Origin of the sequence: Streptococcus iniae, from assembly GCF_030732225.1 — a bacterium.
GTDB lineage: Bacteria > Bacillota > Bacilli > Lactobacillales > Streptococcaceae > Streptococcus > Streptococcus iniae.
Map to the genome: position 1 here is coordinate 839,729 of NZ_CP132230.1, position 57,671 is coordinate 897,399.

Consider the following 57,671-nt stretch of genomic DNA (forward strand, 5'->3'; position numbering starts at 1 on the left):
TGAAGACAAGTCTTTCATTCGTGTGTCCCTGTGTAAACAACCACATGAACGGGTGCGTCCTTGCCTAAGCAAGGAAGTGTATGCTTCAATAACTTTCCCGCAGTCACATTTGCAAATATACACTATTTCGTTGTTTCCAGCTTGTTTATCTGTTCGTTTAGCAACAGTAAGCCGTCCAAATCTCTCTCCAGTGAGATTCAGTTTTTTCATACCTCAATTTTATCATAATTTCTGAACATTTTAATGACATTTCTGTAACAAATATTTCATAAAAACAGGAATATTCTGAAATTTCAGTCTAATAGAATGCTTCAAAATTCCAAGTCTTGCCCTATAGCTACTTATAGGCTTTTTTGATATAATAGAGGGAAACGAAAAATGTGTATAGGAATAAAAAATGAATAGTCAAGAATTAAAAAAACGCCAAGAGAAAATTCGTAATTTCTCTATCATTGCCCATATTGACCATGGGAAATCAACCTTAGCAGATAGAATTTTAGAAAAAACGGAGACAGTTTCTAGCCGTGAAATGCAAGCGCAGTTGCTTGATTCCATGGACTTGGAACGTGAACGTGGCATTACCATTAAACTCAATGCTATTGAGCTTAATTATAAGGCAAAAGATGGGGAAACCTACATCCTTCATTTGATTGACACACCAGGACATGTCGACTTTACTTATGAAGTGTCACGGTCTTTAGCGGCCTGTGAAGGTGCTGTTTTAGTTGTTGATGCTGCGCAAGGAATTGAAGCGCAAACCTTGGCAAATGTTTATCTGGCTTTGGATAACGACCTTGAGATTCTCCCAGTTATTAATAAAATTGATTTGCCAGCAGCTGACCCAGAACGTGTGCGTCAAGAAGTTGAAGATGTTATTGGGTTAGATGCCTCAGAGGCTGTGCTTGCATCAGCTAAAGCTGGTATTGGAATTGAAGAGATTTTAGAGCAAATTGTTGAAAAAGTTCCTGCACCAACAGGTGATGTTGAAAAACCATTGCAGGCTTTAATCTTCGACTCAGCTTACGATGCTTATCGTGGTGTTATCTTACAGGTTCGTATCATCAATGGTATTGTCAAACCCGGTGATAAGATTCAAATGATGTCAAATGGTAAAACTTTTGATGTGACTGAGGTTGGTATTTTCACTCCAAAAACAGTTGGTCGTGAATTCTTGGCAACGGGTGATGTTGGTTATATTGCTGCATCAATTAAAACGGTAGCTGACACACGTGTTGGTGACACAGTGACACTTGCAAATAATCCTGCACAAGAACCACTGCACGGCTATAAACAAATGAACCCAATGGTTTTTGCGGGCTTGTATCCAATTGAATCCAACAAATACAATGATTTAAGAGAAGCTCTTGAAAAATTGCAACTTAATGATGCTAGTCTTCAGTTTGAACCGGAGACTTCACAAGCTCTTGGCTTTGGTTTCCGTTGTGGTTTCCTTGGTCTTCTTCATATGGATGTTATTCAGGAACGCTTGGAGCGTGAGTTTAATATTGACCTTATTATGACGGCACCATCTGTTGTTTATCATGTTATGACGACTGATGGACAAATGCTTGAAGTGTCAAACCCATCTGAGTTTCCAGACCCAACAAAGGTTGATCATATCGAAGAGCCATATGTTAAAGCACAAATCATGGTTCCTCAAGAGTTTGTTGGTGCTGTAATGGAATTAGCCCAGCGTAAACGTGGGGATTTTGTTACTATGGATTATATTGATGATAATCGTGTTAATGTGATTTATCAAATTCCACTTGCTGAAATTGTTTTTGACTTTTTTGACAAACTGAAATCATCAACACGTGGTTACGCAAGTTTTGATTATGAAATTTCAGAATACCGAAAATCACAATTAGTGAAGATGGACATCCTGTTAAATGCTGAAAAAGTTGATGCTTTAAGCTTTATTGTTCATAAAGAATTTGCATATGAACGTGGAAAATTGATTGTTGAAAAATTGAAAAAAATTATTCCGCGTCAGCAGTTTGAGGTACCGATTCAGGCTGCTATTGGTCAAAAAATTGTTGCTCGAAGTGACATTAAAGCTCTTCGTAAAAACGTTTTGGCAAAATGTTATGGTGGTGACGTTTCTCGTAAACGTAAGCTGCTTGAAAAACAAAAAGCTGGTAAAAAACGTATGAAAGCTATCGGATCAGTAGAAGTCCCACAAGAAGCCTTCTTGAGTGTTCTTTCAATGGACGAAGATAGTAAAAAATAAACCAAAACTCACTGTAAAAAGTGAGTTTTTGTGCTTTATTCAACACTTTGACTGCTCATTATGGCTTATTTTTTGCTACAATAGGACTAAAGTGATGAGGAGGTAAAATGATGATTGATAAGGAAAAATTACGACAAACTATTGGTGATTTGGCCTATAAGGTTACACAAGAAGCAGCAACAGAACCAGCCTTTACTGGGGAATACGATCACTTTTTTGAAAAAGGAATCTATGTTGATGTTGTGGATGGACAGGTTTTGTTTTCTTCAGATGACAAGTACCAGTCAGGTTGTGGTTGGCCGGCATTTACTAAGCCGATTGATAATCGTCAGGTGACCAATCATCAGGATAATTCTTACGGCATGCGTCGGGTGGAAATTAAGAGTCGACAGGCACAATCCCATCTGGGTCATGTTTTTAATGATGGGCCAAAAGAAGAAGGTGGGTTAAGGTATTGCATCAACTCCGCAGCCTTACGTTTTATTCCTTATGAGCAAATGGCTAAAGAAGGCTATGGCGAGTGGCTGTCGCTTTTTGATGGCAAAAAGGAGTAAGCATGTTAAGTCCCAAAGAAAAAGATATCTTAGCAGCTGCTGAAAAATGGGTGTCACAAAAATTGGCAGATGATGCAAGCGGTCATGACTGGTGGCACATCGTACGTGTCCGCAACACAGCAGTGACCATTGCTCAAAAAGAAAATGCCAATCTATTCATCTGCCAATTAGCAGCATTGTTGCATGACATGACAGATGAAAAACTTCATCAAGATAGGGTAAAGGCTGAAAAGGACTTGAAGAATTGGTTAGAGCAGCAGTCTTTAGCAGCTAGCCAAAAGCAACAAATCAGGGACATCATTGAAAGTATTTCTTTTAAAGCAGGGCATGGAAAACCTGCTGAAAGCATAGAGGCTAAAGTGGTTCAAGACGCAGATCGCCTCGACGCTATTGGAGCTATTGGAATTGCCCGGTGTATGGCCTATTCGGGTCATAAAGGAAGACTGATTCATGATCCTAATAGAAAAGCACGACAGAACTTGTCTGTTGATGATTATCGCAATGGCAAGGACACAGCTATTATGCATTTTTACGAAAAATTATTACAGTTAAAAGATTTGATGAATACAGAATATGGCTATTTTTTAGCGCAGCAAAGACACGCTTTTTTAGAAAGTTATTTAGAAGAATTTTATGCTGAGTGGGATGGATTGCGTTAGCCATTAGTAAGAGGAAAAAATGATACGTTTAGCAACACGACATGATATTCCAGAACTGTTACTCTTGTTGGAGGAAATTAGGAGGCACCATCAAACGGTTCGGCCGGATTTATTTAGGGCAGATGGTGGTAAATTTGATGCAAAGGAGCTGGAACTTTTGCTTTATAACCCTAATAAGCCCATTTATGTTTATACGGATGATCATGATAAGGTGCTTGGGCATCTCTTTTTGCAATTCAAAGTCAGTGAGAGTCCTGTTCGCATTCCAAGAAAGGTACTCTATGTAGAGGATTTATGTGTCAATGCTCATTATCGAGGGCAGGGGATTGGTCGTCAATTAATGGCATTTGCAAAGGATTTTGCGCGTGAAAAAGGCTGTTATCAGGTGACTTTAAATGTTTGGAATGCCAATAAAGAGGCTTATGCATTTTATGAAAGGCTAGGATTTGTCCCACAACAAACACAGATGGAGAGGAATCTGTAGTGATTCAAGCATGTTCACCGTAAAGCCAGGAAATGTGGGATGTAATTTTCTTTAATAGTTGAATTTTTTATGCCCATTTTTTTGCTCTACTAATAGAATAATCAGTAGTGCTACTAGAATGCGGGGATGCCCATTTGTAATGTTTTTAAACCAGGTCAATTATAGTTAAGAAAAGAGGTGCGAAAATAGCAACACTAATAGATTACATTAAAGCTAATAGCCATCGTGATTTTCATAGTTTGCCCCTTAATGAATTGGATATTGCTGCTATCAATGAAATTGGATACCTGTCTTTTGATGATTTGGTAGAGGAATCTGTAGATGCCTCAGGTGTCTTTGACCTTTCAAAGATGCTTGTTAATGACAAGGATGACACAAAAGCAAGTGTCTATAATTTTTTGATTACCAAAGAACGGGTAGCACTTTTTTGTGCCATCAGAGATTCTAAACGGTTTAATGACTTATCTTTGTCACATTATGTCAACGAAGTTGATCCCGAATTTGAGAAACAGTTTGCGGCTATGGTGTTTACCATTCCTGAAATAAACCACACTCAAATGATTTTTCGAGGAACAGATGACAGTTTGATTGGCTGGAAAGAAGATTTTAAACTGACCTATATGAAAGAAGTTGCAGCTAATCGCTCAGCGCTTTCTTATCTCAATGCTTACTTAATGAATCATCCAAACAAAGAGCTTGTTCTAAGTGGTCATTCCAAAGGAGGGCATTTGGCTTTATATGCTGCCGCATTTTTAGCCAGCGACTTGCAGGAACAATTAACAGTTATTTATTTGTTAGATTCTCCAGGACTGGCGGAAGAATTCTTGCAAAGAGAGGGTTATCGTGCTATCCGTAAACGTCTACGGGTTATCAGGCCTCAAGAATCTGTTGTTGGTGTTATGCTCTATTGTGATGTCAAGCCAAGAATTGTTAAAAGTGCTTCTTTTGGACTCTTGCAACATAAAACCTGTAATTGGCAAGTTAGCTTAGATGGGCAGTTTGAACAAGCAACCCAAGCAAGTCATTTAAGTAAAACCCTTGAGTTGGTTTTTAAGGATTGGACGAAACAATTATCAAAACGTGATTTGAAATTAGTCTGTGATAGCTTATTTGATGCCCTCATCTCAAGTGGTATTACAAGCCTTAATGCCTTTACATTGAATGACAAGGCTTTTGTTACTTTCTTTCAAATTATAGGCAGTTTGCATTCTCTTGACCAGTCGAAAAAAAGTATTATCATGAAATCAGTCCAGCAATTGATTATTGATTATACAGGCTATCGCAAGCGAGAAGTGACAGAAAAAATCCAACTGACCTTATCAAAATACCTTAAAAAAACCAAAGCAAAATCTAAAGGAGAGTAAGAAGTAAAGCTGAAGAATAAGGTTTCTGCTTGACTTCCTATCCATGGCCAGTGGTATAATAAAGCTAAATGGAGGTTGGAAGATGATTGAAAGACTTAAGCTAAACAATGGTTTAGCAATCCCAGCACTTGGTTTAAACACTTGGTTAGTTGAAAATGCACGAGCAGAATCTCTTGTTTCTCAAGCTTTAAAACTTGGTTATCGTCATATTGATACTGCTCAGGCATATGGTAACGAAGTTGGTGTTGGAAAAGGTCTTTTTATTTCAGGTTTGCCTCGCGAAGAAATCTATGTCGCAAGTAAAATGACTGCTGAGCATCAAAATTATGAACTAGCAGTAGCATCTATTGATGACTCGCTTAGAAAATTAGGCCTTGATTACTTGGATTTAATGCTTGTTCACTGTTCACAAGTAGGATCAGGTAATGCATCTACTCATAAAGTTGCTAATCATTTAGAAGTATGGCGAGCTCTTGAGGATGCTCACTCTGCAGGTAAAATTAAGTCAATCGGGCTATCTTGTTTTTTAATGGATGACCTTAAAACCATTGAAAAACATGCTAGGATTAAGCCAGCTGTTAATCAAATTTTGACTCATATTGGGAACACCCCATTAGAGCTAATTTCTTATTGTCAGCAAAAGGCTATTGTTTTAGAAGCTTATTCTCCTATCGTGTATGAGCAAGCTTTACAAAGTCCTGAAATTAAAGAAATGGCTAACCATTATCATGTAACCCCTGCTCAACTATGTATTCAGTATGTGCTTCAACTTGGAATGGTTGCCCTGCCAAAAACAGAAAATCCACAACACATGATTTCAAATCAGCAATTGGATTTTAAAATTTCAAAGAAGGACATGGCCATTTTAAAAGCTCTTGACTTTAAAGTAGACGGCAACAATAGCCAGGAAGAGGTTTTTTACAGCTAATAATAAGTGAGGATTTCCCTCGCTTTTTTCGTTTTTTCTGCGTGTTTTGCCTAGATTTTACATGCTTATCTAAAAGGGTTATAATAGATGACGAGTAAGGAGTAGTGTATGAAATCAATCAATGAAAAAATTCCAGGCATACTTATTTGTCTTGCAATTGCTCTTCCATCTTGGCTTTTGGGCCACTATTTGCCCTTAATTGGAGCCCCTGTTTTTGCTATTTTAAGTGGCATGTTATGTGCAATGTTTTATCAAAAGAGAGAAAAAAGTCAGGCTGGGATTTCTTTCACCTCAAAATATATTTTGCAATTTGCTGTAGTGCTGTTAGGTTTTGGACTGAACCTCAAACAAATCATGTCAGTTGGCTTAGAATCGTTGCCGATTATTCTATCAACCATAGCAACATCTTTGTTAGTCGCCTATTGTTTGCAAAAAAAGTTGAAACTGGATATTAATACGGCAACTTTAGTTGGGGTAGGGTCTTCCATTTGTGGCGGGTCAGCTATAGCAGCGACAGCTCCAGTCATTGATGCTAAGGAAGATGAAATTGCCAAAGCTATCTCTGTTATTTTTTTATTTAATATCTTAGCAGCTCTGCTATTTCCAAGCCTTGGACAGCTTTTAGGCTTATCGAATCATGGTTTCGCTATTTTTGCTGGTACAGCTGTTAATGATACGTCGTCGGTTACAGCAACAGCAGCGTCATGGGATGCCCTGCACCATTCAAATACCTTGGATGGGGCAACTATTGTGAAATTAACCAGAACTTTGGCTATTATTCCAATTACTTTGTTTTTATCCTACTATAAAGCTAAACATGCAAAAGAGAGCACTAGAGGTCAAGAATTTAGCCTTAAAAAAGCATTCCCAACCTTTATCATCTTTTTCTTACTGGCTTCATTAGTGACAAGTTTGGCCAGTGTATTTGGCTTACCAATGGCAATTTTTGACAGTTTAAAAGTCTTGTCGAAATTCTTTATTGTCATGGCCATGGCAGCAATTGGCTTAAATAGCAATCTTCCAAAACTGATTAAAACAGGAGGCCAAGCTATTTTCCTAGGGGCAATTTGTTGGCTATCTATTACACTTGTTAGTCTTGTGATGCAATTAATGATGGGCACATGGTAAGAAAAAGGCTTACCCCAAATACAAGAGACCGGTAGTTGGGTTAGAACCAGCTGACAAAAGGTCTCTTTTTTTAAAGGCTTTGGTAAGAAGTTATGCTGCTATTGTATTTGTGACTTTTATGATACTATAAGAGTGCAGAGAATTTTTGACAGTTTAGTGTCAAAACAGTTTAAAGGAGACCGTGTGAGAAAATTTTTACAAGATCTTGAAACAGAAGTTTCACATTATTTAGAGTTAGCCCTGTCTTTTATTCTTACAGTAGCTATGATTTTCTTTGCTATTTCGCTTATTAGTGATTTGGCGGGGTTTATGTCTAGTAGGATTGACAACAATAACCTGTTTGAGCTAGTTCTTGGCCGTGCCATGTCTTTGGCTGTTGGCGTCGAGCTTATTAAAATGCTTTCAAAACCATCACCAGGAACAGTTATTGAGGTTCTTTTATTTGCCATTACCCGTCAATTAATTGTTGATCATCCTAACATGACAGATTTTTTATTAGGGATAATAGCTGTCGCTGTTTTGTTTGCAGTAAGGCGTTATTTATTCATCCAGTTTGATGATGCTTCACGGATGATTATTCGTGCGAGTCATAAAATTAAGATGGTCAATATCATTGCCCATGTTAAAATCAAGGCTGAAAAAGATGATACACTAAGAAGCTTTATGACTCGAAAACTAGAAGAAGATGAGCAAACCATCTCTGTAGGATCAATTGTTTATTTGAAAAATGTTGCCCTACGGGTTGAAAAAATGCATGGAGAATCTATTAGCCGTGTAGAAGTTATTAGAGGGATTTATTAGCCCATTCCAAAGGCCTTGACACAATCAGTCAAGGTTTTTTATTAAGACAATTATTGTGGTAAGCAAAAATCTTGCAGCCAATCCTTAATTCCGGTAGACTAAAGATGTTATTACTAATAGTTAGTAATAAAAGAAGCTGGAGGGGGAAAATAATGCAAAAACAATTAGAATCTTATAAACCTTATGCTTTAGCCTTGCTTCGATTAGCAGCAGGCTACATGATGTTAACCCATGGATTGGATAAAGTTTTTGGGGTTTTTGGTGGACAAGTTGCACTTACTTCTTTGATAGGGGTTGGCGGTATGATTGAATTGGTGGCAGGATTTCTTGTCATGATTGGTTTGTTCACGCGCCTATCTTCATTTTTATTATCAGGACAAATGGCAGTGGCTTATTTTATGTTTCATGGTTTTGCTGGTAATATCTTCTTGCCCTATGTTAATAAAGGGGAGTTAGCAGCCTTGTATGCCTTAGTATTCTTCCTATTTATTTTTACCGGAAGTGGTGCTTTATCATTAGACCAACTTATTGCTAAAAAGAAAAGCAAATAATACCAGAAACGATCTCTTTTGATCGTTTTTTATATGCTACTAAGTAACCAGTTTAGAGACTTATGTTATAATAATGACACTTTAAAAATGATTAGAATTGAAAACAGAAGGGAATCTATTATGAATTACAAGTATTTGCTCTTTGATTTAGACCATACTTTAATGGATTTTGATGTGGCTGAAGAAACTGCTTTATCGGAGCTTTTAATGGAATGTCAGGTTGAAGACATTCAAGCCTACAAAGACTATTATAAACCAATGAATAAAGCCATGTGGCGTGATTTGGAGCTTAAAAAATTGACTAAGGCAGAGTTGGTTTCAACGCGTTTTGCCAAATTGTTTGAGCATTTTGGACAAGAGGTTGATGGTAGTGAACTGGCCAAAAAGTATCAAAAGCATTTGAAAAATCAGGGACAAACCTATGAAGGAGCAGCAGACTTGCTCAATGCCCTTCAAGCTGCTGGATGTGATATTTATGCGGCAACAAATGGGATAACTGCCATTCAAACAGGCCGTCTAGACCATTCTGATATTCAGTCTTATTTCAAAAAGGTTTTTATTTCGGAACAATCAGGCAGTCAAAAACCGGACAAAGCATTTTATGATTGGATGGCAAGGCAAATTCCAGGCTTTGATTCTGGCAGTGCCTTAATGATTGGCGATAGCCTGACAGCTGATATTTTAGGAGGCAACACTGCTGGAATTGATACGGTTTGGTATAATCCAAATCATCTTGTCAATAAGTCACAGGCTCAACCGACTTATGAAGTTAAGGATTATAAGAGTCTTTTGAGTCTGATTTTACATTAATGCTAAGACATTTAAATTGGCATAGTATATTTTTGAAATCGTTTCCAAAATTTGATAGACTAAAATTACTATTATATGAGGAGGCTTATTTATGGCTTATAAAACGATTTATCCCTGCACTAATGAAGTGCTTCATGAGTATGATAACATAACGGATCAAGCTGTAGAAGCTATTTTACAAGAAGGTCACTTGCTTTATAAGAAATGGCGTAAGGATGACTTTTTGGAAGACAGAAAAGCTCAGTTGAAAGAAGTAGCAGCTATCTTACGCCGTGACCGTGATAAGTATGCTGAAATCATGACCAAAGACATGGGGAAACTGTTCACGGAAGCTCAAGGTGAAGTGGATTTATGTGCTGATATTGCTGATTACTATGCTGATAAGGCTGATGAGTTCTTAACATCAACAACTCTCGAGACTGATACCGGCGAAGCTTATATTCTTAAACAATCAACGGGTGTTGTTTTAGCAGTTGAACCTTGGAATTTTCCTTACTATCAAATCATGCGTGTTTTCGCACCAAACTTTATTGTTGGAAACCCAATGGTCTTAAAACATGCGTCTATCTGTCCACGCTCTGCGGAATCCTTTGAAGAATTAGTCAGTGAAGCAGGTGCCGACAAAGCAGCCTTTAGAAATCTTTTTGTATCTTATGGACAAGTCTCTAACATTATTGCAGATAAACGCGTGGTTGGTGTCTGTCTAACAGGTTCTGAACGAGGCGGTGCTTCTATTGCTGAAGTTGCTGGTAAAAACCTTAAGAAAACAACAATGGAACTTGGTGGGAATGATGCTTTTATCATTCTAGATGATGCTGATTGGAATCAATTAGCAGATGTCCTCTTCTTCTCACGCCTTTACAATGCAGGTCAAGTATGTACCTCATCTAAACGTTTTGTCGTTCTTGAAAAAGATTATGACCGTTTTGTTGAACTCTTAACAAACACATTTAAAACAGCTAAATGGGGTGATCCAATGGATCCAGAAACCACATTGGCTCCCTTGTCATCTGCACAAGCCAAGGAAGATGTTTTGGCTCAAATTCAATTAGCTTTGGATAATGGGGCAGAATTGATTTATGGTGGTGAAGCTATTGATCATCCTGGTAACTTTGTTATGCCAACCATTATTTCTGGAATGACAAAAGATAACCCCATTTACTATCAAGAAATCTTTGGACCTGTTGGTGAAATTTATAAAGTGGCCACAGAAGAAGAAGCTATTGAACTTGCTAATGATTCAAGTTATGGCTTAGGTGGTACAATCTTTAGTAGTAACAAAGAACATGCTGAAGCAGTTGCTGCTAAGATTGAAACGGGCATGTCCTTTATTAATTCAGGCTGGACTAGTTTACCAGAATTACCATTTGGTGGCATTAAAAACTCTGGTTATGGCCGTGAATTAAGTGAACTCGGCTTCACAGCCTTTGTCAATGAGCATTTGGTTTATAGGCCTAAAAAATAAGTGGATCAGATAGCTTGTTTGTGTTAAAAGATTTCAAACGAGTTTAGCAGTGGCTAAATGCAAATGCTTAAAAGAGCTGGGCTTATCCAGCTCTTTTTGCAGTCAAATAGCTTATTTTTTGATAAAATAAAAACATGAATGAACTGATCAAACACAAATTAGACTTACTTCCTGATAGTCCAGGCTGTTATTTACATAAAGATAAAAATGGCACTATTATCTATGTTGGTAAAGCTAAAAATTTAAAAAACCGTGTCCGTTCTTATTTTAGGGGAAGTCACGATACCAAAACAGAAATATTAGTCTCAGAAATTGAGGATTTTGAATACATTGTAACAGGCTCAAATACAGAAGCCTTGCTCTTGGAAATTAATCTGATTCAAGAGAACATGCCGAAATACAATATCAAATTAAAAGATGACAAATCTTATCCTTTTATTAAAATCACAAATGAGCTTTTCCCGAGACTCTTAATTACGAGACAGATTAAAAAGAATGATGGTTTGTACTTTGGTCCCTATCCAGATTCCTACACAGCAAATGAGGTTAAAAAACTCTTAGACCGTATTTTTCCTTTTAAGAAATGTAAAAACCCATTGAACAAAGTCTGTTTTTATTATCATATCGGCCAATGCCATGCCCATAGTATTTGTCAAACTGACAAAGCTTACTGGGATAGTTTGGTCGAAGATGTTAAACAGTTCTTAAATGGTAAAGATGATAAGATTGTTAATAACTTAAAAGAAAAAATGCTGGCCGCCTCAAAGGATATGGCATTTGAACGCGCAGCAGAATATCGTGATTTGATTTCTGGCATTGCGACGATGAGAACCAAGCAACGTGTCATGAGTAAAGACTTAAAAGATAGGGATATTTTTGGTTATTATGTAGACAAAGGCTGGATGTGTGTTCAGGTATTCTTTGTTCGACAAGGAAAACTGATTCAACGTGATGTTAATATGTTTCCGTATTATAATGATGCTGAGGATGATTTTTTAACCTATATGGGGCAATTTTACCAAGATAAAAGGCATTTCCTTCCAAAAGAAATCTTTATCCCAAGTGATATTGATTTGGAATTGGCTCAAGCTATTGTACCTAGTAAAATCATTAAGCCTCAAAGAGGAGAAAAGAAGCAGTTGGTGTCACTAGCTACAAAAAATGCACGTGTTAGCCTTCAGCAAAAATTTGACCTTTTAGAAAAAGACCTTAAAAAGACCCAAGGTGCTATTGAGAATTTAGGGCAGCTGCTTGGCATAGAAAGGCCAAGTCGAATTGAAGCGTTTGATAATTCTAATATCCAAGGAACCAGTCCAGTTGCTGCAATGGTTATTTTTAAAGATGGAAAACCAAGTAAAAAAGACTACCGTAAGTTTAAGATAAAAACAGTTATAGGACCAGATGACTACGCCAGCATGCGTGAAGTCTTACACAGACGCTACAGTAGAATGCTAACAGAAAAGACAGCTCCACCTGATTTAATTCTCATTGATGGTGGACAAGGACAAGTGAGCAGTGCTAAAGAAATTGTTCATCATCAACTTGGTCTATCAATTCCGATTGCTGGTTTGCAAAAAAATGATAAGCACCAAACACATGAATTGCTTTACGGTGATCCCTTACAAGTAGTTGAGTTACAACGAAATTCAGAAGAATTTTTCTTATTGCACCGTATCCAAGATGAAGTGCACCGTTTTGCGATTACTTTCCACCGTCAGCTCAGAAGCAAGAATTCTTTCTCCTCAAAACTTGATGGGATTGAAGGGCTTGGTCCAAAGCGCAAGCAGATTTTACTTAAGCATTTCAAAAATATGGCTGCTGTTAGTCAAGCAAGTGTTGACGATATCAGGAATTTGGGAATTCCTGAGAGAGTTGCGCAAGCGATTTTAGACCATTTTAACCAAGTTTAACCTAAAATGGGAAAAGTTTTTTAAATAGCAGAAAAAACAATGAAAACAGTTTCAAAAAATGGTAAAATAAAGCTGTTACAGAATAAAAAATAGATGGGAAGTTTTACGATGAAATTTCTAGAATTGAATAAAAAGAGACATGCTTACAAAACATTTAATGATCAAAAAGTTGATTTTAAAGATTTACGCACAGCAATTGAAATTGCAACCTTAGCTCCCAGTGCTAATAATATTCAACCTTGGAAATTTGTCATTGTTGAAGATAACAAAGAAGCCCTTGCAAAAGACATGGTTTTAAGCAATAAAGTACAAGTTGAAGCAGCGCAATATGTTGTTGCCATTTTCTCAGATACTGATTTAGCTTTACGCTCTCGTAAAATTGCTCGCATTGGCGCAAAATCTTTACCAGACGATATGATTGCTTATTACATGGAAACATTACCAAAACGCTATGCTCAGTTTGATGAGAAGACTGTTAGTGACTACTTGTCACTTAATACAGGTTTAGTTGCTATGAATCTTGTGATGGCTTTGACTGACCAAAAAATTGCTTCAAACATGATTTTAGGTTTTGATAAAGCAACAGCTAACGACATTTTGGATATTGATCCTCGTTTTAGACCAGAAATTTTAATTACTGTTGGTTACAGCGATGATAAACCAGAACCTACTTATCGTCTTCCAGTTGATGAGTTAATTGAGCGTCGTTAATTTTCTAAGCAATTTTAATGCAAACATGCTATAATGATAGCCATAAATGAATTAGTGAGAGTATAAGTTGTATTGATGATACAACTTATTCCCATTTAAAGATAAGGAGACAGTGAATGATTGATTTTAAAGCAGAAGTTGACAAACGAAAAGAAGTCATGCTAGATGATTTAATCAGTTTATTACGGATTAATTCAGAACGCGATGACAGTCAAGTGGATGACAAACAGCCATTTGGTCCTGGGCCTGTTAAAGCCTTAGAACATTTCTTAGCAATGGCTGAGCGCGATGGCTACAAAACCCGTAACATTGATAATTACGCAGGTGATTTTGAATTTGGTCAAGGAGATGAGGTTCTTGGTATTTTTGGTCACTTAGATGTGGTCCCTGCTGGAAGTGGTTGGGACACGGATCCTTATGAACCAGTCATTAAAGATGATAGAATTTATGCGCGTGGCTCATCAGATGATAAAGGACCAACACTTGCGTGTTACTATGCTCTTAAAATCATCAAAGAATTGGACTTGCCAGTTTCTAAAAAAGTTCGTTTTATTGTTGGAACGGATGAAGAATCTGGTTGGGGAGACATGGATTACTATTTTGCACATAATGGCTTGAAAAATCCAGACTTTGGCTTCTCGCCTGATGCAGAATTCCCAATCATCAATGGGGAAAAAGGTAATATCACGGAGTACCTTCATTTTGAAGGTGAAAATACAGGTGCCTTTGCTCTGCATAGCTTTAAAGGTGGGTTAAGAGATAATATGGTGCCTGAATCTGCCACAGCAGTAATCACTGCATCTCACCCACTCAATGTTTTAGAAGCTGCACTCACACAGTTTTTATCAGAAAACAATCTTAAAGGTTCACTAAAAGCATTAGATGATAAGGTTGAGCTTACAGTCATTGGTAAATCGGCTCATGGCTCAACACCAGAAGCTGGTGTCAATGGTGCAACATTCTTAGCAAAATTCCTAAATCAGTTTGCCTTTGAAGGACCTGCAAAAGCTTTCTTAAGTATTGCTGGAAACACTTTACATGAGGATTTTGATGCTAAAAAACTTGGTTTAGCCTTTTCTGATGCTAAAATGGGTGCCCTTAGCATGAATGCTGGCGTCTTCTCATTTGATGCTAACTCAAATGACAATACTATTGCCCTTAACTTCCGTTATCCAAAAGGGATTGATTCTTTTGTTATCAAGGCTGGCTTGGAAAACCTAAAAGGCATTACGCAAGTCACCTTATCAGAGCACGAGCATACACCACATTATGTGCCAATGGAAGATGAATTGGTTTCAACGCTCCTTGCTGTTTATGAAAAACAAACGGGATTTAAAGGTTATGAACAAGTCATTGGTGGAGGGACATTTGGACGTCTCCTTGAACGTGGCGTTGCCTTTGGAGCCATGTTCCCAGGTGATGAAAATACCATGCACCAAGCTAATGAGTATATGCCATTAGAGAATATCTTCCGCTCAGCTGCTATTTATGCAGAAGCTATCTATGAATTGATTAAATAAAATAAAAAAATGAACTCGAAAGGGTTCATTTTTGCGTGGTCTCTATTAGGCATCTTGTTTTAGAATTGGGATAGATAAAAGGTTTGGTAACCCTTTTATGCTGATTTTCAAGAAATAAGTGAAAAATCAGGTCCACTGGACTTTTAGCCTCACTTTTCAATTTCTAGGTTCGGGATAAAAAAGTCCACTGGACTTTTTTATTTTCCTAAACAGAACTGGCTAAAGAGTTGGGTGATTAATTCATCGGGGGCGGCTTCTCCTGTGATTTCTCCGAGGATTTCCCATGTTCTTGTTAAATCAACTTGCAAGAGGTCAACTGGCATTCCTAGTGCGAGGCCTTCATTAACAGCCTGTAGGCTTTCAACAGCTTTTTCAATCAATGAAATATGGCGAGCATTTGATAAATAGGTGGCATCTTGTTCGACAAGGCCGGTATTATCAAAGAAAAGCTGATTAATACGATCTTCAATAAGGTCAATATTGTCATTGTTCAAGACCGAAATGTGAATGCAATCTTCAGGAAGTTGCTCAGTTTCAATAGCTTGAGGAAGGTCTGTTTTGTTAAGTAGTACAATGCGATTTGAGCCCTTGCTGAGTTCAAGAAGTGCTTTGTCTTGTTCAGTTAGTGGTTCAGAGCTGTTAAGAACGAGCAGTACAAGGTCAGCTTCACCTAAAGCCTTTTTAGAGCGTTCAACACCAATTTTTTCAACCAAATCATCGGTTTCACGAATTCCTGCGGTATCAACTAGTTTTAGGGGCACGCCTTTGATGTTGACATATTCTTCAATGACGTCACGTGTTGTACCAGCGATGTCTGTAACAATAGCTTTTTCTTCACGAAGTAGGTTGTTAAGAAGGCTTGATTTTCCAACATTTGGACGACCAATGATAGCAGTAGAGAGTCCCTCTCTTAAGATTTTCCCACGTTTTGCAGTTCTTAGTAAGTTTTCAAGCAGTGTCTGAAATTCGTGTGTTTTTTCACGCATCAAAGCTGTTGTCATTTCTTCGACATCATCATATTCAGGATAGTCAATGTTCACTTCAACTTGAGCTAGGGTATTCAAAATCTCTTGTCTGGTACTATTAATTAATTGTGATAGGGAGCCATCTAGTTGTTTAACAGCAATGTTCATGGCTTTATCAGTTTTAGCACGGATAATATCCATGACAGCTTCAGCTTGGGTTAAATCCACGCGACCATTTAAAAAAGCACGCTTTGTGAATTCTCCAGGCTCTGCCATTCGAGCACCGTGCTTAATCAGTAATTGCAAAATGTCATTGGTAACAGCAATCCCACCGTGGGTATTAATTTCGACCACATTTTCCCTTGTAAAGGTTTTAGGAGCCAACATGACAGAAACCATGACTTCATCAATAACTTTTTGTGTCATAGGGTCACAAATATGCCCATAGTTGATGGTATGGGATGCAACTGAAGCCAAGTCTTTTCCTTTGAAAACTTTTTTAGCAATGTTTAGGGCATCTGTACCTGAAAGTCGGACGATGCCGATGGCACCCTCACCAAGAGGAGTGGAGATAGCGGTAATTGTATCAAATTCTTTAGTTATACTCATGCCTTTATTTTAGAATAAGTCTCAAGAGAAAGCAAGGCTTTGCTCTAAGAACAGGGGATGCTTTTTATAAATTTTCTTAGAAAGTTAGAGATTTCCGTTAACAAGTTGGCGCTTTCATGGTATAATAAGGTGCTAAAGACTCAATTTTATTTTCTAGGAGGAATCATGGAAGCACTAAAAAAAATTGCGGGTGTAACAGCTGCGCAGTATGTCGAAGATGGAATGGTTGTCGGTTTGGGAACCGGTTCAACGGCTTATTATTTCGTTGAGGAAATTGGACGACGTATCAATGAAGAAGGCCTCCAAGTGGTTGGGGTTACGACTTCAAGTGTGACCACTCAACAAGCTCAAGAGCTTGGCATTCCTTTAAAATCAGTTGATGAGATTGATAGCATTGATGTGACTGTAGATGGCGCTGACGAAGTGGACCAAGCTTTTAATGGCATTAAAGGTGGCGGAGCAGCACTCTTGATGGAAAAAATCGTAGCTACACCAACCAATGACTATATCTGGGTGGTTGATGAAAGCAAGATGGTCAACCATTTAGGTGCCTTTAAGCTTCCTGTTGAAGTCATTCAATATGGAGCAGAGCGTCTCTTTCGTGTGTTTGAAAAAGAGGGATTTAAACCTTCTTTTAGAATGAAAGGTGACAATCGTCTAGTAACTGATATGCAAAATTTCATCATTGACCTAGATCTAAAATGTATTGAGGATCCATTTGCATTTGGTGACATGCTTGATCGAACCGTTGGTGTTGTTGAACATGGTCTGTTTAATGGCATGGTTGATAAAGTTATTGTGGCTGGAAAAGATGGCGTCAAGGTTTTAGAAGCTAATAAAAAGAAAGAGTCTTAATTAGCAGTATTATTATATAGGTTTTAGGGAGCCAACCGTAACCTCCCTTAGATTGGAGACTTATGTCAACATTTAGTCGTATTCACTTAGTCGTTTTAGATTCTGTCGGAATTGGTGCTGCACCAGATTCAGATAAATTCTTTAATGCAGGTGTGGCTGACACAGAATCAGATACTCTTGGCCATATTTCAGAAACTGTAGGATTGTCAGTTCCTAACATGGCTAAAATTGGTCTAGGAAATATCCCTCGTCCAGAAGCCTTAAAGACAGTACCTGCTGAAGACAACCCAAGCGGCTATGCTACAAAATTAGAAGAAGTATCACTTGGTAAAGATACAATGACAGGTCACTGGGAAATCATGGGCTTGAACATTACAGAACCATTTGATACTTTCTGGGACGGATTCCCTGAAGACATTTTAACAAAAATTGAGGAATTTTCTGGCCGTAAGGTAATCCGTGAAGCAAATAAACCTTATTCTGGAACAGCTGTTATTGATGACTTTGGCCCTCGCCAAATGGAAACTGGTGAACTTATTGTTTACACATCAGCGGACCCTGTTCTACAAATTGCTGCTCATGAAGACATCATTCCTTTAGATGAACTTTACCGTATTTGTGAATATGCTCGTTCAATCACTTTAGAACGTCCAGCGCTTTTAGGCCGTATTATTGCACGTCCTTATGTGGGAGATCCAGGAAACTTCACACGTACCTCAAACCGTCATGACTATGCTGTGTCACCTTTCCAAGATACTGTTTTGAATAAATTGGCTGACGCAGGTATTCCAACTTATGCTGTCGGAAAAATCAATGACATTTTCAACGGTTCTGGAATTACTAATGATATGGGCCACAATAAATCTAATAGCCATGGTGTTGATACCTTGATTAAAACATTACAGTTGCCTGAATTCACAAAAGGTTTCTCATTTACTAACCTTGTAGATTTTGACGCTATGTATGGTCACCGTCGTGATTCAGAAGGCTACCGTGATTGCTTACATGAATTTGACCAACGTTTGCCTGAAATTATCGCAAACATGAAAGAAGATGATTTACTTCTTATCACTGCAGACCATGGAAACGACCCAACTTATGTTGGTACTGACCATACGCGTGAGTATATCCCATTGTTGGCTTACTCAGCATCATTTAAAGCTAATGGCTTGATTTCTCAAGGGCATTTTGCTGATATTTCAGCGACAGTTGCTGAAAACTTTGGTGTTGACAAAGCAATGATTGGAAACAGTTTCTTATCTGAATTGGTTTAAGAAAGGTTAAATTCTGATGGAAGAGATAACCATTTACCACAACCCTAACTGTGGCACTTCACGCAATGTATTAGCGATGATTCGTCATGCAGGGATTGAACCTAAAGTTATTGAATACCTGATTGACCCGCCGACACGACAAGAATTGGTTCAACTCATTTCTGATTGTGGCCTGACTGCCAAACAGGTTCTGCGCAGCAATGTACCAGAATATGAAAAACATGCTTTAGGCAGAGACGATGTTTCTCAAGAGGAACTTGTTGATGCCATGATGCAAGACCCGATTTTAATTAATCGTCCGATTGTGGTTACTTCGCGTGGTACAAGATTGTGTCGTCCATCTGAAGAAGTGTTGCAAATACTGCCTGTTCCTTTTCCTAGTCCATTTGTTAAGGAAAATGGTCAGGTCATATATGCTAGGTAATGATAGAGGAGATTTGAGATGTCATTGATGACAAAAATTAATGAAACGAAAGCTTATTTACAAACTAAAGGCGTTGAACTTCCTGAATTTGGTCTTATCTTAGGATCAGGTTTGGGAGAATTAGCAGAAGAAATTGAAAATGCTATTGTTATTGACTACGCTGATATTCCTAACTGGGGCCAATCTACAGTTGTTGGTCATGCTGGAAAATTAGTTTATGGTGATTTATCAGGTCGTAAGGTTTTAGCTTTGCAAGGTCGTTTCCATTTTTACGAAGGCAATCCTCTTGAAGTGGTAACATTCCCGGTACGTGTCATGAAAGCTCTTGGGTGTCAAGGGATTATTGTAACTAATGCTGCGGGTGGTATTACTTATGGTCCAGGTACTTTGATGGCTATTACTGACCACATTAACATGACAGGGAATAACCCATTAATGGGTGAAAATCTTGATGAATTTGGGCTTCGTTTCCCAGACATGTCAGATGCTTACACAGCTTCATACCGTCAAATTGCTAATCAAGTTGCTAATCAAATGGGCATCAAACTTGAAGGTGGTGTTTACATTGGTGTGACTGGACCTACTTATGAAACACCTGCTGAAATTCGTGCTTTTAAAACAATGGGTGCTGATGCAGTTGGAATGTCAACAGTTCCAGAAGTTATCGTGGCTGCACATTCAGGCATGAAAGTGCTCGGCATTTCTGCTATCACAAACTTTGCAGCTGGTTTCCAATCTGAATTGAACCATGAAGAAGTAGTTGAAGTCACAGAACAAATTAAAGAAAACTTCAAAGGCTTAATCAAAGCTATTTTGGTTGAATTATAAAACAAAGAAAAGTAAGGGTGCGAGTTCAGATATTTGAACTCGGGCTAACTTATCAAAAATAAAAACAAGAAAGGAACTGAAGCTGTAGCAAACATCCAGTGGATGCTTGCTATCCTTGTCCCAGAAACCTGTAAGACAAGGAAAAGTTTGGAAAAAAGTTCCTAAAAACAAAGAAAGGTAAGGGTGCGAGTTCAGATATTTGAACTTGGGCTAAGGACTTGGTCAAAAAGATAAGTTTCTTAGAAAATCAGGATTTTCTATCAACTTCCTATTTTGACTGTGTCCTTTTAACGCCCTTAGTATCATTTATTATGTCTATTCATATTTCTGCGGCTCCTGGTGAGATTGCTGATAAAATTCTTCTTCCTGGGGATCCTCTTCGTGCTAAGTTTATTGCGGAAAATTTCCTTGAGGATGCTGTTTGTTTCAATGAAATTCGTGGTATGCTTGGCTATACTGGTACTTATAAAGGGCACCGTGTTTCTGTGATGGGAACTGGTATGGGAATGCCTTCGATTTCTATTTATGCGCGTGAATTGATTGTTGATTATGGTGTTAAAACCTTGATTCGTGTGGGTACTGCGGGTGCTATCGACCCTAATGTTCATGTTCGTGAACTTGTTCTTGCCCAAGCTGCAGCAACTAATTCAAATATTATCCGTAACGATTTTCCAGAGTTTGATTTCCCACAAATTGCTGACTTTGGGCTTTTGGATAAGGCTTACCATATTGCGAAAGAGCTTGGCATGACAACACACGTTGGTAATGTATTATCTTCAGATGTCTTTTACTCAAATATGCCTGAACGTAATATGGCTTTGGGTAAATTTGGTGTTAAAGCCATTGAAATGGAAGCAGCTGCACTTTATTATTTAGTAGCACAACATGGTGTTAAAGCTCTTGGAATCATGACTATTTCAGATAACTTGAACGACCCAAGTGAAGACACAAGTGCAAAAGAACGTCAAACAACCTTCACTGACATGATGCAAGTTGGCCTTGAAACCTTAATTGCAAATGATTAATCACTATAAAACAATAGGCATCCTTTTGGATGTCTATGCTTATAATTACGCTTTTAAAATTGCTAGTGAATGGGAAGATTTTCCGCAGCAAGCCCTCTATTTGCTGGAGCTGATGAAAGAGCGACGAGAGTTAAATCTAGACTTTCTCTTTGAGAATCAAAGAATGGCAAACCTTATTGAGAATGAGACTGACCTCAAACTCTACCTAAATGAGAGGATTGAAGAAGAGCAAATTGCAAATTATATTCTTGATTTAGAAATCAAAATCAAAAATGGTGACGTGATTGATTTTGTCAGAGCTGTCTCACCAATTCTTTACAGACTCTTTTTAAGACTCATCAAAAGCCAAATCCCTAACATTGATACTTATATTATTGACGCTAAAAACGATCAGTATGACACTTGGGATTTTACAAAAATGCAGGAAGCAGATATTCCTTTGTTCAAGGACTATCTCTCAAAACGCCAGAGTCGCAATGTGACTTCTAAGAGTTTAGCTGATTTATTACAATTGTCTCAATTACCTGTAGACATAAAAGAAAAAGTTAATCAATTGAGGGTGTTTGAAAAATCTGTTCGAAACCCATTAGCACACTTGATTAAAGCCTTTGATGAGGAAGAGTTATTCCGTACCACACATTTCTCGTCACAAGCATTTCTGGATCAGATTATCAGTTTGGCCCTTTATTCTGGGGTTTCTTATCAAAGACAACCATTTTATTGTGATCAGGTTAATGCAGTTATCATGTCATATATTGCTAACGAAAACAAAGCATAAGATTAAAAAAGAACCACTTACAAGTAACAGTAACTTAACCAGTTAGACTGTTCCAATAAGGAGGTTCTTTTTGTGATTATATTTCCTTTTTTTGTGTCAATTTGACCTCTTTTAAGAGGTAATCTATAAATTTTTCACCTATTTTGGAGAGGTTAGCCTTCTCATGTTTAATATAGATAACATCGATAATATCTGGAACATTTAGTGGGATGGCAACAATTTGATCACCATTTAATTTACTATTTAAAACCCCACTAGCTACGGTGTAGCCGTCTAAACCAATCATGAGGTTAAAAAGTGTCGCACGGTCACTAACGACAATGGATTTGGTATGGGGCATCTGTGCTTTCATCTCTTCTGAGAAATAAAAGGAGTTATGAATGCCTTGGTCATAGCTTAAATAAGGATAAGCTTGCAAGTCCTCAACATCTAAACTAGAGCGGTCTGCTAAGGGGTGTTTGTTACTAACGAAAATATGGGGTCTTGTTTGGAAGAGTTTGTTTGCTTGTAATTGATTTTCATCAAAAAGCTTAGTTAAAACATCTCGGTTGTAGTCATTGATGAAGAGAACACCAATTTCTGAGCGGAAGTTTTTGACATCATCAATGATTTCCCAAGTTCTTGTTTCTCGAAGAAAAAGTTCATATTTGGTCATGTCTGTCTCTTTTAAAAGGGACACAAAGGCATTAACCACAAAGGCATAGTGTTGAGACGAAACACTAAAATGCTGGCGGTTGCTGTCATGATTTTTATAACGTTCCTCCAACAAAGAGGTTTGTTCAATGATTTGTCTAGCGTAAGAAAGAAATTCAACACCATCTTTGGTCAGAGTGATGCCCTTAGGATTTCGAATAAAAATGGTTATTCCCATTTCTTGTTCAAGGTCCTTAACAGCATTTGATAAACTGGGTTGTGTAATATAAAGTTGCTTTGCAGCTTCATTCATTGAGCCACATTCAACGATTTTGATAATGTAATGTAATTGTTGTATTCTCATAATGACAGTCTATCTTAAAAGAAATAATCTTTCAAGTCAAAATGTTCAATCCTAACAGATAGCTATAAGTCTAATAGATGAAGTGCTTTCAGAAAATGAGGAGTAAAATGCATTCTCTTTTCTTTCTCTCATTCAATCAACAAAAATGAGAAAATTAGACTTAAATGATATTGATGGGAATTGCAATAAAATGCACAAAGTGCTATAATAACAATGTATTTTTATATAAACTAGATGATTTGGAGTTAAAAAGTAATGGCACATTCCAGAAGTAAACGAAAGAGTTCTTCGAAAGAGAAACATAATCTAAGCTTAATAAATATCCTATTGTTAATAATTTATACAGGTCTTTCAATAATTATTAGCTTTTGGATGTACCTCTATAACTTCCTTGCTTTTAGGCAGCTAAACCTTGTTTTAAGCATTGGCTTAGTCCTTGTTTTTTTTATGTGTCTTTTTCTCATTATCAAGAAAAAGCTTAAGGGATTGACCAGTCTTATTTTGGTTATTAGCACTATTTTGTTAGCTATTATGCTATTTACCTTTAAATCAACAATTGACTTTACAGCTGAAATCAATAAAACAGCCTCTTTCTCAGAGATTGAAATGTCTGTTATTGTTCCCAAAGAGAGTGCAATCAATTCTATATCAGAATTAGAGACAGTTCAAGCACCTCTAAAAAATGACTCAGAGAATATCGACTCACTCATAAAGCACATTAAAGCGGCTAAAAAGAAAGAGTTAAAACTTGAAGAAGTTGCTTCTTATCCAGAAGCCTATCAAAAAATGCTAAGCAATCAGTCTCAAGCAATGGTTATGAACAGTGCTTATATGTCATTATTAGGGCAAGAAGATTTACAGTTTAGTGATAAGGTTAAAACCATCTATAGTTATAAAATTAAAAAAGACATTAAGGCTAAAAAGTCACATGTCACTAAGGCAGGCGTTTATAACATCTATATCAGCGGTATTGATACTTATGGTCCGATTTCAACCGTTTCTAGATCAGATGTTAATATTGTCATGACAGTTAATATGAACACTCATAAAGTGCTTTTAACAACAACACCAAGAGATTCTTATGTGAAGATTCCAAATGGTGGTGGTGATCAATTTGATAAATTGACCCACGCAGGAATTTATGGTGTAGAAACGTCAATGGCAACCTTAGCAAATCTCTATGGTATTGAAATGACTGATTATGCTAGAATCAATTTCACGTCCTTTTTGAACTTAATTGATATGCTAGGTGGCATTGAAGTTGTTAATGACAAAGCCTTCTCAGCAGGTGGTTTTGATTATCCTGTTGGAAAGATTTCACTTAATTCACAAGAAGCCTTGATGTTTGTGCGTGAGCGAAAATCATTAGAAGGCGGAGATGGTGATCGTGGTAAAAATCAAGAAAAAGTTGTTAGTGCCATCATTCGTAAACTAACAATGATTAAATCGCCAGCCCAATTCTCAGAAATCGTGACAGGATTGCAAACTTCTATTCAAACCAATCTAACATTAGATCAGCTCATGACAATTGCAAATGCCCAATTGGAAAGCAACCAGTCTTATGACATTACCTCACAAGATGTCACAGGGACAGGTTCAACAGGTGAATTGCCATCCTATGCGATGCCAGGTTCAGCCCTTTACATGTATCAATTGGACGATGCCAGTCTTAATCAAGCCAAAGAAGCAATAAAAGCAGTAATGGAGGAAAGTAAATGATTGACATCCATTCCCACATCGTTTTCGATGTGGATGATGGTCCCTTAACAATTGATGACAGTTTAGCATTAATTGGAGAAAGTTACCGACAAGGTGTTCGAACCATTGTTTCAACATCTCACAGACGAAAAGGCATGTTTGAAACACCTGAGGATGATATTTACAATAAATTTCTTCACCTTAAAAGAGAGGCTGAAAAAGAATATGAGGGATTAACCATTCTATATGGAGGAGAACTCTATTACACCGAAGATATCCTTGATAAATTGGCTCAGAATCTTATTCCTAGAATGAATGACACACGCTTTGCCCTCATTGAATTTTCCATGAACACGCCATGGCGCGATATTCATACGGCACTTTCTCAAGTTATTATGCTTGGTATTACACCAATCATTGCTCATATAGAACGTTACGATGCTTTGGCCTTAAATGCTAAACGGGTTCAGGAACTCATTAATATGGGATGTTACACTCAAGTCAATAGTTCTCATGTGTTGAAAGCCAAGTTATTTGGAGATAGTTTAAAAGTCTTTAAAAAACGTGCTAAGTTTTTCTTAGATGAAAATTTAGTGCACTGTATTGCAAGTGACATGCACAATTTAAAAAAACGCCCACCCTTTATGCAAGAAGCTTATCAACATGTGACGAAACATTATGGTAGAAAACGCGCTAGAGAACTTTTTATCACAACCCCTCAAACCCTGATTGAAAATGATTATTTATAGGAGAAAAGATGAACACAAGCGAAAACACATCAATTGAAATTGATATTCTTAGTCTATTAAAGAGAATTTGGCAGAAAAAAGTAGTGATTCTATTTGTGACGCTACTAGCTGGTTTTTTAGCCTTGGTGGCAAGTATGTTTCTCATTAAACCATCTTACACCTCAACAACAAGGTTATATGTTATCAATCGTCAACAGTCAGATAACCTTACGGCGACCGATTTGCAGGCTGGTGGTTACTTGGTTAATGACTACAAGGAAATCATTACCTCGCGTGATGTGATGCATGATGTTATTGCTAAGGAAAATGTTAGCATGTCACCAGAAGAGTTGAGCCAAATGATTACAGTAACTGTACCGGCAGATACCCGTGTTATCTCAATTTCTGTAAATAACCATGAACCACAAAAAGCTAAAGATTTAGCGAATGCCGTTCGTGAAGTAGCCTCAGAAAAAATCAAAGACGTGACGAAAGTTCAAGATGTCACTGCTTTAGAAAAAGCTCAACTTCCAACCAAACCGTCATCGCCAAATAGTAAACGCAATGCAGTGATGGGACTTCTAGTTGGTGCTGTTTTAAGTATATTTGCAGTTATCCTAAAAGAAGTTTTAGATGACCGTGTTAAAAGTCCAGAAGATGTTGAAGATGTACTTGGTATGACATTACTAGGTATGGTTCCAAACACAAATAAAATGTAAGAGGTTAAGGATGTCACAATTAAATTTAGTAAGAAGTAAACGTGAGCATTATCAGCATGCAGAAGAATACTATAATTCCATTCGCACTAATATTCAGTTTAGTGGTCGTGATTACAAGGCAATTGTCTTAACTTCTGTTCAACCTGGTGAAGGAAAGTCAACCACATCGATTAACTTAGCCATTTCCTTTGCAAAAGCAGGTTTTAAAACCCTCCTCATTGATGCAGATGTTCGTAATTCAGTGATGTCAGGTGCCTTTAAATCTGATGACAGGTATGAGGGTCTTTCAAGTTATTTATCAGGAAACGCTGAATTATCAAGTGTTATTTCAAGAACGGATGTTCCAAATCTCATGTTGATCCCATCAGGTCAAGTGCTACCAAATCCAACAACCTTACTTCAAAATAGTAATTTTAATTTTATGATTGACACAGTCAAAGAGTTATTTGACTATATTATCATTGATACCCCACCAATAGGCTTGTTGATTGATTCTGCCATCATTGCGCAAAAAGCAGACGCCACTATCTTGGTAACTGAAGCAGGTTCTATTAAACGTCGTTTTGTGCAAAAGGCAAAAGAACAAATGGAACAAAGTGGTGCACAGTTCTTAGGGGTTATTCTTAATAAAGTAGATCAACAACTTGGTTCTTATGGCGCTTACGGTTCCTACGGAGATTATGGCAAAACCAAAAAATCATCCAAAAGTAAAAAACATTCCAGAAAGTGAAAGAAAAATAGATGAAAAGAAGTCAAAAAAGAGTAATCCTCTATATGTTAGATGTGTTAATGATTAGTTTCTCCCATCTTTCAGCCTATGCTTTTTTAATGGCATATAGTAATAACTTAACTGACAAGGGAACTTTTATTACTCTTGTTGTAACACTTTTTATTTACACCCTTCTGGGCATTCGATTTAATGTCTTTTCTATTATTAATCGGTTTACAGACTTAAAAACAATCTCCTTAGTAGTCTTTAACCTCTTCCTAGCCTTTTTAGTTGGTTACTTCACTGACTTGTTTTTCTTAGACAGTTTTAGTCGTCGTTTTATCTTTTTGGCTTATATCTTTAGTTCTTTCTTGGTATCAGCCCCTAGAATAACTTGGCGATTATGGCATGAATTCAATTTAAGCAAATACGAAAAAGGAAAAAAAGAAAAGAAAAGGATTTTGGTAGTCGGTGCAGGTGAAGGGGGTTCCACCTTTATCCAAACTGTTTTGAATAAGGGAAAAGATATTGAAATTGTTGGTATTGTTGATTCAGATATCAATAAATTAGGCACTTACCTCCATGGCATTAAAGTTATGGGGAACAAGTATTCTATCCCAAGATTGGTTGCTGAATATGAAGTTAATCAAGTAACTATTGCCATTCCAAGTCTTGACGGTAAAGGGCGTGAGGCCATCTTAGACATTTGTCGTCAGGCTAATGTTCCAGTAAACAATATGCCAAGCATTGAAAATATTGTCATGGGAAATGTTTCCCTCAATACCTTTGAAGAAATTGACATCGCTGACCTATTAAGCAGGAATGAAGTTTTTCTAGATCAAAGTGCTTTGCAACCTTTTTTTAGTGAAAAAACGGTCTTGGTTACAGGTGCAGGAGGCTCTATTGGATCTGAGATATGTCGTCAAGTAGCCCACTTTAAGCCTAAACAAATCTTATTATTAGGACATGGGGAGAACTCTATTTATTTAATTAATAGAGAACTGAATGCTAAATATTCTGATAACATCATAATTACTCCGATTATTGCTGATATCCAGGACCGTGACTTAATGTTTAAGATTATGGCTGACTATAAACCAGATGTGGTTTACCATGCAGCAGCACATAAGCATGTGCCATTAATGGAATATAATCCAAGAGAAGCTGTCAAAAATAATATTTTCGGAACAAAAAATGTTGCAGAAGCAGCAAAAGCAGCTGGCATTCCAAAATTTGTGATGGTGTCAACTGACAAGGCTGTTAATCCTCCAAATATCATGGGGGCAACAAAGCGTTTTGCTGAAATGATTGTAACTGGCTTAAATGAAGCTGGAAAAACGCAATTTGCAGCAGTCCGCTTCGGTAATGTTCTAGGGAGTCGTGGAAGTGTTGTCCCTTTGTTTAAAGAACAGATTAAAAAGGGTGGTCCAGTAACCGTCACTGACTTTAGAATGACCCGTTACTTTATGACAATTCCAGAAGCAAGTCGACTTGTTATCCAAGCAGGTTTTCAAGCTAGTGGTGGTGAGATTTTTGTACTTGATATGGGTGAGCCTGTAAAAATTCTCGACTTAGCTAAAAAAGTGATTAAGTTGAGTGGGCACACTGAAGATGAGATTGCTATTGTTGAATCTGGTATTAGACCAGGAGAAAAACTTTACGAGGAACTCTTATCAACCAGCGAACGTGTCTCAGAACAAGTTCATGACAAAATCTTTGTTGGCAGAGTAAGCTCAAAACCTTTGGACCAAGTCCTTTCCATTGTAAATGGACTAGACCAATTATCGGATAAAGAACTTAAAGAAACCTTAATAAATGACGCTAAACAGGAGTAAGCATGTATCCTTATATTAAACGACTATTAGCAATCTTAATTTCAGGAATTGCCATCATAGTATTAAGCCCTCTTTTAGCAATTGTAGCGATTGCCATTAAAATCGATTCTAAAGGGCCTATTCTTTTTAAACAAAAGCGACTTGGTAAAGACAATAGTCATTTTATGATTTACAAATTTAGAAGCATGTATGTCGATGCTCCTGCTGAAATGCCAACTCACCTATTAAAAGACCCGTCTGCCATGATAACAAAGGTCGGTGCCTTTCTAAGAAAGACCAGTTTAGATGAACTACCACAACTGTTCAACATTTTCAAAGGTGAAATGGCCATTGTAGGCCCAAGACCAGCACTATGGAATCAATTTGACTTGATTGCAGAACGTGACAAGAATATGGTTAATAGCATTCGACCTGGCTTAACAGGATGGGCTCAAATCAATGGGCGTGATGAACTTGAGATTGCTGATAAAGTAGCCCTAGATGCTTATTACTATAAGCATTTAAGCTTTATTTTTGATCTTAAATGCTTTTTTGGAACATTTGTAAGTGTTTTAAAAAGTGATGGCGTCTTAGAGGGTGGACCAGAGCAAAATAAGGAGAAGTGAGAAAAATGAAAAAAGTACTTATTACAGGTGCAAATTCTTATATAGGTGCAAATTCTTATATAGGAACTTCCCTTGAAAAATGGCTACAACAATCAGAGGAACAATATCATGTTGATACTTTAGACATGATTGATCCAAACTGGAAAACGTTTGACTTTTCACCTTATGACAGCATTTTTCATGTGGCAGCTATTGTTCATAAAAATGAAAAGCAAATGAACTCAGACCTCTATGAAAAGGTTAATACCAAACTTCCTATAGAGTTGGCTACCATTGCTAAACATTCTGGTCTAAGACAGTTTATATTTTTAAGTAGTATGAGTGTCTATGGTAATGATACAGAAGAAATAACACGTGAAACTAGGGAAAATCCATCAAGTTATTATGGAAAAAGTAAACTAGCAGCAGAGATAGGTTTAAAAGATTTACAATCAGATAGTTTTAAAGTACTTATTCTACGCCCGCCAATGGTTTATGGACCACAGGCAACAGGTAATTACAGTAGATTATCAAAGTTATCAAAGTTTACGCCAATTTTTCCCAAAGTTGCTAATAAACGAAGCATGATTTACCTTGATAATCTTTTAGAATTTGTTCGCTTGTCAATTGAAACAGAATTGAGTGGAATCCATTTTCCACAAAATAAAGATTATGTGACAACAAGTCAATTAGTAAACGTCATTCGTCAAGTTAATGGAAAAAGCACACTGTTAACTTCTCTCTTTAACCCAATCATTAAATCTTTAAAAGGTTTTAGTCAAATCAATAAGCTCTTTGGGAATTTAGTTTATAGTAAAGAAATGTCACAAGAAGCTTTTGACTATAATGTTACAGGATTTGAAGAGTCAATACGAATATCGGAAAGAAACAATGAAAAAATATAGTAGAAGTGTGTTACAAGGGAAAAAAATTCTTTTTTTCTCTCCCTCTTTCTTTAATTATGAAAATGTAATAAAAGATAAAATGGTCGAACTAGGAGCAGACGTTTATTTCTTTGATGAACGTCCATTTTCATCAGTTTATAGAAAAGCATTACTAAAACTTAATCCTAATGTATTTTCAAAAAGTACCGAAAAATATTTTGATTTGATTTTTAATAATGTTTCAGATATTTGTTTTGATTATGTCTTTTTTTTGAAGTGTGAAACTCCAACATTAAAAGTATTAAGGAAATATAGAGCATATTTTAAGAATGCGAAATTTTGCTTATATATGTGGGATTCGATATCAAATGTAAAAAATATTGAAAAAAAATTAATTTATTTTGATATTATATCTTCATTTGATAAAAAAGACAGTGAAGAGCGAGGATTTAACTTTAGACCGTTATTTTATAGTGATGAGTATGCGAAACCATATAAGAAACAATTTTATAAATATGATATTTGTTCATTTGGCACAATTCATTCAGATAGATATAGTATCTTGACAAAATTTGTTAATTATTCAAAAAAAAATAATCTTAAATTTTATTTTTTTAATTTTCTTCAAGGGAAGTTTATGTTTTATTTTTACAAAATTGTAAAAAAAGATTTTTTAAAAGCAAACATTTCAGAATTTAGTTTTGTAAAGAAAAATAGTCAAGAAATTATTAAAACAATTCTAGATTCAAAAGTTGTTTTAGATATTCAACATCCAAATCAAACTGGCTTAACGATGCGAACAATTGAAATGATTGGATTGAATAAAAAAATAATTACGACTAATAATTCAATCGTAAACTATGATTTTTACAATAAAAACAATATTTTAATTATTGATCGACATAATATTGAAATTGATAGAGAATTCTTTGAAACAGAATATTCTGCATTAAATCAAGATGTTTATAAAAAATATAGTTTAGAATTTTGGTTATACGATACTTTAGGGATTAAACAGGATGATGAATAATAAATATAGCATTTCGGAGTTTTTTACAACAGCGTATTCATTTATGCTTACAAAAATTTTTTTCAAAAAAGCTCGCTTGATTCGAAGGCCTTTTTATTTAAGAGGTGTAAAAAGTTTCTCGTATGATTCAGGTCTAACGCTTGGTCATGCATGTCGTATAGATTTAAAAGGTGATTCAAAAAAGAGACTTATTATTGGCAAGGATTGTGAAATTGGAGATTATGTTCACTTAGTTGCCCATGAAAATGTTACTATTGGAGACAATGTATTGATTGCATCGAAAGTTTTTATTAGTGATACAAGTCACGGGAATTATTCATCAACTTCACAAGATTCACCAATGACAAAACCGAATTCAAGAGAATTGTTTTCAAAACCAGTTTTAATAGAATCTAATGTTTGGATTGGTGAAAATGTTGTTATATTACCAGGGGTTGAAATTGGAAAAGGAGCTATAATTGGTGCAAATTCAACTGTAAGTAAATCAATACCAGCAAATTCAATTGCAATAGGATCACCAGCAAAGGTAATAAAGAAATTTAATTTCAAAAAAGAAATGTGGGAAAAAATAGGAGATTTTTAGTATGAAAATACTTGTGACAGGTGCAAATGGATACTTAGGAAAAGGTGTCGTTAAACATTTATTAAATAGTGGACATCAAATTATTGCAACAGATTACAGATCGGAACTTATTGACAGCAGAGCAATAATAATTGAAGCAGATTTATTTGAAGTGAATGATCCATTCGAATATTTTGATAAACCAGATATTCTTTTGCATTTGGCTTGGAGGGATGGTTTTATTCATAATTCAGAATCTCATTTAAAAGACCTTCATAAACATTACGATTTTATTTCCAAAATGGTGAACTCTGGAATTAAACATGTAGCAGTTTTTGGAACAATGCATGAGATTGGTTTTTATGAGGGATCAATTAATGAAAGCACTCCAGCAAATCCTCAAAGTTTGTATGGAATTAGTAAAAATGCGTTGAGACTTTCTATTCAGGAGCTTTGTAAAGAGAACAATATTATTTTTCAATGGTTAAGAGGATTTTATATAGTAGGTAATACACCAGATGGTAATTCAATTTTTTCTAAAATAATACAAGCAGCATCTAGAGGAGAAAAAAAATTTCCATTTACTTCTGGTTTAAATCAATTCGACTTTATTAATTATGATGATTTTTGCGATAGTGTAACTAGAACAGTTTCTCAAAATAAAATAAATGGTATTATTAATATTTGTAATGGTTTTCCAGAAAGTTTAGCTAATCGAGTAGAAAAATTCATTATAGAAAATAAGTTAGATATTGAATTAGAATATGGAGTGTTTCCAGATAGACCATATGATTCAAAAGCAGTATGGGGGAATTCAGAAAAGTTGAAAAGCATAAAAAGAGGTTAGATAAATTGACAATGATAACTGTTTGTATGGCAACTTTTAATGGTGAAAAATATATTGAAGAACAGATTATTAGTATTCTTTCTCAATTAAATGATTATGATGAATTAATTATTTCAGATGACGGTTCAACAGATAGTACTGTAGAAATAATAAAAAAGATAGATGATAAAAGAATTAATTTAGTATTTAATAAGAATGATAGAGGTTACTCTTCAAATTTTTATAATGCAATGAGTATGGCAACTGGAGATTATATTTTTTTATCAGATCAAGATGATATATGGTTAGAAGACAAAGTCACTATCACATTGAAATATTTAAAAAGTTTTGATTTTGTTGTATCAGATGCATTTGTAGTTGATTCAAACTTAAATCTATTAGAGGAATCACGTTTTAAAACCTTCAATATTTCGAATGGCTTTTTACCTAATTTCATCAGAACTAGATACATTGGATGTTGTATGGCATTTAATAGGAAAGTATTAGATGCACTATATCCATTCCCAGAAAAAAAATATAATATTCCACACGACTTGTGGATTACGCTAATATCTGAAAAGTATTATAAAACCTCTTTAATTGATAATCAACTTATTAAATATAGGAGACATGATAATAATGTTTCCAATGGTGGACTAACTGTAAAAAACAACAAGAGGTCATTTTTTCAAATAATAAAAAGTAGAATAATTTACTTATATTTATTAGAAAAACAAAAAGGAAAAATAAAAAATGGTAAAAAGAAATAGAAATGTTTTATTTTTAGCTAACATTGATTTAAATCCTAATGAGGGTATCTATAAAAAGATAATTGCGCAGGCTAAGGGATTTAAAAATGCAAATTCTGATGGATGGATTGTTACAAAACAAGGTGGTAACTCTGTTTATGCTAATACAGAGAATGAAATTTTTGAGGTATCACGGAAAAATCTTTTTCAATTATCAAAAGAAATAATTTTAAGAAATAATATTCGTGCAGTTTATATTAGGCATATGATTCCAAGTTTTTCACTTGTCTTTTTTCTTTTATGGTTGAAAAAAAATAATATTGAAATTTATTATGAAATTCCGACATATCCATACTTTTCAGAGCAATTTAGAGTATCAAAAAAAAAGTATCGAGCTTTAGTGAAAATAATTTTAGACATTATCTTTTGGCCAGTAATATATATGATTATTAACCATTTAATTGTTATTAAAAGTAATTCAAAAGTTAAAGTTTTTAAAAAAATGATCGAAATTACTAATGGTGCCGATACACATAGTTTAAAAATAAAAAAATATGAACAAAACTATAGCAAGATATCACTTGTTGCTGTAGGTACAATATATCCTTATCATGGTTATGACCGAATTCTTAAAGGTTTAAAAGCAATTAATGAAGAATATAATCAAAAAGTCATTGAAATTAATTTTATAGGAAAAAGTTCAACATTAGATGATTTAAAGAAGCTTTCAGAAAAGCTAGAGTTGAAGAATGTGTACTTCCATGGAACGAAAACAACTGAGGAATTAAATGATTTATACGATAAATTTGACTTAGGCTTAGGTTGTCTAGCATTGCATAGAAGAGATGCAGATATTGATACGACAATAAAAGTAATTGAATATTATTGTAGAGGAGTTGCAGTTCTGACTAGTGGAGATAGTCCATTAGGAGAAATTTTCTCTAATACAACAATAAAAATTGCTTCCAATGAAGATATTATTGACCTAAATTATGTTTTATCAGAATTCGAAAAAATTACTCAGTCAGATATGCAACAAATTTCTCAGTTGAGTATAAATAAATTTTCGTGGAATAAAATTATATTTGATTTGAACTGATAAATATTATAGGAATAAATTAAGGAAATAAAATTGAAAAAAATAAAAATAAATTTTACTTTTGAAGATATTTGTGCATGGTCAATAGTATTAAGTTGTATATTACTACAATATAAAACTGCTATTTTCAGCTATGGAATGTTGCTGTTACTGACATTAACATTAATAAATATTTTTATACATAAGAAATTATACATTGATATAAAACTTATCATTTTATGGCTTGGTATTTTTTTCCAACAAATGATTTCACTTATATTATTTAAATTGGATTTTGCTATTTTTATCAAAAATCTTTTTTCAATATTATTAATTATTATAATAACTTCAATAAGTCATGCAATTGTAGATAAAGATAGTTTTTTTTATAAATATCGAAATTTTGCTATTTTTTGTACTCTGATTATTATTGCTCAATCATTTGTTGTATATGTTTTGAAAAAACCAATTAATGCAATTTTACTTTTACCTCAATCAGATAGCTCCAATTGGGTTGAACAAAGTTTAAGACCGATGTCTCTTTTTACCGAGCCTCAAACTTATTGTAGTTTTATTTTTCCAGCTTTTTTACTATGTTATAAGAAAAAAGATTATTTTGGAACCTTTACTATTTTTCTAGGTATTTTTCTTTCAGGTTCTAGTTTAGGCATTATGATGATTGTTTTTTTAGGACTAATTACTTTTTTTAAATCTTCAATTTCTTTTTTTAAAAAATGTCTAATATTTTTCGGTGGAATATTTTCAACGGTTGTTATTTTTTTACTACCAATTTTTAGTTTTATCAAATTAAAGATTTTAAGTCTTTTTATGGAATTTTCTCTAACAAATTTTCAATTCAAGAGTACATTTTCATACACTAATTATTTGAGGTTGATAAAAGGTTGGGTTACTTTCTATGAGCTACCACTTAAAGAAAAGATAGTTGGTTTAGGTTTAAATAATCTTACAAATTATATGGAAATTACAGGAACTCGCTTTTCATGGAGTAAACAGTGGGCTGTTAATCATATTCAAAATGCGTATTTTAATTCTTCTTCAGGAATTTTTATTGAATGTGGTTTAGTAATCGGAATATTATATTACTATATATTGATAAAAAAAATAAAAATTGAAAATTCAATAAGTAAAAATATTTTAATTTTTATTATTTTTCAAGGTTTTGCAACGCAAATTTTTTTCAATTCGATATTTATTTTTTGGATTCTAATGTATTACATTTTTTCTAAAAATAATTTTTGGGAACAGGAAAAGGAGTATCTATGAAAGTAGCGTTTTATTTAGATTCAATTAATCCAAATATTGATTATTCTGACCCCGAAGCAGCTAATCCAGGAATAGGTGGCACACAGTTTTTAACTTATTCATTGAGTTATCATTTAGGTCAAACTGGTGAGATTGATGTGTCTTTATTTGTCAATGAAATGGCAAATTTTCCTGAAGAAATGAAGATTGAAATTGTAAGATCACTTGAAGAGTGTATTATAAGAGTTAACGAAGATAATTTCGATTATTTAGTAATAAGAGGACCATTTATTCAAAAAAAAATAATGAATCAAATAGCTGAAAGCGGTGTTAAAATTATTACTTGGTCACATAATTTAGAAACATTTCAGTTTTTTTCAAGGTTATTAAGTCCATCGATTGTAAAAAATATTTGTGTATCAAACTCTCAAAGGCTATTATTAAAAGACTCAAAACTATTTTCAAAAAGTGTAACAATTTTAAATGGTATTAACTTTAAAGATTACAGTCAATTGCCAATTAACAATGTTAAAAAATATGATGTTTGCTATATTGGAAATTTATATCCTAAAAGTGGCTATGAAGATGTATTAAAAGCATGGCCGAAAATAAAAAAAACTATACCAAATGCAAATTTATGTATTATTGGCGGTAATAAACTATACAATAATAGGTTAAATTCATCCTATAGTTCAAAGTCAATTAAAAAACTAAAAAAATTAGAAGAGAAAATTAATTTAGAATTTAAAGACTCAATTGAATATGTCGGAGTGTTAGGTGGAAGAAAAAAACTAAGCAAAATGTCTGAGTCTACAATTGGAATTGCTAATATAACTCCGACTGGAGAAACTTTTGGATTAGCAGCAATTGAGTTTCAAGCCTTGGGAGTACCTGTAGTATCAATCAATAAAGTTGGATTAAAAGAGACAGTTAAGTCAAATGAAACTGGAATTTTAGTTAATAAAAAGAAAGATTTGGCTGATGCAATTATAAGTCTATTAATTGATAAGGATAAGACTAATCAATTATCTATTAATGCAAAAGATTTTGTTAGAAGAAATTTTGATATAAAATTTATTGTTAAAGATTGGATAGTTTTGTTTAATAGTTTACCTAACACTTCTTTAAAAACTTGTCAAAGCAGTTTTTCAGATGACGATTTCTTGGAAAAATTAACTCAGAAGAATTTTAAGATTAAACAAAATAGATTATTAAGTTGGTTACCACCAATACAATTTTACAAATATGTTCGCTATATATTTGTTAGGATTTTAGAAAAATCAAATATTATTTAATAAAAAATACCAGATGAACACACACTAACATAGAGAGATATATTATGAAAAAAAACAGTATAAAATTGAATTATTTTTTCAATTTGTTATATCAATTACTATCAATAATAATTCCTGTTATTACGACTCCATATCTATCAAGGGTTTTATCGCCAAAAGGCATTGGAGAGTATAATTATAGTTTTTCAATAACAACATTATTCATGATTCTTTCTGTTTTAGGTTCTCATGGCTATGCACAAAGAGAAATTGCATTTAATCAAAATAATAAAGAAAAAATAAGTAAACTTTTTTTTGAAATACTTATTATTAGATTAATAGCTTGTTTAATAACAACACCTATTTTTTTCTACGTTGCAATAACTCAGCAAAAATATTCAAATCTTTTGTTATCGCAATACATAATGATTCTTTCTACTATTTTTGACATTAGTTGGTTTTTTCAAGGGCTTGAAGAATTTAAAAAGCTAGCTATTAGAAATATTTCACTGAAAATTATTACCACAATAGCAATTTTTATTTTTGTGAATAAAGATAGTGATTTGATAATATATTCATTATTGATGTCAATTTCATTATTAATGAGTTCATTGACAATGTGGCCTTATTGTAGAGATTACATTGAAATAATTTCTTTAAAAAAAATAAATATTAGGCAACACTTTAGGCCAATATTAATGTTTTTTATTCCAGTTTCAGCAGTATATATATATACATCTGTTGATAAAATTTTATTGGGAGTTCTGGCAAATGATATAGAGGTTGGTTATTACTCACAAGCTGACAGGATAGTAAGACTTCTTTTAACGGTTATTACATCTCTTGGTACAGTACTTTTACCAAGAATTGCCAATTTACTAAGTAATAAAGATACTTTAAAAGTTAAAAGTGAAATAAAAAAAAGCATCCTTTTTGTAAGCTTCATTGGTTTTCCAATGTGCGGAGGCTTGATAGCGATTTCTCCTATAATGATTCCGTGGTTTTTAGGAAAAGATTTTCAAGCAAGTGTTTTATTAGTCCAATTTTTATCTTCATTAACATTGATTCTTGGGTTTTCAAGTGTAACAGGTCAAGCTGTTTTAATACCATTAAAAAAACAAAATTTTTATACAGTAACTGTTATTTTAGGGGCTATTATTAATATAGTTGGGAACTTTATTTTAGTACCTCATTTTTTAAGTTTAGGATCTGTTATCAGTACACTAATTTCAGAGGTATTAGTTTGTGCATTGCAGACAGTGGTTGTCTTTAAAATACTGAATCTAAATTACAGGGAAATTTTTATTGAATCAAAAGATTATATTATAGGATCTATAATTATGACTATTACGTTAAGTTTACTCGTTTTAAAACTAGAAGTTTCAACATTTGATTTATTAATTACTGTTTTAACAGGTTTTATAATCTACTTTTCGTATTTATTAATTACTAAAAATATCTTAGTAATTAATTTGATAAAAAATATAAGAACTAAAAAATTCAAGTCAAATTAAAAATGAAAGTTGGATACCATGAAAAAAATAGCAGTTGCTGGTACGGGTTATGTTGGGCTTTCGATGGCCGTGCTTTTGGCACAACATCATCAGGTTATAGCGGTAGATATTGTTCCTGAAAAGGTAGATTTGATTAATGCTAAGAAATCACCTATTCAAGATAAGGAAATTGAAGAGTTTTTAGCCAGTAAAGAACTTCATTTAAAGGCAACATTGGATGCTGAGTCGGCTTATCAAGATGCTGATTTTGTTATTGTTGCAGCACCTACAAATTATGATAGCAAGCGTGATTTTTTTGACACGAAGGCTGTTGAAGCTGTTATTGAAGCAGTTCTTGCTGTTAACACTCAGGCAATCATTATCATTAAATCAACGATTCCAGTAGGATACACAGATAGTATTCGTCAAAAGTTCAATACAACTAACATTATTTTTAGTCCAGAATTTCTAAGGGAATCACGGGCATTATACGATAATCTCTACCCAAGTCGAATAATTGTTGGAACTGATTTATCTAATCAAAGATTAACACAAAAAGCGAATGAATTTGCTCGCTTGTTACAAGAAGGCGCTATTAAAGAACCGATTGAAACCTTGATTATGGGCTTTACCGAGGCTGAAGCGGTCAAACTCTTCTCAAATACCTATTTAGCTTTACGGGTGTCTTATTTCAATGAACTTGATACTTACGCTGAGACAAAAGGACTTGATACGAAAGCTATTATTGACGGTGTTGGTCTTGATCCGAGAATTGGTGACCACTATAATAACCCATCTTTTGGTTATGGGGGGTATTGTTTACCGAAAGATACCAAACAATTGTTGGCCAATTATAGAGATGTGCCTCAAAACATGATGACAGCTATTGTTGAGAGTAACCGCACTCGTAAAGACTACATTGCTGAGAAAGTCTTGGAATTAGCAGGCGCTTATGAAGGCTCAAGTGAATTTGATCCCAATATGGAAAAAGAAGTGGTTATTGGGGTTTACCGCTTAACAATGAAGAGCAATAGCGATAATTTTAGACAATCATCTATTCAAGGCATTATGAAACGGATTAAAGCTAAAGGTGCAAAAGTTATTATTTTTGAACCAAGTTTAGATGACGGTTCAACTTTCTTTGGTAGTCAGGTGGTAAATGACCTTGAAACGTTCAAAAAAACATCTCAATCAATCATTGCAAATCGTTACGATTCAGCACTTGATGATGTTCAAGAAAAGGTCTACACTCGCGACCTTTTCGGCCGGGATTAATCCGAGTGTCTTGGTTAATTCTTATAGCATTTCATTGCCCTTTTAGCTCTCGTATGTTATATTAATTATATGGATTTCTCTGTTTGAGTGTTGTGAAGGATGGTGTCGTATGAGTGGAACTGAACAAAATAGTCATAAAACGTTAATTCAAAAATTATTGGTCAGTATTCATTATTTGACCCTCTTCAAAGATGAGTTGAATTTGGTCGAAAGAACTCCATCTATCTTAGGAAGTGAGTTCCCAAAGCATTTGGTGCAATCAGAACTTGGTGATATTGTAGCCATTATCAACACCTTAGATAAGCAACAGCGCTTAATTGAATCAACCTTCTGGTATGAAGAAAGTGCCTTCAAATTAATGAATAAAACCTTGAACATTGTTTCTAACTGGGTAAAAGGTCTGGAAGAGTTGATTAACCTTTGCCAGTCCAAGGAAGTTTTTCAAGCCATTTTAGGAGACAAAAGGGTTCGAGTCTTTGGGGTTTTGATTGATGTGTTTTCATCACTGAAAGTTATCATCATGTCCCTCAAAGAAGAGCCTGTGCCTCATGTTCTCTATGAGCATATCAAAATGGTCAACCTTGAAGAAGAAGCTTTTAGAAAGCATTACCAGAGCCCAAAAATGGCCTCTGTTGATAGCTTCGCAGCTCAGGAAGTCTAATACAGTCATTAACAACTGCCATTCCTAGTGAATGGCTTTTTTGCTCGCGCTTTTATTGCTTGTGATTGGAAAAAATGCCATCTTTTGACAGAAAGAATTAAATAGGCTATAATAAGGCAAATACATACCTTTAATAGAGTCCAGAGAGGCTTAAAAGGTTCACGAAATAAAAGAGTGCTACCTGCACTCGTATTTTCTGTAACCTTGCTTTTTTGGAGAGCAAGGTTTTTTGTCTGTCTATTTGCCTATCTTAGAGAGGAAGTCTATCTATGCTTGAAAAACGTCCCATCATCGCTCTTGATTTTGCTTCTTTTGAGGAAGTAAAATCCTTCTTAGCTCTCTTTCCTTGTCAAGAAAAACTCTATGTTAAAATTGGCATGGAACTTTTTTACGCAGTCGGGCCTGAAATCATCACTTATGTTAAATCACTAGGGCATGATATTTTTCTAGACCTTAAGTTACATGATATCCCAAATACTGTAGAATCAACGATGAGAGTACTTGCTCAAATGGGGATTAAGATGACAACCGTTCATGCCGCGGGTGGCCTTACCATGCTAGAAGCTGCTCGCAGAGGTCTTGGTAATGGTCCTCTTTTGATTGCGGTAACCCAATTAACCTCTACCAGTCAACAGCAAATGCAAGAGGATCAAACAATCCAGTCGACTCTATTAGAGTCGGTCTTACACTATGCTAAAAAAGCTGCTCAAGCGGATTTAGATGGAGTTGTCTGTTCGGCTTATGAGGTTGAAGCTATTAAGCAGACACTTGCGCATGATTTTTCTTGTGTAACACCAGGAATCAGACCTAGTGGTTCTGAAGTTGGCGACCAACAGCGCGTGATGACGCCAAGTCGAGCAAGATTGATAGGGAGTGACTACATTGTTGTAGGACGCCCAATTACTCAAGCACAAGATCCTGTGGCTTCCTATCAAGCTATCAAAGAGGAGTGGAATGCTTCAATCAATACAAATACCATACATAAAGGAGAACTAAAATGACCATAGCGAAACAAATTGCTGCCGCATTACTTGACTGTCGGGCTGTTTACTTAAGACCGGAAAAGCCATTTACATGGGCTTCAGGGATTAAATCTCCCATCTACACAGATAATCGTGTGACACTAGCCTACCCTGAAATTCGTAGTTTAATAGCAGATGCTTTTGTCAGAAAAATAAGAGAAGTTTACCCAGATGTAGAAGTCATTGCTGGAACAGCAACGGCGGGAATTCCACACGGAGCAATTATTGCAGACAAAATGCAGTTACCATTTGCTTATATTCGTAGCAAACCCAAAGATCACGGAGCAGGCAATCAGATGGAAGGGCGTGTTCAACAAGGGCAAAAAATAGTCATCATTGAAGATTTGATTTCAACGGGCGGTTCAGTCCTTGATGCAGCAGCTGCCGCACGTCGAGAGGGAGCTGATGTGCTTGGGGTCTTAGCTATCTTTACCTATCAATTACCAAAAGCAGATGCCAATTTTGCTCAAGCAGGTCTTGCCCTTGATACTTTGTCCAACTATACTGAATTGATTAAAGTTGCAATAGAAAAAGGCTATATTAATAGTGATAGCTTAAATCTGCTGTCAAAATTTAAAGAAAATCCAGAAGATTGGCTTTAATAATCATGTAAAAGCAGGAGAAATCCTGTTTTTTTGCCTATAACGTGTTATAATCTAACTATTATTTATGAGAAAGTGGTGTACTATATGGGATTTAAAAACTTATTAATGAGTCACAATAAAGTCTATAAAGAGACAGCATCTTATTATCATATGAAGAATCCTCAAATGAACGAACGGTATTATGATAATTATATGGACTATAAAATCATGCCATCACTTCACGTTTTTAAGGAAGATATGGCCTATCTCAGCCAAGAGCAAAAAGACTATCCGGATGACTATGCCATGGTATTTTTCCCTGAACAAATGCCCATTCCAACTGACTTACAAGAGTATTTAGAAAAAGAAGGTTTTGAGTTCTCAAAGCATATTATTTTTACCAATGATTTAGCCAATCTTAATCTGAAAAAGGCAGACTTGGAGACTATTAGAATAGAGGAGTTGAGTTCTGAAACTTTAACAGATTATCTACAGTTGAAATACCAGCAAAATCTTGAGTTTGGTCAGGATTATGCAGAACAAATGCTCGCCTTTAATAAGGAAAATCTTCCTGAAAAAGGTTCAAAGATTTACATTGCTAGTGATGGGGATAAACTGATTGGCGATGTGACCGCATGGGATTACGGTGATTATGTAGAGATTGATGATTTTTCTGTTCTTGAAGACTACCGTGGCAGAGGCATTGGTTCAGCTCTGCAATCTTCTGCTAGCCAAGGTTATCAGAAGGTGATTCTTATTTCAGAAGAAGAAAACAGAGCAATGTATGAACATCAGGGGTATGAAGAGGTCTCTTATTATTGGACAGTTCTCAAAAGTTCACGTCCTTAACTGTTCTTAGAGTCTTTAAATAGTTATTTTAGGCATTTTATGATTAAATAGACTTATCAAAGATTGGAGAGATGATGTTTACAAAAGACGCTATTATTACTGCTCAAGAAGCATTTGGAGGGAAGAATTTTCCGCAACTTGTTAAAGCTTTTATTCAAATGGGGGTTGTGTCTAATAGGCTAAGCATTTTAGATGGTCAAGCCTCTTATCAAGCAAAAGATGGTCAAACCATAAGCTTGCCAACTGTGAAAGTGGAAGTTGTTGCAGATCAGATAGATAGACAAGCCTTTTTAAAAAATCTGAAAAGGCATCAAGCAGGAGACAGTGACTTTCTAGCATTTTGCAAGGATTGTGCTCAGGCTGGTGTTGCTAATTGGCAAGTTGATTTAGTCGGGAAAACTTGTTGTTATTTTAGTAAGGATGGTCGCCAAATTTACGAAGAGGCTATCCCAGTTTAGGAGGTAGAAATGAAATTAGAAGTTGCATTTGAAGGGAATATCATTCCAGATAATTATGCTAAAGCTGCTAAAGAAACGATTGAAGGTATGGCTATTCAGTCTTTTCCTTTTGCCATTATGGATATACCAGAGGGAACAAAAAGTTTAGCTTGGACATTTTTAGATTATGATGCGGTACCTGTTTGTGGGTTCCCTTATATCCATTGGTTAGTAGCTAACGCTTCTCCAGAAGATTTAGCCATTGAAGCAAACTATTCCATGCTGAATAAAAATCACTTAGAAGGCAAAAATTCCTTAACCAGCAAGTTTTTACCTGAGTCTGTTAAAGTCATTGACCAGCAATATATCGGGCCAAAACCACCGGATAAGGATCATGACTATTTATTGACTGTTTACGCACTTGATGATCATTTAGACTTGAAAAACGGCTTTTATTATAATGAGCTCTTAGCACAGTTAGAAGTGCATTATTTAGACCATGCTCAAATCAAATTAGTAGGGAAACACTAACATTGAATAGTTTTAAAGATGCCAGTGCGCTTGCACTGGCTATTCGTCAAAAAGAAGTATCAGCAGCAGAGATTGTTGAAGATACTATTTTACGGGCTAAAAAAAGTAATAAAGCCTTAAATGCGATTACTGCAGACCGATATGAAGAGGCTCTAACTGAAGCAAAAAAGGGTGATTTCAAGCAAGGTATCTTTGCGGGAGTTCCAATATTTCTAAAAGATTTAGGCCAAGATATGGAAGGGCTACCTACCAGTTCAGGCTCTCGTTTATTTCAGCATTATTTTCCTAAGCAAACGGATTATTATGTAGAAAGACTGCAAGAGCTAGGCTTTATCATTTTAGGAAAAACAAACACGCCTGAATTTGGCTTTAAAAATATTAGCGATAGCAAAGCTAATGGACCGGTCAACTTACCAATGGCAAACAGTCGCAACGCAGGCGGTTCTTCTGGAGGAGCGGCAGCTCTTCTTTCGGCAGGCATCACTACTCTAGGACCAGCTAGTGATGGCGGAGGATCTATTAGGATTCCAGCGTCTTTTAATGGTTTAATTGGTCTGAAACCCAGTCGAGGTAGAATTCCTGTTGGTCCTTCCTCTTACCGTGGTTGGCAAGGGGCATCTGTTCATTTTGCCTTGACTAAATCTGTTCAAGATACTAGAGCATTGCTTTATCACATGCAAACCTATCAGGTGGAAAGTCCATTTCCTCTTGCAAAACTATCAAAAGACCAGCTTTATTCCAAAGAACTAAAGCCTTTAAAAGTGGCCTGTCTCTTGCAGACGCCAGATGGTAAACCATTACCTCAAGAAGCCTATGATGCGGTTTTAAAAGCTAGCCAGTTTTTAGAAGCATCGGGTCATCATGTTTTTAGTTTGCAAAAACTTCCTCTTGAGATGCATGATGTCATGTCTTCTTATTATTTTATGAATGCTGCTGAGACAGCTGCCATGTTTCAACATATTGAAAGTGGCCTCAATAGAGCAATCACTAAAAATGATATGGAAACCATGACTTGGGCTATTTATCAAAATGGTCTTAACCTCAAGGCTAAGGATTACGCATTGCATTTGCAAAAATGGGATGCCTTTAGTGTGACAATGGCTCACTTACATGAGGAATATGATCTTTTGCTAACAGCAACAACTACTCAAGTAGCACCAAAACATGGTCAACTCGATCCAGATGCTCATTTGATGGCGAAACTATCACTTGCTGAAGAAGCATCAAAAGAAGAGCAAACTGCTCTGATTTATGACATGTTTGACAAAGGTTTAGCAGTCAATCCATATACCCCCTTGGCTAATTTAACAGGTCAGCCAGCCATAAGCCTTCCAACACATGTGACAAAAGAAGGTCTCCCACTTGGGATTCAATTACTTGTTGCCAAAGGTAGAGAAGACTTGCTTTTAGCAGTAGCTGAGCAGTTTGAAAGTGCTCAACAATTTAAGACTTTTTAAATGTTATAAAACAGGAAATCTATTATAGTATAGGTTTCTTTTTTTGGTAAGCATTCTCATAGGTGATTTTTAGAGTCTAGTGTTATACTATTTCTAGCTTCATTAGAGAGCTTTCTAATGCCTTGCTCATTTTTGAGCTTTTTTATTGGAGTTATGTCGTAAGGTTACTTATTAAGTAACCCTTGATTTCAAACCTTCAGAGATGCTATTAGCTACTCTGATAAATATATTATATAAAGAAAAGGAATGTCACAATGTTTAAAAAATTAACATTAGTTTTTACCTTATTTGCTAGTTTGCTCTTTTTAGCTGCTTGTTCCTCTAACAAAGATAACACGTCTAAAGCTCAATGGGATGCTATCCAGAAAAAAGGCGAGATCAAAGTTGCAACATCTGGAACACTCTATCCTCAATCATTTCATGATAAAAAAAGCAATGATTTGACTGGATATGATGTTGAAATCATCAAAGAAGTTGGAAAACGCCTTGGTTTGAAGATTTCCTTCACAGAAATGGGTGTTGATGGCATGTTAACAGCTCTTAACAGTGGTCAGATTGATATGGCTGGTTATTCTATTGAAAAAGATAGTAAAAATGCCAAAAAATTCCTCTACACAGATTCTCACAAGTATTCATTTGGCTCAATGATTGTTCGTCAATCTGATGATTCAGGAATTAAGAGTTTGAATGACTTGAAAGGTAAAAAAGCTGCTGGTGCTTCAACGACATCATATATGAAAGTTGCGAAAAAATACGGAGCAGAATTAGTTATTTATGACAATGTGACAAATGACGTTTACCTTCAAGACGTTGCAAATGGTCGTACAGATGTTATCTTAAACGATTTCTACCTACAATCAATGGCATCAAAAGCTTTACCAGAAATTCCGGTTAAGGTCTTAAAAGATGTTTATTACAACCCTTCTGAATCAAACTTTGCCATTAAATTAGGCAATAGTGAGTTGCAAAAGAAAGTAAATGATACCATTAAAGAAATGAAAAAAGATGGCACTCTAACAAAACTTTCTGAACAATTCTTTGCAGGTCAAGATGTTTCTAAAGAGAAAAAATACAACTTCAAAAAGGTTGACGTTTCAGATATTGAATAATCACGGAGGAAAATAGCAGATGGCATTCATTGATTTTAGTCTGATTCAAAGAAGCTTTATCTATGTGATTTCAGGCTTGCCTTATACACTTGGTATTGCCACACTAAGTTTTACGACGGGGCTATTTTTGGGAATCATACTTGCTATTTTGGGACGTTCTCAATCTAAAATCATTAGGTCTTTGGTTAAATCTTATGTCTCTTTGATGCGTGGGATTCCCATGATTGTTGTCTTGTTTATGCTTTATTTTGGCCTCCCTTACTATGGTATTCAGTTACCAGCACTCTTATGTGCTTATATTGGTTTTAGTTCGGTGAGTTCAGCTTACATCTCTGAAATTTTTCGTTCCTCTATTGAGGCAGTTGATGCTGGACAATGGGAAGCAGCAAAAGCATTGGGCCTTCCAAAGTCAAGTATCATCAAAAAAATTATTTTACCACAGGCTGTTCGTATTGCCATACCACCTCTTGGTAATGTAGTGGTTGATATGATTAAATCAACGTCGTTAGCTGCTATGATAACTGTTCCTGATATTTTCCAAAATGCCAAAATTGTTGGTGGTAGAGAATGGGATTATATGTCTATGTATGTTTTGGTGGCTTTGATTTATTGGACCTTATGTTTTGCTTTTGAGCATTTCCAAAGACAACTTGAAAATAAATTACGCTTATCTGTTTAATGTTGAAATGTTACCCTAGGAGATTTTTTTCCTAGGGTTTTTCGTTAGCATTTGTGGTAAAATAAGGGCAATAAGAATTAGGAATTAGCATTGCTTACGCGCAGCTAGAAAGGGTATTTTTATGGAACATTCAACATGGTATTTTAAGTTAAAAGAGGCATTACCAGAGGGGTATTTTTCTAAAATCAAAGTCTTTTTAGATGATGTTTACGCCAAAGGGATTATCTATCCTCCTCGAGAAAAAGCTTTTAATGCTTTGACAGCGACACCTTATGAAGACGTTAAGGTTTTGATATTAGGTCAAGATCCTTATCATGGCCCAAATCAAGCACAAGGCTTGTCTTTCTCGGTCCCAGAGAATGTCGTAGCTCCACCTTCTTTGCAAAATATTTTGAAAGAATTGACTGAGGATATAGGCCAGCGCCAAAAACATGATTTGACCTCTTGGACACAAGAAGGGGTAATGTTATTAAATGCTTGTTTAACTGTTCCAGAACACCAAGCCAATGCCCATGCAGGTCTTATTTGGGAGCCCTTTACTGATGCGATTATTAAGTTGCTCAATGACAAAGAAGAGCCGATTGTCTTTATTTTATGGGGTGGCTTTGCCCGTAAGAAAAAGAAATTAATCACCAATTCAAAGCATTGTGTGATTGAGTCTGCACATCCAAGTCCCTTATCTTCTTACAGGGGGTTCTTTGGCAGTAAACCATTTTCAAAAACAAATGCCTTTTTAGAAGCAAATGGGATTGAGCCAATTGATTGGTTAGCTTAAGAATAGCAAAGGGGAAACATGCTATTAATAAAAAATGGACGTGTTATTGACCCTAAATCTGGTTTTTATGGTGTGCGAGACATTTATATTAGAGAGGGGAACATTATTGAGATTTCTGAAGACATTCAAGCTATTGGTGTTGAGGAAATTGATGCCAGAGGCTTAATGGTCTCTCCTAATTTGACTGCAATTAGTATATCTGGTAAGGAAAAAATGTCAGCCTTGGATGCGGTCTTATCCTTTGGCTTATATCTGGTGGCAAAGGGGCATTTATCGCTGATGGACTTGCTGAAGAAAATGGCAATAGAAACAGCTTCAGCTGATTATTCTTCTGTCAGTTTTTTAGCTGAAGGTGGACCAGAAAATCTCATGATTTTTTCGGCTCAAGAAGCAAACCTTGCTGACCATGATTCGAAAATGAATAGTCAAATCTCTAAAGGATGTGTGAAATATACCATTATGAATGGAAAAATTGTCTATCATGCTTAAAAAGAAGCCTCTTTCCTTTGAAAGAGGCTGTTTTGACTTATTTTTGCTGCTGGCTTAAATTCAAGCCCCAAGGAACAAGATTTTCCTTGCGATTGCGAATTCTGTCGATATTATCAATGTGACGATAGATAATGATGCTAGCAAGTAAGATAACTACAGTGATTAAGACGGGGTCATAGCTCTGCAATAAAAAAGAAAAAGCGGGAAAAGTTAATGAGGTCAGAACAGCTAATGCTGCAACTGTGATGCTTGACAAGGAAATCATGCTAAAAAGATAGAGAATGATAACAAAAGCAAAGACCAAAAACAGGAAGTAAAGTGGAGAATAGCCTAAGAGAACTCCAGCACTGGTTGCAACAGCTTTTCCTCCTTTAAATTTGGCAAAGGCTGGGTAGGTGTGCCCTATGACAGCAAAAAAACCAAAAATAATTGGTGAGATTCCTGTAACACCAAAGAAAATTGGTAAGAGAGTTGCCAAGGTTCCTTTTAAGATATCAATGGTTAATGTTGCTATTCCAGCTTTAAAGCCAAGGATTCTAAACGTGTTTGTTGTTCCTGTATTGCCAGAACCATGCTCTCGTAAATTAATAGCGTAAAAATGTTGTCCTATCCATAGTCCAGTAGGAATAGATCCTAAAAGGTAGGAGATGATTAATAATAGTGTTATTTTCATATTCATATTATATCATATTCCCTTGTATTGAGAACCAATAGCAAATTTTTTTAATGAAAAGGAAAAATTATTTTGCAAATTCCGAGAAAAACTTGTAAGATAAAAAAGATGAAAAAATCTGGAGGTCACTTTTGGCTAAGAAAGAAATAACAATAAACAATTATAACGATGATGCTATTCAGGTCTTAGAGGGTCTGGATGCAGTTCGTAAACGACCAGGCATGTATATTGGGTCAACTGATGCGACTGGTCTTCACCATTTAATTTGGGAAATCGTAGATAATGCTGTTGATGAAGCCTTGTCAGGTTTTGGAACTGAAATTAAAGTGACAATTAATAAAGATGGGTCAGTAAGTGTTTCAGATAGTGGACGTGGGATGCCAACTGGGATGCACGCTATGGGAATCCCAACGGTACAAGTTATCTTTACCGTTCTTCATGCCGGCGGAAAATTTGGCCAAGGTGGTTATAAGACCTCAGGAGGTCTTCACGGTGTTGGTTCATCTGTTGTTAATGCTTTGTCTTCCTGGCTTGAAGTTGAAATCACACGTGATGGCAATGTTTACCGTCAGCGTTTTGAAAATGGTGGCAAACCAGCTACAACACTTAAAAAGGTGGGAACAGCACCCAAGTCTAAGACTGGAACACTGGTTTCTTTTATGCCAGATGATACTATTTTTTCAACCACTGATTTTAAATTCAATACAATTGCAGAACGTCTGAAAGAATCAGCTTTTCTGTTGAAAGACGTAAAGATGACCCTGTCGGACTTACGTGGTGATGAAGCACTGGTAGAAGAATTTCACTATGAAAACGGTGTTCAGGACTTTGTTACTTATTTGAACGAAGATAAGGAAACCTTGACGCCAGTTATCTCAATTGCTGGGCAAGATCAAGATTTTCAAGTTGAAGTTGCCTTACAGTATAATGATGGTTTTTCTGATAATATTTTATCCTTTGTTAACAATGTTCGTACTAAAGATGGTGGAACTCATGAAACAGGGTTAAAAGCTGCCATTACAAAAGTCATGAATGACTATGCACGTAAGACAAACCTCTTAAAAGAAAAAGATAAGAATCTAGAAGGTTCTGACTATCGTGAAGGTTTGGCTGCAGTTTTATCTATTCTTGTTCCAGAGCAACATTTACAGTTTGAAGGGCAAACCAAAGACAAACTTGGAAGCCCACTGGCTCGTCCGGTAGTTGATAGTATTGTTTCAGAAAAGTTAACCTATTTCCTTTTAGAAAATGGAGAGTTAGCTTCAAATCTTATTCGTAAGGCTATTAAAGCGCGTGATGCACGTGAAGCTGCTCGTAAAGCGCGTGATGAATCTCGTAATGGTAAGAAAAATAAAAAGGATAAAGGCTTATTATCTGGGAAATTAACGCCTGCACAATCTAAAAATCCTAAGAAAAATGAATTATATTTGGTCGAAGGAGACTCAGCCGGAGGCTCTGCTAAGCAAGGCCGTGACCGTAAGTTTCAGGCTATTTTACCATTGCGTGGTAAGGTTTTAAACACTGAAAAAGCTAAAATGGCAGATATTCTTAAAAACGAAGAAATTAATACCATGATTCATACCATTGGAGCAGGTGTAGGTGCTGATTTTACCATTGAGGATATTAATTATGATAAAGTTATTATCATGACCGATGCAGATACCGATGGTGCACATATTCAAACCTTGCTGTTAACCTTCTTTTACCGTTATATGCGACCACTTGTTGAAGAAGGACATGTCTATATCGCATTGCCACCTTTTTATAAAATGTCTAAAGGCAAAGGGAAGTCTGAAAAAATTGCTTATGCTTGGACAGATGGTGAATTAGACGACCTTCGTAAGGAATTTGGTAAAGGAGCAATGTTGCAACGTTACAAAGGACTTGGTGAAATGAATGCAGACCAACTTTGGGAAACAACAATGGATCCAGAAACAAGAACTTTGATTCGTGTTACAATTGATGACTTAGCGCGTGCAGAACGCCGAGTATCAGTTCTTATGGGAGATAAAGCAGCACCACGCCGCCAATGGATTGAAGATAATGTTACCTTTACTTTGGAAGAAAATACAGTATTTTAAGCAAATAGCAGGTAAATTTAAAGTTTAGAAGGAATATATGAAGTTAGTTATTTGTAAACAAGATTACAGTATTCAATGGGATGGTGTTTATCAACTTGCATTAACACATTATCCTGATATTAAAAACTGGGAACTGGAGAAAATTGCTGCTTTTATTGCTTATGAAAAATATTATGGTAGAAATACAGAACTTTTCTGTCAAAATTCTAGAATTATCACTAAAATAAATATTTTTTTAAAGCAATCAGTCGTAGAATTTCCTTTTAGACCATTATCAAAGATAGTAGCAGGAACCTATGATACTCATGGTCAGTCTGTTTATTGTGATTTTTTAAGTCATACTTGTACAATTACTTCAGCAATTGCTATTTTAAAGTCTCAAAAATTATTAGCAGCTACAAAAGTTTTTGATTTATCTTCTGCTGACCTTGTTAAAAGTAGTCGAAATGCCGCTAATGATCCATGTGATTATTTTGATTACATCATGTTTGGATGGTCTAATACTAGTTCCGGTTATCGATTAGCTATGGAGAGACATTTAGGCTATTCTCCAAGTCAAACAGAATTGATGGAACAATTTGTTCCAGGAGTTAGTTTTCATTTTAATTATGATACAATTACAGCAGCAAAAGGATATGTTTTTGATGGCTACCATCCTGCAAAAATAAAAGATGAGTTTTCTCTAAATTCACTTTTTGCTTGCATTATTCCCAAACATTATCAAGCGCTTTTTGAACCAGTTATTCCTAATGCATTGAAACATCGGTGTTTTTATTTAGAATATGATAATGACGGTTATGTTAAATGGAGTGAGAAATTTTATCAACATTTGCTTTCTTTACAAGAAAAGAAGTAACATGACTTTTTAAAGTATTGATGTCTTTAGATATGCTATTAGAAAACAATAAGAAATTTACCTTGTCCTAAACGCGGTGTTCAATTTGAAACTGATTCGAAATCATCTTTTCAATTTATAGAAAGGAACTGAACAAAGGCTAAATTCTCGGGAAAAAGATAGTTTGCTACGGAAATCAGGATTTCCTGCAAGTTCTTATTTTCAGTCGAATTTTTACCGCCTTTGTATCTTAATTTATGTCAAATATTCAAAATATGTCCCTTGAGGACATTATGGGAGAACGCTTTGGACGTTATTCCAAATATATTATTCAAGAAAGGGCTCTTCCGGACATTCGGGATGGCTTGAAACCTGTTCAAAGACGTATTCTTTATTCGATGAATAAGGATGGCAATACTTTTGAAAAAGGCTACCGTAAATCAGCTAAATCAGTTGGTAACATTATGGGGAATTTCCACCCACATGGAGATTCTTCTATTTATGATGCCATGGTACGTATGAGCCAGGACTGGAAAAATCGTGAAATCCTTGTTGAAATGCATGGGAACAATGGTTCTATGGATGGAGATCCACCTGCTGCAATGCGTTACACAGAAGCACGATTGTCAGAAATTTCAGGCTACTTGCTTCAAGATATTGAAAAATATACGGTTCCATTTGCATGGAACTTTGATGATACTGAAAAAGAACCAACGGTCTTACCGGCAGCTTTTCCAAACTTATTGGTTAATGGTGCAACGGGTATCTCTGCTGGGTATGCAACAGATATTCCGCCACACAATTTAGCAGAGGTGATTGATGCTGTTATCCACATGATTGACCATCCGAAAGCTAGTCTTGATAAATTAATGGAATTTCTACCGGGACCAGATTTCCCAACTGGAGGCATCGTTCAAGGTGCTGATGAGATTAAAAAAGCTTACGAAACAGGTAAGGGGCGTGTGGTTGTGCGTTCAAGAACAGAAATTGAAAGTTTAAAAGGTGGCAAAGAGCAAATTATTGTTACTGAAATCCCTTATGAAATCAATAAGTCTGTTCTGGTTAAGAAAATTGATGATGTTCGTGTTAATAATAAAGTTCCTGGTATTGTTGAGGTTCGTGATGAATCTGACAGAACAGGCTTACGAATTGCAATTGAATTGAAAAAAGATGCCGATAGTCAAACGGTTCTCAATTATTTGTTGAAATATACTGATTTGCAAGTGAACTATAATTTCAATATGGTTGCTATTGATCATTTTACCCCTAAGCAAGTTGGACTTCAAAAAATTCTTTCAAGTTATATCAGTCACCGTAAAGATATCATTGTAAAACGTTCTGAATTTGACAAACATAAGGCAGAAAAACGGCTGCACATTGTTGAAGGGCTAATTCGTGTTTTATCAATTTTGGATGAGGTGATTGCCTTAATCCGAGCATCTGAAAATAAATCAGATGCTAAAGAAAACCTTAAAGTGAGTTATGCCTTTTCTGAGGAACAAGCAGAAGCAATTGTTACTTTACAGTTATATCGTTTAACAAATACAGATATTGTCACTTTACAAAAAGAAGAAGATGAGCTTCGCAATCTCATTACGACTTTGTCAGCTATTATTGGTGATGAAGCAACTATGTATAATGTTATGAAACGTGAACTGCGTGAGGTTAAAAAGAAATTTGCTAATCCGCGTCGTTCACAGTTAGAAAAAGAAGCACAAACCATTGAAATTGATACTGCAAGTCTAATTGTTGAAGAAGAAACATTTGTCAGTGTTACAAAAGGTGGGTATATTAAACGGACAAGCCCAAGGTCATATAACGCTTCCACGCATGATGAAATCGGTAAACGTGATGATGATCATTTGATATTTGTTTCTCAAGCCAAGACTACCCAACATCTCTTGCTTTATACTGATTTAGGGAATGTCATTTATCGTCCTGTACATGAATTAGTTGATATTCGTTGGAAAGAAATTGGAGAGCATTTGTCTCAAAATATCAGTAATTTTGCAACTGATGAAGCAGTCATTTATGCTGAATTGGTCGACCAATTTGATAAAGGCTCTTACATTTCGGTCACTAAATATGGTCAAATTAAGCGCTTTGATCGTTCTGATATTAGCCCATGGCGAACTTATAAATCTAAGTCAATGAAGTATGCTAAGTTGAAGAATGATCAAGATAAGGTCATTGGCTTACAACCTGTTTTCTTTGAAGACATCATGCTGGTTTCTCATAACGGCTATGCTTTACGTTTCTCAAGTGAAGAAGTGCCTCAACAAGGGCTCAAAACATCAGGTGTAAAAGCCATGAATCTTAAAAAAGACGACTTCATTGTGTCAGCCTTCTTAGTGACCGAGCCATCTTTCTTTATTTTGACGCAAAGAGGCAGTTTAAAACGTGTTTCTGCAACAGAGATTCCAGCGACAAGTCGTGCTAACCGTGGCTTGCAAGTGCTCCGTGAACTAAAAAATAAACCTCACAGAGTTTTCCTTGCAGGAAATGTTATTGGAAAAGGCCTTGGTCAGGATATTGATTTATTCTCTGACATAGATGAAAAAACAGCAGATAGTCAACTTCTTGAAGTAATGAGTAAAACAGGAGAAAGCAAAGAAATAAATCTTGCCCAATTAAACTTGTCTGAGCGTACAAGTAACGGCTCGTTTATCTCTGAAACTATTTCAGATCAAGAAGTTTTAGCAGCAAGAATACATTAAAAGAGCTTAGCTCTTTTAATTTTGGGAATAATTCAGAAAGTTAAAAAAATTCCAAAAAAACTTGAAAAAAATCAAATTTGGGGTACAATAATAAAAAGTAGAAATGAGGTAGATGAATGACAGTTACTTTAGATTGGGATAATTTAGGTTTTGAATATCATAAATTACCATTTCGTTATGTTTCACATTACAAAAATGGTTCTTGGGATGAAGGAAGTTTGAGTGAAGATTCTGTCCTTCATATCTCAGAGAGTTCCCCAGCACTTCATTACGGGCAACAAGCTTTTGAAGGATTAAAAGCTTACCGGACAAAAGATGGGTCGATTCAACTTTTTCGTCCAGACCGTAATGCAGAACGTTTACAAGATACGGCTGACCGATTGTTAATGCCACGTGTATCAACAGAGCAGTTTGTTGATGCCGTTAAACAAGTCGTTAAGGCTAACCAAGACTATGTACCTCCTTATGGTACAGGAGCAACACTCTATCTTCGCCCCTTACTCATTGGTGTTGGTGACATTATCGGCGTTAAACCTGCTGATGAATACATTTTTACTATTTTTGCAATGCCAGTTGGTTCTTATTTTAAAGGTGGTTTAACACCAACCAACTTTATTGTTTCAGAAGATTTTGACCGAGCAGCCCCTTATGGTACAGGAGCAGCAAAAGTTGGTGGAAACTATGCTGGCTCTTTATTACCAGGGAAACAAGCTAAAAGTGCGGGTTACTCAGATGTTATTTATCTGGATCCAGCAACTCATACTAAAATTGAGGAGGTTGGTGCTGCAAATTTCTTTGGAATTACGGCAAACAATGAATTTATCACTCCACTCAGTCCATCAATTCTACCATCAATTACTAAGTATTCACTTCTAGAACTTGCTGAGAAGAGACTTGGAATGACCGTTATCGAAGGGGATGTTCCAGTTGCAGAATTAGATAAATTTGTCGAAGCGGGAGCATGTGGAACAGCAGCAGTTATCTCACCAATAGGTGCAATTGATTATAAAAATCAGAAACATGTCTTTTACAGTGAAACGGAAGTAGGACCTGTAACACGTCGTCTTTATGATGAGTTAGTTGGCATTCAATTTGGTGACATCCAAGCTCCAGAAGGTTGGATTGTTAAAGTTGATTAAAATCAAAGCTTGCTCTTGCAAGCTTTTTTGATTTTGTGTAAAATGGTTAAAGTGAGGTGAAAGATGAGTAAAAAAGACAAAAAAATTGAGATTCAATTAGTTGACCATCAAGTATCATTAGAAAATAAAATTGTGGACGGTTATCAACTACATATCGGGAAACGACTTGTGGGTGAGATTGCTGAACTAGATGATAGATTTGTTGTTATCAAAAATGGAAGTGCTGATACTTTCTTTAAAAAATTAGAGCAAGCAGTTGAAAACATTATTGAAAACTATAATTTGAATCATTAAAATTAGGTAAAATACTTGCGTACACACGAAAACTATGATAGAATAGTTTTTGTTGCTATGGAAAGATAGCGAAGAGGCTAAACGCGGCGGACTGTAAATCCGCTCCTTCGGGTTCGGGGGTTCGAATCCCTCTCTTTCCATAATCAGAACTGCTTGTTCAACTTCATTGAGCAAGCAGTTCTGATAAACACTTTGGGGTATAGCCAAGCGGTAAGGCAAGGGACTTTGACTCCCTCATGCGTTGGTTCGAATCCAGCTACCCCAGTCAGAGGTATCAGATATTGTCTGAGACCGTCAAAGATAAGAGTTGTTGTCGTTGCGGGTTACCTTGAGAAAATATATTGTTATCAAAAGCTAGCTGAAGCTAGCTTTTGTTGGAGGATTTTTTAGAATGAATGAATTTGAAGATTTGCTAAACAGTGTTAGCGAAGTCAACCCTGGTGATGTTGTCACTGCGGAAGTTTTAACAGTAGATAACGGTCAAGCAAACGTTGTTATTGATGGTACTGGTGTTGAGGGTGTCTTGACACTTCGTGAATTGACTAACGATCGTGATGCAGACATTAACGATTTTGTTAAAGCTGGCGACACAGTTGAAGTACTTGTTCTTCGTCAAGTAGTAGGTAAAGATACTGATACAGTTACTTTCCTAGTGTCTAAAAAACGTTTGGAAGCTCGCAAAGCATGGGACAAACTTGTAGGTCGTGAAGGTGAAGTAGTTACTGTTAAAGGAACTCGCGCTGTTAAAGGTGGACTTTCAGTTGAGTTTGAAGGATTACGTGGATTCATCCCAGCCTCAATGATCGACACTCGTTTTGTTCGCAACACAGAAAAATTTGTTGGTCAAGAGTTTGATGCTAAAATCAAAGAAGTTGATGCAGCTGAAAACCGCTTTATCTTATCACGTCGTGAAGTTATCGAAGAAGCAGCTACTGAGGCTCGTCAAGAAGTTTTCTCAAAACTTTCAGAAGGTTCTGTTGTAACAGGTACTGTTGCTCGTTTAACTAGCTTTGGTGCTTTCATCGACCTTGGTGGTGTTGATGGACTTGTTCACGTGACTGAACTTTCACATGAACGTAATGTTTCACCTAAATCAGTTGTTTCTGTAGGTGAAGAAGTTGAAGTTAAAGTACTTTCAATCGATGAAGAAGCAGGTCGTGTTTCATTGTCACTTAAAGCTACAACACCTGGACCATGGGATGGCGTTGAACAAAAACTTGCTCAAGGCGATGTCGTTGAAGGTAAAGTTAAACGTTTGACTGACTTCGGTGCTTTTGTTGAAGTATTACCTGGAATTGATGGACTTGTTCACATTTCACAAATTTCTCACAAACGTGTTGAAAATCCAAAAGATGTACTTTCTGTAGGTCAAGATGTAACTGTTAAAGTTCTTGAAGTAAATGCTGCTGATGAGCGTGTATCACTTTCAATTAAAGCTTTAGAGGAGCGTCCAGCACAATCTGAAGATAACAACGCTAACAACAGCAACAAAGACGAAAATCGTCAATCGCGTCCACGTCGTCCAAAACGTGAAGTTAAACGTGATTACGAATTACCAGAAACTCAAACTGGTTTCTCAATGGCTGACTTGTTCGGTGATATTGAATTGTAATAAATCCAAAAAACTGGAAGATTTTCTTCTGGTTTTTTTATTGCTAAAATGGTAAATCTAAGCTCACCAATTTCTTAAAATGTTTGAGATGATTTGCAATTATGAATCTCCTCAGTAAGTGTTTCCTCTTTTTCTAATATGCTGCTTGTT

The 57,671-nt window shown here is 35.6% G+C and carries 57 protein-coding genes and 2 tRNA genes (1 of these 59 cut by a window edge); 55 read left to right on the forward strand and 4 right to left on the reverse strand.

Translation table 11 applies throughout. The annotated features are described in order from the left end of the window. On the reverse strand, positions 1-210 hold the 5' end (the start) of the coding sequence (locus tag Q9317_RS04065; protein WP_305981580.1) for a hypothetical protein. 234 nt of this gene lie to the left of the window's left edge; only the first 210 of its 444 coding nucleotides appear in the window; its start codon is at positions 208-210; its stop codon lies beyond the left edge, outside the window. Positions 211-397: 187 nt separating this feature from the next. Between Q9317_RS04065 and lepA the strand changes: the two genes are divergently transcribed. The 14 genes from lepA to pepV all read left to right on the forward strand — a co-directional run bounded on the left by lepA (position 398) and on the right by pepV (position 15,115). Beyond that, positions 398-2,230, forward strand: coding sequence for a translation elongation factor 4 (lepA, locus tag Q9317_RS04070; RefSeq protein ID WP_003099280.1), 1,833 nt, complete (start codon positions 398-400; stop codon positions 2,228-2,230). A 110-nt stretch (positions 2,231-2,340) separates the two neighbouring features. Beyond that, complete coding sequence (gene msrB, locus Q9317_RS04075) at positions 2,341-2,784, forward strand: peptide-methionine (R)-S-oxide reductase MsrB (RefSeq protein ID WP_031239422.1); 444 nt, start codon at positions 2,341-2,343, stop codon at positions 2,782-2,784. A 2-nt stretch (positions 2,785-2,786) separates the two neighbouring features. Then, the gene (locus Q9317_RS04080) at positions 2,787-3,443 is read left to right on the forward strand and encodes an HD domain-containing protein (RefSeq protein WP_003099283.1); all 657 of its coding nucleotides are present in this window, start codon (positions 2,787-2,789) and stop codon (positions 3,441-3,443) included. Between the two features lie 19 nt (positions 3,444-3,462). Further along, entirely contained in the window at positions 3,463-3,927 is a 465-nt protein-coding gene (locus Q9317_RS04085) for a GNAT family N-acetyltransferase (RefSeq protein WP_003099287.1), read from the forward strand. A gap of 185 nt (positions 3,928-4,112) precedes the next feature. After that, positions 4,113-5,291, forward strand: coding sequence for an Mbeg1-like protein (locus tag Q9317_RS04090; RefSeq protein WP_031239425.1), 1,179 nt, complete (start codon positions 4,113-4,115; stop codon positions 5,289-5,291). An 82-nt stretch (positions 5,292-5,373) separates the two neighbouring features. After that, positions 5,374-6,219, forward strand: coding sequence for an aldo/keto reductase (locus Q9317_RS04095; RefSeq protein WP_003099292.1), 846 nt, complete (start codon positions 5,374-5,376; stop codon positions 6,217-6,219). A 108-nt stretch (positions 6,220-6,327) separates the two neighbouring features. Then, positions 6,328-7,347, forward strand: a complete 1,020-nt coding sequence (locus Q9317_RS04100; RefSeq protein ID WP_003099294.1) for a YeiH family protein — start codon at positions 6,328-6,330, stop codon at positions 7,345-7,347. Positions 7,348-7,530: 183 nt separating this feature from the next. After that, entirely contained in the window at positions 7,531-8,148 is a 618-nt protein-coding gene (locus Q9317_RS04105; RefSeq protein ID WP_003099297.1) for a phosphate-starvation-inducible PsiE family protein, read from the forward strand. Positions 8,149-8,300: 152 nt separating this feature from the next. Next, a complete protein-coding gene (locus Q9317_RS04110; RefSeq protein WP_003099299.1) occupies positions 8,301-8,699 on the forward strand; it encodes a DoxX family protein in 399 nt (132 codons plus the stop codon). Between the two features lie 120 nt (positions 8,700-8,819). After that, a complete protein-coding gene (pynA, locus tag Q9317_RS04115; protein WP_003099302.1) occupies positions 8,820-9,509 on the forward strand; it encodes a pyrimidine 5'-nucleotidase PynA in 690 nt (229 codons plus the stop codon). A gap of 91 nt (positions 9,510-9,600) precedes the next feature. Then, complete coding sequence (locus Q9317_RS04120; protein WP_003099303.1) at positions 9,601-10,974, forward strand: NAD-dependent succinate-semialdehyde dehydrogenase; 1,374 nt, start codon at positions 9,601-9,603, stop codon at positions 10,972-10,974. 134 nt (positions 10,975-11,108) lie between these two features. Next, positions 11,109-12,884 (forward strand): excinuclease ABC subunit UvrC, encoded by a 1,776-nt coding sequence (uvrC, locus tag Q9317_RS04125; RefSeq protein ID WP_305981581.1) that lies wholly within the window; start codon positions 11,109-11,111, stop codon positions 12,882-12,884. 108 nt (positions 12,885-12,992) lie between these two features. Then, a complete protein-coding gene (locus tag Q9317_RS04130) occupies positions 12,993-13,595 on the forward strand; it encodes a nitroreductase family protein (RefSeq protein WP_003099305.1) in 603 nt (200 codons plus the stop codon). A 116-nt stretch (positions 13,596-13,711) separates the two neighbouring features. Continuing rightward, positions 13,712-15,115, forward strand: coding sequence for a dipeptidase PepV (gene pepV, locus Q9317_RS04135; protein ID WP_003099306.1), 1,404 nt, complete (start codon positions 13,712-13,714; stop codon positions 15,113-15,115). 197 nt (positions 15,116-15,312) lie between these two features. Here pepV and mnmE read toward each other — a convergent pair whose 3' ends face one another. Continuing rightward, positions 15,313-16,689 (reverse strand): tRNA uridine-5-carboxymethylaminomethyl(34) synthesis GTPase MnmE, encoded by a 1,377-nt coding sequence (mnmE, locus tag Q9317_RS04140; protein ID WP_003099309.1) that lies wholly within the window; start codon positions 16,687-16,689, stop codon positions 15,313-15,315. A gap of 165 nt (positions 16,690-16,854) precedes the next feature. Here mnmE and rpiA point away from each other — a divergent pair, with 165 nt between their 5' ends. The 6 genes from rpiA to Q9317_RS04170 all read left to right on the forward strand — a co-directional run bounded on the left by rpiA (position 16,855) and on the right by Q9317_RS04170 (position 21,873). After that, entirely contained in the window at positions 16,855-17,544 is a 690-nt protein-coding gene (gene rpiA / locus Q9317_RS04145; RefSeq protein ID WP_003099312.1) for a ribose-5-phosphate isomerase RpiA, read from the forward strand. Positions 17,545-17,606: 62 nt separating this feature from the next. Beyond that, the gene (locus tag Q9317_RS04150) at positions 17,607-18,818 is read left to right on the forward strand and encodes a phosphopentomutase (RefSeq protein WP_003099315.1); all 1,212 of its coding nucleotides are present in this window, start codon (positions 17,607-17,609) and stop codon (positions 18,816-18,818) included. A 16-nt stretch (positions 18,819-18,834) separates the two neighbouring features. Next, complete coding sequence (gene arsC / locus Q9317_RS04155; protein WP_003099316.1) at positions 18,835-19,242, forward strand: arsenate reductase (glutaredoxin); 408 nt, start codon at positions 18,835-18,837, stop codon at positions 19,240-19,242. Positions 19,243-19,260: 18 nt separating this feature from the next. Then, positions 19,261-20,070: a purine-nucleoside phosphorylase gene (locus Q9317_RS04160; RefSeq protein WP_003099317.1), complete on the forward strand. Its 810-nt coding sequence runs from the start codon at positions 19,261-19,263 to the stop codon at positions 20,068-20,070. A 311-nt stretch (positions 20,071-20,381) separates the two neighbouring features. Continuing rightward, positions 20,382-21,095 (forward strand): purine-nucleoside phosphorylase, encoded by a 714-nt coding sequence (deoD, locus tag Q9317_RS04165; protein WP_121791508.1) that lies wholly within the window; start codon positions 20,382-20,384, stop codon positions 21,093-21,095. Then, positions 21,088-21,873 carry a Gbs1250 family HEPN protein gene (locus tag Q9317_RS04170; RefSeq protein ID WP_003099321.1) on the forward strand — a complete coding sequence of 262 codons (786 nt, stop codon included), beginning with the start codon at positions 21,088-21,090 and terminating at the stop codon, positions 21,871-21,873. The genes deoD and Q9317_RS04170 overlap by 8 nt, the downstream gene beginning before the upstream one ends. Before the next feature lie 76 nt (positions 21,874-21,949). Here the strand turns inward: Q9317_RS04170 and Q9317_RS04175 are convergent, their stop codons facing one another. Then, positions 21,950-22,870 carry a LysR family transcriptional regulator gene (locus Q9317_RS04175; protein ID WP_031239510.1) on the reverse strand — a complete coding sequence of 307 codons (921 nt, stop codon included), beginning with the start codon at positions 22,868-22,870 and terminating at the stop codon, positions 21,950-21,952. A 255-nt stretch (positions 22,871-23,125) separates the two neighbouring features. Here Q9317_RS04175 and cpsA point away from each other — a divergent pair, with 255 nt between their 5' ends. The 27 genes from cpsA to Q9317_RS04310 all read left to right on the forward strand — a co-directional run bounded on the left by cpsA (position 23,126) and on the right by Q9317_RS04310 (position 48,170). After that, complete coding sequence (cpsA, locus tag Q9317_RS04180) at positions 23,126-24,589, forward strand: LCP family glycopolymer transferase CpsA (protein WP_064537857.1); 1,464 nt, start codon at positions 23,126-23,128, stop codon at positions 24,587-24,589. Further along, the gene (gene cps4B, locus Q9317_RS04185; protein WP_305981582.1) at positions 24,586-25,317 is read left to right on the forward strand and encodes a capsular polysaccharide biosynthesis protein Cps4B; all 732 of its coding nucleotides are present in this window, start codon (positions 24,586-24,588) and stop codon (positions 25,315-25,317) included. Before cpsA ends, cps4B begins: the two co-directional genes overlap by 4 nt. A gap of 8 nt (positions 25,318-25,325) precedes the next feature. After that, complete coding sequence (locus Q9317_RS04190) at positions 25,326-26,015, forward strand: Wzz/FepE/Etk N-terminal domain-containing protein (protein WP_003099344.1); 690 nt, start codon at positions 25,326-25,328, stop codon at positions 26,013-26,015. A gap of 10 nt (positions 26,016-26,025) precedes the next feature. Then, the gene (locus Q9317_RS04195; protein ID WP_016355909.1) at positions 26,026-26,745 is read left to right on the forward strand and encodes a tyrosine-protein kinase; all 720 of its coding nucleotides are present in this window, start codon (positions 26,026-26,028) and stop codon (positions 26,743-26,745) included. Positions 26,746-26,756: 11 nt separating this feature from the next. Beyond that, positions 26,757-28,559: a polysaccharide biosynthesis protein gene (locus Q9317_RS04200; protein ID WP_064537856.1), complete on the forward strand. Its 1,803-nt coding sequence runs from the start codon at positions 26,757-26,759 to the stop codon at positions 28,557-28,559. Between the two features lie 2 nt (positions 28,560-28,561). Next, complete coding sequence (locus Q9317_RS04205; protein WP_003099352.1) at positions 28,562-29,164, forward strand: sugar transferase; 603 nt, start codon at positions 28,562-28,564, stop codon at positions 29,162-29,164. A gap of 5 nt (positions 29,165-29,169) precedes the next feature. Further along, positions 29,170-30,048, forward strand: coding sequence for an NAD-dependent epimerase/dehydratase family protein (locus Q9317_RS04210; protein WP_305981583.1), 879 nt, complete (start codon positions 29,170-29,172; stop codon positions 30,046-30,048). Then, complete coding sequence (locus Q9317_RS04215; protein WP_003099359.1) at positions 30,035-31,057, forward strand: WaaS/CpsH family glycosyltransferase; 1,023 nt, start codon at positions 30,035-30,037, stop codon at positions 31,055-31,057. Before Q9317_RS04210 ends, Q9317_RS04215 begins: the two co-directional genes overlap by 14 nt. Beyond that, positions 31,047-31,640, forward strand: coding sequence for a DapH/DapD/GlmU-related protein (locus tag Q9317_RS04220; RefSeq protein WP_003099361.1), 594 nt, complete (start codon positions 31,047-31,049; stop codon positions 31,638-31,640). The genes Q9317_RS04215 and Q9317_RS04220 overlap by 11 nt, the downstream gene beginning before the upstream one ends. Before the next feature lies 1 nt (position 31,641). Next, positions 31,642-32,466 (forward strand): NAD-dependent epimerase/dehydratase family protein, encoded by an 825-nt coding sequence (locus tag Q9317_RS04225; protein ID WP_003099362.1) that lies wholly within the window; start codon positions 31,642-31,644, stop codon positions 32,464-32,466. 11 nt (positions 32,467-32,477) lie between these two features. After that, entirely contained in the window at positions 32,478-33,215 is a 738-nt protein-coding gene (locus Q9317_RS04230) for a glycosyltransferase family 2 protein (protein WP_031239585.1), read from the forward strand. Beyond that, entirely contained in the window at positions 33,199-34,293 is a 1,095-nt protein-coding gene (locus Q9317_RS04235; protein ID WP_003099364.1) for a glycosyltransferase, read from the forward strand. Before Q9317_RS04230 ends, Q9317_RS04235 begins: the two co-directional genes overlap by 17 nt. Positions 34,294-34,326: 33 nt before the next feature. Continuing rightward, the gene (locus Q9317_RS04240) at positions 34,327-35,556 is read left to right on the forward strand and encodes a hypothetical protein (protein WP_003099365.1); all 1,230 of its coding nucleotides are present in this window, start codon (positions 34,327-34,329) and stop codon (positions 35,554-35,556) included. Further along, entirely contained in the window at positions 35,553-36,830 is a 1,278-nt protein-coding gene (locus Q9317_RS04245) for a glycosyltransferase family 4 protein (RefSeq protein WP_003099366.1), read from the forward strand. The genes Q9317_RS04240 and Q9317_RS04245 overlap by 4 nt, the downstream gene beginning before the upstream one ends. A gap of 44 nt (positions 36,831-36,874) precedes the next feature. Further along, positions 36,875-38,323 (forward strand): flippase, encoded by a 1,449-nt coding sequence (locus Q9317_RS04250; RefSeq protein ID WP_003099367.1) that lies wholly within the window; start codon positions 36,875-36,877, stop codon positions 38,321-38,323. Between the two features lie 18 nt (positions 38,324-38,341). Then, entirely contained in the window at positions 38,342-39,577 is a 1,236-nt protein-coding gene (locus Q9317_RS04255) for a nucleotide sugar dehydrogenase (protein WP_003099369.1), read from the forward strand. 109 nt (positions 39,578-39,686) lie between these two features. Further along, positions 39,687-40,238: a hypothetical protein gene (locus tag Q9317_RS04260; RefSeq protein WP_003099370.1), complete on the forward strand. Its 552-nt coding sequence runs from the start codon at positions 39,687-39,689 to the stop codon at positions 40,236-40,238. Between the two features lie 269 nt (positions 40,239-40,507). Beyond that, positions 40,508-41,239: an orotidine-5'-phosphate decarboxylase gene (gene pyrF, locus Q9317_RS04265; protein ID WP_003099372.1), complete on the forward strand. Its 732-nt coding sequence runs from the start codon at positions 40,508-40,510 to the stop codon at positions 41,237-41,239. Next, positions 41,236-41,862 carry an orotate phosphoribosyltransferase gene (gene pyrE, locus Q9317_RS04270; RefSeq protein ID WP_003099374.1) on the forward strand — a complete coding sequence of 209 codons (627 nt, stop codon included), beginning with the start codon at positions 41,236-41,238 and terminating at the stop codon, positions 41,860-41,862. Before pyrF ends, pyrE begins: the two co-directional genes overlap by 4 nt. Before the next feature lie 87 nt (positions 41,863-41,949). Further along, entirely contained in the window at positions 41,950-42,693 is a 744-nt protein-coding gene (locus tag Q9317_RS04275; protein ID WP_003099375.1) for a GNAT family N-acetyltransferase, read from the forward strand. Between the two features lie 74 nt (positions 42,694-42,767). After that, complete coding sequence (locus Q9317_RS04280) at positions 42,768-43,151, forward strand: DUF1398 domain-containing protein (RefSeq protein ID WP_003099376.1); 384 nt, start codon at positions 42,768-42,770, stop codon at positions 43,149-43,151. 9 nt (positions 43,152-43,160) lie between these two features. After that, entirely contained in the window at positions 43,161-43,661 is a 501-nt protein-coding gene (locus Q9317_RS04285) for a YbhB/YbcL family Raf kinase inhibitor-like protein (RefSeq protein WP_003099377.1), read from the forward strand. Positions 43,662-43,663: 2 nt separating this feature from the next. Then, positions 43,664-45,118, forward strand: a complete 1,455-nt coding sequence (locus Q9317_RS04290; RefSeq protein ID WP_003099378.1) for an amidase — start codon at positions 43,664-43,666, stop codon at positions 45,116-45,118. Positions 45,119-45,372: 254 nt separating this feature from the next. Further along, positions 45,373-46,227 carry a transporter substrate-binding domain-containing protein gene (locus Q9317_RS04295; protein ID WP_003099379.1) on the forward strand — a complete coding sequence of 285 codons (855 nt, stop codon included), beginning with the start codon at positions 45,373-45,375 and terminating at the stop codon, positions 46,225-46,227. A 19-nt stretch (positions 46,228-46,246) separates the two neighbouring features. Then, a complete protein-coding gene (locus tag Q9317_RS04300) occupies positions 46,247-46,906 on the forward strand; it encodes an amino acid ABC transporter permease (protein ID WP_003099380.1) in 660 nt (219 codons plus the stop codon). Between the two features lie 121 nt (positions 46,907-47,027). Then, positions 47,028-47,681: a uracil-DNA glycosylase gene (locus Q9317_RS04305; RefSeq protein ID WP_121791507.1), complete on the forward strand. Its 654-nt coding sequence runs from the start codon at positions 47,028-47,030 to the stop codon at positions 47,679-47,681. Positions 47,682-47,699: 18 nt separating this feature from the next. Next, positions 47,700-48,170 (forward strand): hypothetical protein, encoded by a 471-nt coding sequence (locus tag Q9317_RS04310; RefSeq protein WP_003099382.1) that lies wholly within the window; start codon positions 47,700-47,702, stop codon positions 48,168-48,170. A gap of 37 nt (positions 48,171-48,207) precedes the next feature. Here Q9317_RS04310 and plsY read toward each other — a convergent pair whose 3' ends face one another. Continuing rightward, positions 48,208-48,843 (reverse strand): glycerol-3-phosphate 1-O-acyltransferase PlsY, encoded by a 636-nt coding sequence (plsY, locus tag Q9317_RS04315; protein WP_016355917.1) that lies wholly within the window; start codon positions 48,841-48,843, stop codon positions 48,208-48,210. A 131-nt stretch (positions 48,844-48,974) separates the two neighbouring features. Between plsY and parE the strand changes: the two genes are divergently transcribed. From parE to rpsA, 8 genes are all read left to right on the forward strand, one after another. Further along, positions 48,975-50,924, forward strand: coding sequence for a DNA topoisomerase IV subunit B (gene parE, locus Q9317_RS04320; protein WP_003099384.1), 1,950 nt, complete (start codon positions 48,975-48,977; stop codon positions 50,922-50,924). Between the two features lie 37 nt (positions 50,925-50,961). Further along, positions 50,962-51,780 (forward strand): phosphate ABC transporter ATPase, encoded by an 819-nt coding sequence (locus Q9317_RS04325; protein ID WP_305981584.1) that lies wholly within the window; start codon positions 50,962-50,964, stop codon positions 51,778-51,780. Between the two features lie 236 nt (positions 51,781-52,016). After that, complete coding sequence (gene parC / locus Q9317_RS04330; RefSeq protein ID WP_016355918.1) at positions 52,017-54,476, forward strand: DNA topoisomerase IV subunit A; 2,460 nt, start codon at positions 52,017-52,019, stop codon at positions 54,474-54,476. 116 nt (positions 54,477-54,592) lie between these two features. After that, positions 54,593-55,615 carry a branched-chain amino acid aminotransferase gene (locus tag Q9317_RS04335; RefSeq protein WP_003099388.1) on the forward strand — a complete coding sequence of 341 codons (1,023 nt, stop codon included), beginning with the start codon at positions 54,593-54,595 and terminating at the stop codon, positions 55,613-55,615. A gap of 63 nt (positions 55,616-55,678) precedes the next feature. Then, positions 55,679-55,909 carry a DUF2969 domain-containing protein gene (locus Q9317_RS04340; protein ID WP_003099391.1) on the forward strand — a complete coding sequence of 77 codons (231 nt, stop codon included), beginning with the start codon at positions 55,679-55,681 and terminating at the stop codon, positions 55,907-55,909. Between the two features lie 59 nt (positions 55,910-55,968). Next, positions 55,969-56,049, forward strand: a tRNA-Tyr gene (locus tag Q9317_RS04345). Between the two features lie 53 nt (positions 56,050-56,102). Further along, positions 56,103-56,174 (forward strand) — tRNA-Gln (locus Q9317_RS04350). Between the two features lie 126 nt (positions 56,175-56,300). Beyond that, complete coding sequence (rpsA, locus tag Q9317_RS04355) at positions 56,301-57,521, forward strand: 30S ribosomal protein S1 (RefSeq protein WP_003099393.1); 1,221 nt, start codon at positions 56,301-56,303, stop codon at positions 57,519-57,521. Positions 57,522-57,671: the final 150 nt, after the last annotated feature.

Coding starts and splice junctions, on each gene's coding strand:
- Q9317_RS04255 (WP_003099369.1), top strand. CDS start 38,342: ATGAAAAAAATAGCAGTTGCTGGTACGGGTTATGTTGGGCTTTCGATG.
- pyrE (WP_003099374.1), top strand. CDS start 41,236: ATGACCATAGCGAAACAAATTGCTGCCGCATTACTTGACTGTCGGGCT.
- Q9317_RS04220 (WP_003099361.1), top strand. CDS start 31,047: ATGATGAATAATAAATATAGCATTTCGGAGTTTTTTACAACAGCGTAT.
- Q9317_RS04085 (WP_003099287.1), top strand. CDS start 3,463: ATGATACGTTTAGCAACACGACATGATATTCCAGAACTGTTACTCTTG.
- Q9317_RS04245 (WP_003099366.1), top strand. CDS start 35,553: ATGAAAGTAGCGTTTTATTTAGATTCAATTAATCCAAATATTGATTAT.
- Q9317_RS04275 (WP_003099375.1), top strand. CDS start 41,950: ATGGGATTTAAAAACTTATTAATGAGTCACAATAAAGTCTATAAAGAG.
- Q9317_RS04170 (WP_003099321.1), top strand. CDS start 21,088: ATGATTAATCACTATAAAACAATAGGCATCCTTTTGGATGTCTATGCT.
- rpiA (WP_003099312.1), top strand. CDS start 16,855: ATGGAAGCACTAAAAAAAATTGCGGGTGTAACAGCTGCGCAGTATGTC.
- Q9317_RS04195 (WP_016355909.1), top strand. CDS start 26,026: ATGTCACAATTAAATTTAGTAAGAAGTAAACGTGAGCATTATCAGCAT.
- cpsA (WP_064537857.1), top strand. CDS start 23,126: ATGGCACATTCCAGAAGTAAACGAAAGAGTTCTTCGAAAGAGAAACAT.
- Q9317_RS04250 (WP_003099367.1), top strand. CDS start 36,875: ATGAAAAAAAACAGTATAAAATTGAATTATTTTTTCAATTTGTTATAT.
- Q9317_RS04215 (WP_003099359.1), top strand. CDS start 30,035: ATGAAAAAATATAGTAGAAGTGTGTTACAAGGGAAAAAAATTCTTTTT.
- Q9317_RS04260 (WP_003099370.1), top strand. CDS start 39,687: ATGAGTGGAACTGAACAAAATAGTCATAAAACGTTAATTCAAAAATTA.
- cps4B (WP_305981582.1), top strand. CDS start 24,586: ATGATTGACATCCATTCCCACATCGTTTTCGATGTGGATGATGGTCCC.
- Q9317_RS04235 (WP_003099364.1), top strand. CDS start 33,199: ATGGTAAAAAGAAATAGAAATGTTTTATTTTTAGCTAACATTGATTTA.
- Q9317_RS04080 (WP_003099283.1), top strand. CDS start 2,787: ATGTTAAGTCCCAAAGAAAAAGATATCTTAGCAGCTGCTGAAAAATGG.
- plsY (WP_016355917.1), bottom strand. CDS start 48,843: ATGAAAATAACACTATTATTAATCATCTCCTACCTTTTAGGATCTATT.
- pyrF (WP_003099372.1), top strand. CDS start 40,508: ATGCTTGAAAAACGTCCCATCATCGCTCTTGATTTTGCTTCTTTTGAG.
- arsC (WP_003099316.1), top strand. CDS start 18,835: ATGGAAGAGATAACCATTTACCACAACCCTAACTGTGGCACTTCACGC.
- pepV (WP_003099306.1), top strand. CDS start 13,712: ATGATTGATTTTAAAGCAGAAGTTGACAAACGAAAAGAAGTCATGCTA.
- Q9317_RS04150 (WP_003099315.1), top strand. CDS start 17,607: ATGTCAACATTTAGTCGTATTCACTTAGTCGTTTTAGATTCTGTCGGA.
- Q9317_RS04205 (WP_003099352.1), top strand. CDS start 28,562: ATGTATCCTTATATTAAACGACTATTAGCAATCTTAATTTCAGGAATT.
- Q9317_RS04160 (WP_003099317.1), top strand. CDS start 19,261: ATGTCATTGATGACAAAAATTAATGAAACGAAAGCTTATTTACAAACT.
- pynA (WP_003099302.1), top strand. CDS start 8,820: ATGAATTACAAGTATTTGCTCTTTGATTTAGACCATACTTTAATGGAT.
- uvrC (WP_305981581.1), top strand. CDS start 11,109: ATGAATGAACTGATCAAACACAAATTAGACTTACTTCCTGATAGTCCA.
- Q9317_RS04310 (WP_003099382.1), top strand. CDS start 47,700: ATGCTATTAATAAAAAATGGACGTGTTATTGACCCTAAATCTGGTTTT.
- Q9317_RS04305 (WP_121791507.1), top strand. CDS start 47,028: ATGGAACATTCAACATGGTATTTTAAGTTAAAAGAGGCATTACCAGAG.
- Q9317_RS04225 (WP_003099362.1), top strand. CDS start 31,642: ATGAAAATACTTGTGACAGGTGCAAATGGATACTTAGGAAAAGGTGTC.
- Q9317_RS04200 (WP_064537856.1), top strand. CDS start 26,757: ATGAAAAGAAGTCAAAAAAGAGTAATCCTCTATATGTTAGATGTGTTA.
- Q9317_RS04295 (WP_003099379.1), top strand. CDS start 45,373: ATGTTTAAAAAATTAACATTAGTTTTTACCTTATTTGCTAGTTTGCTC.
- msrB (WP_031239422.1), top strand. CDS start 2,341: ATGATTGATAAGGAAAAATTACGACAAACTATTGGTGATTTGGCCTAT.
- Q9317_RS04110 (WP_003099299.1), top strand. CDS start 8,301: ATGCAAAAACAATTAGAATCTTATAAACCTTATGCTTTAGCCTTGCTT.
- Q9317_RS04230 (WP_031239585.1), top strand. CDS start 32,478: ATGATAACTGTTTGTATGGCAACTTTTAATGGTGAAAAATATATTGAA.
- Q9317_RS04190 (WP_003099344.1), top strand. CDS start 25,326: ATGAACACAAGCGAAAACACATCAATTGAAATTGATATTCTTAGTCTA.
- Q9317_RS04100 (WP_003099294.1), top strand. CDS start 6,328: ATGAAATCAATCAATGAAAAAATTCCAGGCATACTTATTTGTCTTGCA.
- deoD (WP_121791508.1), top strand. CDS start 20,382: ATGTCTATTCATATTTCTGCGGCTCCTGGTGAGATTGCTGATAAAATT.
- Q9317_RS04300 (WP_003099380.1), top strand. CDS start 46,247: ATGGCATTCATTGATTTTAGTCTGATTCAAAGAAGCTTTATCTATGTG.
- Q9317_RS04280 (WP_003099376.1), top strand. CDS start 42,768: ATGTTTACAAAAGACGCTATTATTACTGCTCAAGAAGCATTTGGAGGG.
- Q9317_RS04175 (WP_031239510.1), bottom strand. CDS start 22,870: ATGAGAATACAACAATTACATTACATTATCAAAATCGTTGAATGTGGC.
- Q9317_RS04335 (WP_003099388.1), top strand. CDS start 54,593: ATGACAGTTACTTTAGATTGGGATAATTTAGGTTTTGAATATCATAAA.
- Q9317_RS04325 (WP_305981584.1), top strand. CDS start 50,962: ATGAAGTTAGTTATTTGTAAACAAGATTACAGTATTCAATGGGATGGT.
- parC (WP_016355918.1), top strand. CDS start 52,017: ATGTCAAATATTCAAAATATGTCCCTTGAGGACATTATGGGAGAACGC.
- Q9317_RS04340 (WP_003099391.1), top strand. CDS start 55,679: ATGAGTAAAAAAGACAAAAAAATTGAGATTCAATTAGTTGACCATCAA.
- Q9317_RS04120 (WP_003099303.1), top strand. CDS start 9,601: ATGGCTTATAAAACGATTTATCCCTGCACTAATGAAGTGCTTCATGAG.
- Q9317_RS04210 (WP_305981583.1), top strand. CDS start 29,170: ATGAAAAAAGTACTTATTACAGGTGCAAATTCTTATATAGGTGCAAAT.
- Q9317_RS04285 (WP_003099377.1), top strand. CDS start 43,161: ATGAAATTAGAAGTTGCATTTGAAGGGAATATCATTCCAGATAATTAT.
- Q9317_RS04130 (WP_003099305.1), top strand. CDS start 12,993: ATGAAATTTCTAGAATTGAATAAAAAGAGACATGCTTACAAAACATTT.
- mnmE (WP_003099309.1), bottom strand. CDS start 16,689: ATGAGTATAACTAAAGAATTTGATACAATTACCGCTATCTCCACTCCT.
- lepA (WP_003099280.1), top strand. CDS start 398: ATGAATAGTCAAGAATTAAAAAAACGCCAAGAGAAAATTCGTAATTTC.
- rpsA (WP_003099393.1), top strand. CDS start 56,301: ATGAATGAATTTGAAGATTTGCTAAACAGTGTTAGCGAAGTCAACCCT.
- Q9317_RS04095 (WP_003099292.1), top strand. CDS start 5,374: ATGATTGAAAGACTTAAGCTAAACAATGGTTTAGCAATCCCAGCACTT.